This window comes from Micromonospora sp. NPDC004336 (assembly GCF_053602615.1).
In genome coordinates, this window is sequence record NZ_JBSGDY010000020.1 from 1 (window position 1) to 55,261 (window position 55,261).

Here is a 55,261-nt window from a genome sequence, read left to right on the forward strand (position 1 = left end):
CTTTGTTGCATACCCGTCCTTCTTCTTTCACGGGTGGTACGCTCATGTTGGGTCGGTAGACAAAATGGGGGGGGGGCGGGGAGCGAGCTCCCGGCCGCACCCGCGATCACAACTCAATCGCTGTAGCAGCGACCGGCGTCAGGACTTCGGGATCTCCTGGTCCGGGACGACCTTGCCGCCCTGGACCTTGAAGGCCCAGACCTTGACCTGCGCGGGGTCGAGCTCGCCGCCCTCGACGAACTTGTAGCTCGCCGCCACACCCTCGCCGCTGTAGCCCTTCACGAACTCCAGCAGACCCTCGCGGGTGGCCTTGCCCGCCTTGATGCCGGCGAGCAGGATGTTCGCCGCGTCGTAGGCGGTGTCGCTGTAGGTGCCCGGGTCGGTGCCGTTGAGGGCCTTGTACTCCTGGGCGAAGGTGCCGCGCGCCTCGGTGGCCGGCTGGCACGGGCAGGTGAGGATGGTGCCCTCGGCCGCCGCCGCACCCGCGGAGGTGATGTACGCGGCGTCGTTCACGCCGTCGCCGGCGACCAGCGGAGCGGTGACCCCGGCAGCGGTGAGCTGCTTACGGATCAGGCCGGCCTCCTGGTAGTAGCCACCGTAGAAGATCGCCTTCACACCGGCGGCCTTCACCTTGGTGACCACGGCGGAGAACTCGACCTGCTTGCCCTCGCCCTGGACCTTGTCCGAGCCGACGACCGCCGGGCCGAGCAGCTTCTTGACCTCGTCGGCCAGGCCGGCGCCGTACGCGGACTGGTCGTCGATGACGTAGACCTTGTCGGCCTTCAGCACGTTCTTGATGTAGTTGCCGGCCGCGGGGCCCTGGCTGAAGTCGTTGCCGACCGCGCGGAAGAAGGTCTTCCAGCCCTGCTCCGCCAGGCTCGGGCGGGTCGCGGAGGGGGTGATGGTCACCAGACCGGCCTCGTTGAACAGCGGGCCGGCGGCCTCCGACTCACCCGAGTAGGCCGGGCCGACCACGCCGAGGATCTTCGTGTCGTCGATGGCCTTCTGGGCCAGCTGCGGAGCCTGGTCCGGGCTGCCCTGCGAGTCCAGCGGAACCAGCTCGACCTTGCAGTCGGCGTTTTCCTTGTTGTACTTGTCGACGGCCAGCTTGACGCCGTTGTTCTCGTTGATGCCGAGCGCCGCCGAGCTGCCGGTCAGCGCGCCGAAGAACGCGATCTTGCTGCCACAGGCGTCACCGGACGCCGTGTCGTCGCCACCGCTGGAGCATGCGGTGCCGCCGGCGACGAGCGCCAGCATGGCCACTCCACCGATAACGCGCGCGAGCTTCTGCCTCAAGGCCCGAACCCCTCCTCCGTCCCATGGTCCGAACCACCCGCTGCCGATTGGCCCTTGCGGGGGCGGACGAACCAGACCGTCGTCGCCGGTCTGGGGCCGGACGCTATCCCACCTTTGAGCTGTGACGAAAGCCCCAGCGGAGCGGGTTGACCGAACCGTTACACGCCGTGGCGGATTGGAAACGATCGCTGTAAGAACCGTCGGTCGCGAGGGCTTTTCACCTTCGGATCGTCGGTAACGGGTCAACCGTCCTCGACTCCCTACCGATCGATGGCCGACAACCCCATCCACCAGGCACGGGACGCCTGACCGTCATCGGCGACCAACAAAAGTCGATCCCCCCGCGCCGCCACCGCCACCGCCGAGTCCCCGCCGTCCGGCACCGCGCCGGGCATCACCATCGCCCGCCACGAATCCCCCGCATCGACCGAGCACCACAGTCGGTGACCGTCACCGTCGCCCGCCACCGCCACCAGGGCGCCCCCGGCCGACACCAGGCCGTCGACCGACGACACCCCCAACCCCGCCGCACGGAACCCACCCGCCCGCCGCCACTCGTCCCCGGCCAGCCGCCAGGCCCCGAACCCGTCGCGCACCGGGCCGACCGCCACCAGCCCACCGTCGACCGCCACCACCCGCTGCGCCTGCCCGCGCCCGTCCGGCGCCGGCAGGGCCACCCGCCGCCAGGCCCGCCCGTCGGCCGAGGACCAGGCCAGGGGCGCCAGCGCCGTCGCGCCCGGCGGCAGTACCGCCCCCACCACCCACCAGCCCGACGGCACGGCCACCGCGTCGTACGCCGCCGTCCGGCCACGCCCGTCGCCGGCGAGCTCCGGCACCCCCTCCCGGACGGCGAACCGCTCGCCGTCCGCCGACGTCCAGACCGCCGCCCCGTCGACCCGCGCGCCCGCGATCAACCAGCCGGCCGGCCCCGCCGCCACCCGGGCCACGCTCACCGCCCGCGGCCCCGCGTACAGCTCGAAGGGCGCGGGGACCTCGCGCAGCGCGCCACCCTCGACGAGCGCCCAGGTGCCCGTGCGGGGATTGCCGTGCACGCCGCCGTTCTTCGCCCCGAGCGCCGCCACCCGCCCGTCCCGGCAGGCGACCGCGTACAGCACGTGCTGGCGGCCGTAGAAGCTCGACGCCGCCACCGGCAGCGCCGTCCACGACAGGCCGTCGACGCTGCTCCAGGCCGCCGGCCGGGTCTCCCCCGCCGCGTCGGCCAGCCCGCCCACCACGTACCACCGGCCGGCGCACGCCACCGCGTCGCGCAGCAGCTGCCGACCGCCGGGGCCCGGCGGCGCGGGCAGGGTCAGCGCCTGCCACCGCGGGCGCAGCGGCTCGTCGACGGGCTCCGCCGGGGCCCGGTCGCAGCCGGCCGACAGCACCGCGACGACGCCCAGCACCGCCACGAGCTGCCGGATCCGCATGGGATCAGATGTTATCGATCGCCGACCCGGCGCGAAGCCCCGGCGCGCGGCATCCGGCGCGTCGTGCCGTCGCCGTCGTCGGCCGGGGCGCGTCAGGAGGCAGGCTGGGCGACCTCGCCGCCGGCGGTCTCGGCGAGGATCCGCTCGGCGACCTCCTTCATGGTCATCCGGTGGTCCATCGCCGTGCGCTGGATCCACTTGAACGCCTGCGGCTCGGTCATGCCGTACGTCGTCATCAGCGCGCCCTTCGCGCGCTCGACGGTCTTGCGGATCTCCAGCCGGTCGGTCAGCCCGGCGACCTCCGCCTCCAGGGCGGCGATCTCCGAGTAGCGGGACAGCGCGATCTCCACCGCCGGCACCAGGTCGCTCTTCTGGAAGGGCTTCACGAGGTACGCCATCGCGCCGGCCGCCCGGGCCCGCTCCACCAGGTCACGCTGGCTGAACGCGGTCAGGATGATCACCGGGGCGATCCGCGCTCCCGCGATCCGCTCGGCGGCGGCCAGCCCGTCCATGATCGGCATCTTGATGTCGAGGATCACCAGGTCGGGCTTCAGCTCCTCGGCGAGCCGGACGGCGGTCTCACCGTCGCCGGCCTCCCCGACCACCTCGTAGCCCTCTTCGACCAGCATCTCGGCGAGGTCCAGTCGGATGAGCGCCTCGTCCTCGGCGATCAGTACGCGCCTGCGCTCGGCGTCCGTCTGCGTCTCGGCCACGAGCCACTCCCACAAGTCTGCTCGACACCCGCCGTGCCGGGTGTCGCCGCCCTTAGCGTAGTGGGTAGTCTGTCAGGGCCGAACTGGAGAAGCCCCTGTACTCCAACCGGAAGAGAGACGGAGCTCAAACCTCCGACAGTGTGGGTTCGAGTCCCACCGGGGGCACCAGAAACGTCGTACGTATGTTCGACGATGGTGACGTGCATCCACCCGAGATCCGCGCTCACGCCCGGCGGTTGTACCTCTCCGGAGCGAGCGTCGCTGAGGCTGCCCGCGCCGTCGGCCTCTCCTACCACACCGTCTGGCACTGGTGTCGTGATCGGCCAGCACCACTCATGCAGCCGACTGCGCTGCGCTGCTTTCGCTGCCGACCGAACGTCGACAATCCGACAGACCCGGCCGCCTACGCCTACCTCCTGGGTCTCTACCTCGGCGACGGCCACCTGGTCACGACCACACGGATCCCGGTGCTGCGCGTCTACTGCTCGGACGCCTGGCCCGACTTGATCACCCGCTGCGAGCAGGCCATGCGGCAAGTCCTCGCCGGCGCCGTGCATCGCGTGCAGAAGCAGGGCTGCGTGGTCGTGCAGAGTTATGGCAACCACTGGCCGTGCCTTCTGCCCCAGCACGGGCGCGGCAAGAAACACGACCGGCCGATCGTCCTGACCAACTGGCAGGAGGAGTTGGTCACGAAGCACCCGGGCGCCTTCGCGCGCGGCCTGTTCCACTCGGACGGGTGCCGCTTCGCGAATCGGGTCACCGTCGGAGGCAAGGAGTACGTCTACCCGCGCTACATGTTCACCAACGAGTCGAGCGACATCATGGGCCTCTGCCAGTGGGCGCTGGACCTGCTCGGCGTCGCGTGGCGGATGAACCGCCGCAACTCCCTCTCGGTGGCCCGCCGCGAGGCCGTCGCCACTCTCGACCGCCACGTCGGCCCCAAGTCGTGACCGTGCCGCCCAGCCGACCCCCACCGCCGGCCCCGACCGACGACCCAGCCGACCCCGACGGGTGGAACACCACGGGTGTCAACGAGCCCGGTTGGCACCCGTGGTGTTCCACTCGTTCGCCACGACGACTCATCCCCACAGGGTCACTCCGGTTGGGGAGCGGCCGGCGGCGTCGGTTCGGGTCAGCCGAGTTCGGCGAGGGCGCGCGCCAGGTCCGTGCGCAGGTCCTCCGGGCCCTCCAGGCCGACGGAGACGCGCAGCAGGCCGCCGACGGGCTTGGCCTCGCCCTCGACCGGGCGGTGGGTCAGCGAAGCCGGGTGCTGGATGAGGGTGTCGACGCCGCCGAGCGACACCGCGTGGGTGATCAGTTGGCACGCGTTCGCGACGGCTGCCGCGGCGGGCGCGCCGCCGCGTACCTCGAAGGCGAGGAGGCTGCCCGGGCCGCTCATCTGCCGGCCGACGAGCCCGGCCGGGTCGTGCAGTGACGGGTGGTACGCCCGGGTGACGGCCGGGTGGGCGGCGAGCCAGGCGGCGAGTTTCTCGGCGCCGGCCTGCTGGGCGCGGACCCGCACCGGCAGGGTCTGCAGGCCGCGGTGCAGCAGGTACGCGCCGAGGGGGTGGAGGATCGCGCCGGTGAGCGCGCGGACCTGGCGCAGCCGGGCGGCCCAGTCGGCGTCGCAGGCGACCGCGCCGGCGAGGACGTCGCCGTGGCCGCCGATGCTCTTGGTGGCGCTGTGCAGCACGAGGGCGGCGCCGTGGCGGGTGGGCTGCTGGAGCACGGGGGTCGCGACGGTGTTGTCGACGAGCAGGGGGACGTCGCCGGCGGCCCGGGCGAGCGCGGCGATGTCCACCAGGTCGAGGGTGGGGTTGGCCGGGGTCTCGGCGATCACCAGCGCGGTGTCGGGGCGGACGGCGGCGGCGACCTCGTCGGGATGGGCCCAGGTCACGGTGGTGCCGAGCAGGCCGGTGGCGAGCACGTGGTCGGTGCCGCCGTAGAGCGGGCGGACGGCGACGAGGTGGCGCCGGCCGTCGCGGGTGGCGGCGAGCAGGGTGGCGGTGAGGGCCGCCATGCCGCTGGCGAACGCGACGGCGTCGGTGGTGCCTTCGAGGGCGGCGAGCGCGGTCTCGAAGCGGGCGACCGTGGGGTTCCACAGGCGCTGGTAGACGGCGCTGCCGCCGGCGGGGAGGGTGCCCCCGGTGGCGAGGGTCTCGTAGGCGTCGCCGCCGGCCTCGACCGACGGGAGCGGGTTGGTGGTGGAGAAGTCGATGGGCGGCACGTGGACGCCGAGGGCAGCGAGGTCGTCGCGGCCGGCGTGCACGGCTCGGGTGTCCACGGTCGTCATGCGGGAAGGATCGAACATATCTCCACCGCAGGGCAATAGATCCGAAGATGATTCGGTAACGTTCCTCTCGTTGTTGTGCCGATTCGGTGGAGGAGTTCTCCATGCCCCTTGCGACGAATGATGTGCGGCGGTTCGCGGCCCTCGACGACACCGACCGCGCGATCCTGTCGGAGTTGGCCGCCGACGGGCGGCTGCCGAACAACGCCCTGGCCGAGCGGGTCGGGGTGGCGCCGTCGACGTGCCTGACCCGCACCCGGGCGCTGCGGGAGTGCGGCGCGATCCGGGGGTTCCACGCGGAGGTGGATCCGGCCGCGGTGGGGCTGCCGTTGCAGGCGCTGGTGTCGGTGCGGTTGACCGCGCACGAGCGGGCGGTGGTGGACGCCTTCCGGGCGCGGTCGGTGCGGTTCCCGGGGGTGGTGTCGGTGTTCCACGTGGCGGGCGCGGAGGACTACGTGCTGCACGTGCGGGCCGCGTCGGCGGACGCGTTGCGGGATTTCGTGCTGGACCACCTGGCGGTAGATCCGGCGGTGCAGCACACCCAGACGAGCCTGATCTTCGAGCAGGCCAGGGGCCAGGGCTGAGGCGCGGGCCACGGCTGAGGCGCGGGCCAGAACCGAGACGCAGGCCAGGACCGAGACGCAGGTCAGAACCGAGACGCAGGCCAGGACCGAGACGCAGGTCAGAACCGAGACGCAGGCCAGGACCGAGACGCAGGTCAGAGCCGAGACGCGGGTCAGGGCCGAGGCGCGGGTCAGAGCCAGGGGCGCGGGGGCAGGGCGGGCGTGGGACTGGTTGCGTCGGGGAACAATTCGGCGGCGGCCCGGGTTGCCCTGCTATGTGATCAACGTACCGCTGTCTGTTCTTGACCTCGCACCGGTCGCGGCCGGCGCCACGGCCGGTGAGGCCCTGCGACACACCACCGAGCTGGCCCGGCGCACGGAGGAGCTGGGATACCACCGGTTCTGGGTGGCCGAGCACCACAACATGCCGGGAATCGCGAGCTCCGCGCCGGCCGTGCTGCTGGCGCACCTGGCCGCGCACACGTCGACGATCCGGCTGGGCTCGGGCGGGGTGATGCTGCCCAACCACGCGCCGCTGGTGGTGGCCGAGCAGTTCGGCACCCTCGACGCGTTGCACCCGGGCCGGATCGACCTGGGCATCGGGCGCGCCCCGGGCACCGACCAGGTGACCGCGCTGGCACTGCGCCGGACCATGGAGGGGCTGTCGGCGGAGGGTTTCCCCCGGGAGCTGGCGGACCTGATGAACTACTTCACCGGCGAGCGGCCCGGGCCGATCACCGCCACCCCCGGCCGCGGCCAGCAGCCGGCGGTCTGGCTGCTCGGCTCCAGCGGGTTCAGCGCCCAACTGGCCGGGATGCTGGGGTTGCCGTTCTCGTTCGCGCACCACTTCAGCTCACAGCACACGCTGCCCGCGCTGGCGCTGTACCGGCAGAGCTTCCGGCCGTCGCGGTGGCTCGCCGAGCCGTACGCGATGGTGGCGGTCAACGCGGTCTGCGCGGACACCGACGAGCGGGCGGAGTGGCTGGCGGGGCCGAGCGCGCTGTCGCTGCTGCGGCTGCGCTCGGGGCGCCCGGGGCCGCTGGCGTCACCGGACGAGGCGGCGGCGTACCCCTACACGGAGATCGAGCGGGAGTTCGTGCGGCAGCGTCGCGACGGGCAGGCGATGGGGTCGCCGGAGACGGTACGGCAACAGCTCGGTGACCTGCTGGCGCGTACCGGGGCGGACGAGCTGATGCTGGCGACGCTCGTGTACGACGTGGCCGACCGGGTGCGGTCGTTCGAGCTGATCGCGAACAAGGTGGCCGGTGGGCTGCGCCGGGACGGCTGAAACACGATCTTCACGTCGCCGTCACCGGGGAGACGCGCGGGCCGCCTAGGTTTGTCCTCGGTGGTGGTACGGCATCTCCGGTCGGGACGGGTCGGGGATGCCGCGGTGTGGGGCACCGGGCCCCGGCTGTGCGGATTCCGCGGCCGGGCCCGGTGCCTGTCCCCCACCGATGCCTGCCCCCGACGGTCTGTCCCGCGCCGGCGCCTGCCCCCGACGGTCTGTCCCGCGCCGATGCCTGCCGCGCGCCGGCGAGCGCCGTTTCCTTGCCCTCGGCCGGAAATCTTGATCGACTCAGCTCGTGGCTGAGCACATGACCCCGGACGAGTTCCGCCGCGCCGGGCACGCCGTGGTGGACTGGATCGCCGACTACTGGGCGACGGTGGGGCAACGCCCGGTGGCGTCGCAGGATCCGCCCGGCGCCGTGGCCGCCCGGCTGCCCGCCGGCCCGCCGGAGCACGGCGAGCCGGTGGAGGCGGTCCTCGCCGACCTGGACGCCCTCGTCGTCCCCGGTCTGACGCACTGGCAGCACCCCGGGTTCTTCGGCTACTTCCCCGCGAACACCTCCGGTCCCAGCGTGCTCGGCGACCTGGTCAGTTCGGGGCTGGGGGTGCAGGGCATGCTCTGGGCCACCGGCCCGGCGTGCACCGAGCTGGAGACGGTGATGCTGGACTGGCTCGCCGAGCTGCTGGCCCTGCCGAAGCGGTTCCGCTCCGGCTCCGGCGGCGGCGGGGTGATCCAGGACTCGGCGTCGTCGGCGACGCTGGTGGCGACCCTGGTCGCGCTGCACCGCGCCGGCGGTGGCCGGTGGCGGGAGGTCGGCGTCGACCGCCGTTACCGCGCCTACGCGTCCACCCAGGGGCACTCCTCGATCGAGAAGGCCGCGCGGATCGCCGGGCTGGGCGCCGACGGCGTACGGCCGGTCGAGGTCGACCCGGAGACGCAGGCGATGTCCCCGGCGGCGCTGCGCGCGGCGATCGAGGCGGACGTGGCGGCCGGGGTGGTGCCGGCGCTCGTGGTGGCGACCGTCGGGACCACGTCCACGACCGCCGTCGACCCGCTGCCGGAGATCGGCGCGATCTGCGCCGAGTACGGGATCTTCCTGCACGTCGACGCCGCGTACGCGGGGGCGGCGGCGGTCTGCCCGGAGCTGCGGTTCGGGCACGCCGGCCTGGAGCACGCCGACTCGTACTGCTTCGATCCGCACAAGTGGCTGCTGACCGGCTTCGACTGCGACGCGTTCTGGGTGGCCGACGCGGCGGAGCTGATCGAGGCGCTGAGCGTGCTGCCGGAGTACCTGCGCAACGCCGCCAGCGAGTCGGGCGCGGTGATCGACTATCGGGACTGGCAGGTGCCGCTGGGGCGCCGGTTCCGGGCGTTGAAGCTCTGGTTCGTGCTGCGCTGGTACGGCGTCGAGGGGCTGCGGGCGCACATCCGGTCGGGGGTGGCGCTGGCCGCCCGGTTCGCCGAGCGGGTCCGCGGCGACGACCGGTTCGCGCTGGTGGGGGCGCACCCGTACTCGCTGGTCTGCTTCCGGTTGCGCGCGGACGACGAGGTCAACGCGGAGCTGCTGGCCCGGGTGAACGCCACGGGCCGGGTGTACCTGACGCACACCCGGGTCGACGGCCGCTACACGCTGCGCCTGGCTGTCGGCTCCCCGCAGACCACCGAGGCCCACGTCGACGAGGCGTGGTCCCTGCTCGGCGACGCCGCGACCGACCTGCTCCCCCGCTGACCGGTGCGGGGGCGGCCCGGGCCGTCGGTCCCGCCGCCGCCGGGCCACGGTCGGGGCCGGGGCGGGACTCCGGGCCGCCCCCCGCACCGTCGTTTCCGACTGAGGAAACGCTACGTTGTGGTCGGGGGCGGGGCGACGAGATCGTCGCGGGATCCGAACCGCCCCGGCTAGATACCGGACAGGAGGGGACGCGGTGCCGGGAGGCAGGCTCACCCAGCAGGAACGCCAGCAGATCGCGCTGGGGCTCGCCGACGGGCTCGCGTACGCGGAGATCGCCAGACGTCTCGACCGTCCCACCTCGACGGTCACTCGTGAGGTGATGCGCAACGGCGGCCCCACCGCCTACCGCGCCGACGTGGCGCACCGCGCCACCGAGCGTCGCGCCCACCGGCGCCGCAAGGCCGCCGCCCCGGGGACGCCGCGGGCGTCCGCGCCGGCCTACGGGCGCGACGGCTCGGCCGTCCGCGAGTACGAGGAGGTCTTCACCACGCTCCTGATGCAGCAGGGCCTGCCCAGGATGGCGTCCCGGGTGCTCACCTGTCTCTACACCACCGACGCGGGCAGTCTCACCGCGGCCGACCTCGTCCAGCGGCTCCAGGTCAGCCCGGCGTCCGTCTCCAAGGCGGTGGCCCAGCTGGAGAGCCTGGGACTGGTCCGCCGGGACCGCGACGAACGCCGCCGCGAGCGCTACGTCGTCGACGACGACGTCTGGTACCAGTCGATGATCAGCAACGCCCGGTCCCTCGCCCAGCTCGCCGAGACGGCGCGCAACGGCATCGGCGTCCTCGGGTCCGACACCCCCGCCGCCGCCCGCCTGGAGAACATCGCCCGCTTCGTCGACTTCATCGGCGAGAGCATCACCCGCGCCGCGGAGCAGGCCCGCGGCATCCTCTACACGAAGCCTCCGGTGGACGCCGACCACCGGCGTACGCGCTGATCCCCGGCGCGGGAGACGGCACTGGCGGGTTGCCGGGACGCGCTCGAACCACGGCGCTGGCGAAGGTGCCGGGGCGCGCTCGAACCACGGCGCCTACCGGGGTGCCGGGGCGCGCTCGAACCTCGGTGCCGGCGGGGTGTCCGGCGTCCGCCGCGGTGCCGCGCCCGCGGGAACGCCGAGGGCCGCCCCGGCGTGGTCGGCGAGGGCGGTCGCGGCGACGCTCCGCTGCCGGCGGGCGCGCAGCAGCACCCGGACGGCCAACGCCAGGGCGACGATCCAGGCGGCGGCCAGCACCGCGTAGACCGTGGGCCGCGCCGGGCCGCCGAGGTCGGCGGCGCGCATCAGGGTGCGGGCGTTGGTCAGCACGATCACGCCACCGATGGTCGCGCCGAGCAGCTGGGCGGGGACGATCCGGACGAGCCAGGCGGCGACCGGCGCGGCGATCAGCCCGCCGACGAGCAGCGCGGCCACCATGGGCAGCAGGAAGCCCTCCGAGCCGAGGCCGATGAGGAAGCCGATGCTGGCGGCACCGGCGACCACGAACTCCGCCGTGTCCACCGAGCCGATCACCTTGCGCGGCTCCATCCGGCCGCTGACCAGCAGCGCCGGCGTGGCGACCGGCCCCCATCCGCCGCCGCCCGTGGCGTCGACGAAGCCGGCGACCAGCCCGAGCGGGCCGAGGAAGCGCCCGCGCAGCCGGCCGGCGCGCCGGTCCGTGCGCAGCGGTCGGGTGAAGCGCACCAGCAGGTACGCGCCGAGGGTGAACAGGATGCCGGCCATCCACGGCGCGGCCGACTCCGTGGAGATCGCGCTGAGGAAGGTGGCGCCGGCGAAGGCGCCCAGCGCTCCGGGGACGGCGATGCGGGCGACCACCCGCCAGTCGACGTTGCCGAACCGCCAGTGCGCGACCCCGGCGGCGAGCGTCGTGCCGATCTCGGCCAGGTGCACCGAGGCCGACGCCGCGGCCGGGGCGACGCCGACGAAGAGCAGCAGCGTGGAGGAGGTGAGCCCGTACGCCATGCCGAGCGCGCCGTCGACGAGTTGCGCGGCGAGCCCGACCAGCGCGAGGACCAGCAGCTTGCGCACGAGCGCCCCCAGACTTTTCGGCATCTCCTATCGACTTGGTCGACAATGCGGCACGCGCGGGCCCGGGGTCAACCCTCCGACCGGTCAGTGAGACGACAGTGACGGGCAGGCGTCAGGTCCGTGGGCGGCCCGGCCCGGTCACCCGCTCGGCGGTCGCGCCGGCGTCGGGCCCGGCGCGTGGCCGGTTCGGTGAACCGCTCGGGCCGGTCGCGCCGGCGTCAGGTCCAGGCGCATTGGCCGGTTCGCTGACCCGCCTGGGCGCCGCGCCGGCGTCAGGTCCAGGCGCGCGGGTCGGCGGCCAGTTCGGTGACCCGCTCGGGCAGCGTGCCGGCGGCCACGTCGGCGACGGTCACCAGTTCCAGGATCTGGCGCTCGCTGGCCCGCAGGGCGATCCAGACCTCCTGGAGGGCGCGGGCGGCGCCGTGGTAGCCGAGTTCCTCGGGCCGCTGCCCGCGGACGTGGGCGAGCGGTCCGTCGATCACCCGGATCACCTCGGCCAGCGAGATCTCACCGCCCGGCCGGGCCAGCCAGTAGCCGCCCTCGGGGCCGCGCTGGGCGTGCACGATGCCGCCCCGGCGCAGTTGCAGCAGGATGCTCTCCAGGAACTTCGGCGGGATCTCCTGGGCGCGGGCGATCTGCTCGGCGGTCACCGGCCGACCTCGCCCGGCCCCGGCGCCGCCGGTCACCGAGGCGAGCTCGGCGACCGCGCGGAGGGCGTAGTCGACCCGGGCGGAGAGACGCATGCCGGAAAGGTTAACCCGCTGGTCACTCCGCCCGGCCGATCACCCCTCGGCCGATCGGCCGACGGCGATGTGCCGTCGGGGCGGAGGTCACTCCCCGACGCGGCGCAGCAGCCCCTCCTGCACGGCGCTGGCGATGTGCCGGCCGTCGACGGTGAACAGCCGGCCGGTGGCGAGCCCTCGGGCGCCGGACGCGGACGGGCTCCAGCAGTCGTAGAGGAACCACTCGTCGGCGCGGAACGGCCGGTGGAACCAGAGGGCGTGGTCGAGGCTGGCCCCCACCACGCCGCCCGGGCCCCACACCTCGCCGTGCACCGACAGCACCGAGTCGAGCAGCGTCAGGTCGGAGGCGTAGGTCAGCGCGCAGGCGTGCAGCAGCGGGTCGTCGGGCAGCTTGCCGTCGATGCGCATCCAGACCCGCTGGTGCGGGTCGGCGGGGCGGTCGCCGGGACGTACCCAGCCGGGCTCGCCGACGTAGCGGACGTCGATCGGGCGCGGGATCTGGGCCCAGATGCCGAGCCGCTCCGGGTAGCGGGAGAGCCGGTCGGCCATCGTCGGAACCTCGTCGGGCCCCGGCACGTCCGGCGGGGTCGGGGCGTGGTGGTCCAGGCCTTCCTCGGGGCGGTGGAACGACGCCGACATGAAGAAGATCGGCTTGCCGTGCTGGAGCGCCACCGACCGGCGCACCGAGAAGGAGCGGCCGTCGCGGACGTTCTCCACCTCGTAGGTGATCGGCTCGCTGGGGTCGCCGCCGCGCACGAAGTAGCCGTGCAGGGAGTGCACGAAGCGCGTCGGGTCGACGGTCCGGCCGGCGGCCACCAGCGCCTGGCCGGCGACCTGCCCGCCGTACACCCGCTGGGGGCCGACCGGCGGGCTCATCCCCCGGAAGCTCATCTCGCCGGTGTGCTCCAGGTCGAGCACCTCCAGCAGCTGGTCGACCGCGGCCTGGCCGACCGCGACCTCCGGGCCGCTCACTGCAACGCCCGCGCGGACGCGGCGTCGACCAGCGACCCGAGCTGGTGTACGCGCAGCGTGTTGGTCGAGCCGGGGGTGCCGGGCGGGCTGCCGGCGACGATCACCACGTAGTCGCCGGGGTCGGCCCGGTTGAGCCCGAGCAGCGCCTGGTCGACCTGGCGGAACATCTCGTCGGTGTGCTCGACGAACGGCATCAGGAACGTCTCCACGCCCCAGGAGAGGGCGAGCTGGTTGCGCACCTCGGGCACCGGGGTGAAGGCGAGCAGCGGCAGGTCGCAGTGCAGCCGGGACAGCCGCCGCACGGTGTCGCCGGTCTGCGAGAAGGCGACCATGGCCTTCGCGCCGATGGCCCGGGCGATGGAGGAGGCCGCGACGGTGAGCGCGCCGCCGTGCGTACGCGGGTCGTGCTGCAGGCGCGGCACGCCGATCGAGCCGGACTCGGTGGTGGTGACGATCTTCGCCATGGTGCTGACGGTGAGCACCGGGTACTTGCCGACGCTGGTCTCGCCGGAGAGCATGACCGCGTCCGCGCCGTCGAGCACGGCGTTGGCCACGTCGGAGGCCTCGGCGCGGGTCGGGCGGGAATTCTCGATCATCGAGTCGAGCATCTGGGTGGCCACGATGACCGGCTTGGCGTTCTCCCGGCAGAGCTGCACGGCGCGCTTCTGCACCAGCGGGACCTGGTCCAGCGGCAGCTCCACGCCGAGGTCGCCGCGCGCCACCATGACGCCGTCGAAGGCCAGCACGATCTGCTCCAGGCAGTCGACGGCCTCGGGCTTCTCCACCTTGGCCAGCACCGGCCGGCGCACCCCGACCTCGGCCATGATGCCGTGCACCAGCTTGATGTCGTCGGCGGCGCGGACGAAGGAGAGCGCGATCAGGTCGACGCCGAGGCCGAGGGCGAAGCGCAGGTCCTCGGCGTCCTTCTCGGACATCGCGGGCACGCTGACCGCGACGTTGGGCAGCGAGACGCCCTTGTTGTTGGAGACCGGGCCGCCCTCGGTGACCAGGCAGCGGATGTCGTTGCCGGTGACGTCGGTGACCTCGACGGCGACCCGCCCGTCGTCGATCAGCAGCCGGTCGCCGGGCTTGACCTCCTGGGGAAGCTTGCGGTAGGTGCAGGAGACCCGGTCCTTGGTGCCGAGGACGTCGTCGCCGGTGATGACGACCGAGTCGCCGGTGCGCCACTCGTGCGGGCCGTCGGCGAAGCGACCGAGCCGGATCTTCGGGCCCTGGAGGTCGGCGAGCACGGCCACCGGCCGGCCGGCCGCCTCGGCGGCCTCGCGGACCAGTCGGTAGACCGCCTCGTGGTCGGAGTGGCTGCCGTGGCTGAAGTTGAGCCTGGCCACGTTCATGCCGGCCTCGACGAGCCCCCGGATCCGCTCCGGCGACGAGGTGGCGGGACCAAGGGTGCAGACGATCTTCGCGCGGCGTGTCACGCCCATCAGGCTAGTCTCTCCTCCGGGTCGGGATGCGGGCCGACCCCTTGCGGGCTGCGGAACATTGTCCAACGACGCGCGTCACGCGCGCAGCCGGCGGGCGGGACCCACGTCGGAACGTCGAGGGCGGCGGGCAACGGCGACCGCGCGCCCGGAATCGTACGCCCCCGGCGCGACCGGACACCCGGGTGCCTCCCCGCCGCCCCAGCCCGACCCCGACGGCGCCGGCGGAACCGACGCGGCGGCCGCCGTCGGCCCGCCGACCCGTGCCCGCCCGCGACGCGCGGGGCCGGCGCGGGCTAGCTCTGCGTCTTGACCAGCGGGAACTCCAGCGAGCCCGCCGGGCAGAGGAAGGTCATCACGTCCACCCGGTAGAGCCCCGCCTGCACGGCCGGGTCGGCCTCCATCACGCTGCGCACGTCGTCCACGGACCCGGTCCGGGCCAGGCCGAAGCCGATCGGCGGGTCCGGCTCGCGGGCCGGGCCGTCCACCGAGCCGGCGACCAGGATGATCCCCCGCCGTTGCAGGGCCTGCATGTGGGTCAGGTGCTCGGCCTGCAACCGCTGCACCGTCTCCGCCGGCAGGGCCCGCCCGGCCGGGCCGGGATACAGCACGATGCACTCGTACGTGTCGAGCGCGAAGTCGACCTGCGGCACTCCCGTCATGGCGTTCCCTCCCGCGTCGCGCCGCGCGGCGACCCCTGGTCGACGCCGGCCGGCCCGGGCCCAGCGTCGCACGCGCGGGCCGCCGGCACGGGCGCTCCGGCCAACTCCGCCCACGCCCGGTCCGGTTGCCGCCCGGGCGCGCCGTTTCGCCCGCCGGACGATCCGCCCCGCACGCCCGGGCCGCCGCTGGTCGGGGCCGTGCCGCCGGCGGAGTCGTCGCTGCCGCAGGCGGCCCGGTCCCGCCGCGCCCCGGCGGGATCCGCGCCGCCGCGAACGGGGCGGTCCCGCCGCGAGAGCCGCGCCGCCCACCGGGCGCGCCCGGCCGGCCGCCCCGGCCGCGTGCGCGTGCCGGGCCGGTGATCCCGGTCTCGATCCCTCCCGGCGGTGGTGCGCGCGGCGATCGGTGGGAAAGCCGATCCGGTGGTGGCTACGGTGGCCGCTGGAGACGATCGACAGGATGGGGAATCCAGGCATGGCGAACGACGCCGGCAAGCAGCCCGCGAAGGCCTCCGGGACCTACCGGATCGGCGGTGACCTCCAGGTCGACCGCCTCGGTTACGGGGCGATGCAGATCACCGGCCCCGGGGTGTGGGGCGACCCGAAGGACCCGGCCGAGGCGGTGCGGGTGCTGCGCCGGGCGTACGAGCTGGGCGTGACCTTCATCGACACCGCCGACTCCTACGGGCCGTTCGTCAGCGAGCTGCTGATCCGGGAGGCGCTGCACCCGTACGCCGACGACCTGGTCATCGCGACCAAGGCCGGCCTGACCCGCTCGGGGCCGGGCGACTGGCGGCCGGTCGGCCGCCCCGAATACCTGCGTCAGCAGTGCGAGCTGAGCCTGCGCCACCTCGGCCTGGACTGCATCCCGCTCTACCAGTTGCACCGGATCGACCCGCAGGTGCCGCTGGCCGACCAGCTCGGCGAGCTGGCGCTGCTCAAGCAGGAGGGCAAGATCCGGCACATCGGCCTGTCGGAGGTGTCGGTCGAGGAGATCGAGGCGGCCCGGAAGGTCACGCCGATCGTGTCGGTGCAGAACCTCTACAACCTGGCGGACCGCAGCGCGGAGACCGTCCTCGACCACTGCGAGCGCAACGACCTCGCGTTCATCCCCTGGTTCCCGATCGCCACCGGCAACCTGGCCCGGCCCGGCGGGCCGCTGGACGCGATCAGCACGGAGCACGGCGCGACGCCCGCGCAGCTCGCCCTCGCGTGGCTGCTGCGCCGGTCGCCGGTGATGCTGCCGATCCCGGGCACGTCGTCGGTCGCGCACCTGGAGGAGAACGTCGCCGCCGCCGAGGTGCGGCTCACCGACGAGGAGTACGAGGCCCTCGCCGCGACCGCCTGACGCGGCGCGGGGCGGGCGGCGCGCACCGCCCGCCCCGAGGGGTGGCCCGAAGTCCACGCGGGACGGTGCGCGCGCGAGCCCGCCGCCGGTGGCATGCTGTGGCCCGTGCCTCAGACACCGACCGGCGAGAAGCCGCTGCGGGTGATGCCCTGGTGGCTCGTGCTCGTCGGGCTGCTGGCCGCCGCGCTGCTGGGCTGGCTGGTCCTGGACTGGCTGCTCGACGAGGCCGACCGGGCCGCCCAGCCGGACACCCGCGCCACCCTGCGCATCGACGCCATCCGCACCGGGCTGACCGTGGTGGCCGGCACCGGCGGCGGCCTGGCGCTGCTGCTGGCCGCCCGCCGCCAGTGGATCAGCGAACGCGCCCAGCGGCACCAGGAGGCCGTCGCCGCGCGGGAGCAGGCGCACCGGGACCGGGCGCAGGCCCACACGGAGGCGGTCGCCGAGGCGGGGCAGCGGCACCAGGACCGGCAGGCCGAGGCCGCCGAACACGACGCCGCCGAGCGCCGGCTGACCGAGCTCTACACCCGCGCCGTCGAGCTGCTCGGCAACGACAAGGCGGCGGTACGCCTCGGCGGACTGCACGCCCTGGAACGGCTCGGGCAGGACAATTCGGCGCAGCGGACGACGATCGTGGCGGTACTCTGCGCGTACCTGCGGATGCCGGCGGCCGACGACGACGCGGGCGAGGCGGAGGTGCGCCGCACCGCGCAGCGGGTGTTGACCCGGCACCTGCGCGCCGACGACGACGCGTTCTGGCCCGGCGTCACGCTGGACCTGACCGGCGCCCGCCTCGACGGCTTCGACGCCGCCGGCTGCACGCTGGTCGACGCGGACCTCACCGGCGCGGTCTGCGCCGGCACCACCAGCCTCGCCGGCGCGACCGTACGCGGCCGGCTGTCCCTCGGCGCCACCTTCGCGGACCTGCTCTGCGACGACCTGCGGGGCGACGCCGAGATCGTCCTGGACGACGCCCGGGTCGACGGCCGCCTCAGCTTCGACCGCGCCGACCTCGGCGGCGGCCTGTCGTGCCGGCGCGCCACCGTCGCGCGGGCGTCGTTCCGGGACGCCACGGCCGGGCGGACGGCGAGCTTCGACGGGACCCGCTTCGCCGACAGCGCCACGTTCCGGGGGGCGGTCTTCCTCAGCGGGCTCTCGATGGACCACGCCACGTTCGGCGGCTACGCCGGGTTCCGGCAGGCCCGCTTCGCCGACCTGGCCCTGTTCCGGTGGACGGAGTTCGGCGGCCAGTCCTGGTTCGAGCGGGCCCGCTTCGAGGGGGCCGCGAACTTCGGCCGGGCCCGCTTCCACGACGCGGCGAGCTTCGACGGCGCGACGTTCGCCCGGCCGCCCCTGGTCGACCAGGCGCGGGCGGCGGCGGCCGGCCCGCACGTCTGGCCCGAGGGCACGACCGTCGCGCGGCTCGACGACGACTGGTTGCTGCTCACCGACCCCTGAGCCGTGCCGCCCGTCCTTTAAGATCATCCGTGTGACGACCGCCCTCGTGCTCATCGACCTGATGCCCCGGATCATCGGCCTGGAACTGGCTCCCTATCGCGGCGAGGAGGTCCTCGACCGTTGCCGCCAACTCGCCGCGGCGTTCCGCGCCCAGGGCCGGCCGGTGGCGCAGGTCCGCGTCGATCGGCCCGGGGTGGCGGAGCAGCCGCCGGGCAGCGACTTCGCCGACGGGCTGGTCGAGCCGGGCGACATCGTGGTCGTCAAGCACACCGTCGGCGCGTTCCACGGCACCGACCTGCACCAGCAGCTACGCGGGCGCGGGGTCGACACCCTGGTGCTGGCCGGGCTGGTCACCACGATGGGCGTCGAGTCGACGGCCCGCGCCGCCAGCGACCACGGCTACGAGCTGGAGTTCGTGGCCGACGCGATGTCCGGCTTCGCCGCCGACGAGCACGAGTTCGCCGTCGAGCGGGTCTTCCCCCGCTTCGGCGCCGTCCGGCGGACGGCGGACTACCGCTAGGGCGGCTACGCTGCTGCGATGGCGGAGACCATCGAGGACAGTCCGGTCGGCTGGGTGGCCAGCCACGTCCAGCGCTACGTGGCCACCGACGGCGCGGACGGCGGGAAGTACCACGGCTACGACGCCCTGCTGATCACCACCCGGGGCCGCCGGACAGGCACGCTGCGGCGGACGGCGCTCATCTACGGCCGCGACGGCGACCGCTACCTGCTGGTGGCGTCCAACGGCGGCGCGGCACGGCACCCGGCCTGGTACCTCAACCTGTGCGCCGACCCGCAGGTGGAGGTGCAGGTCGGGGCCGAGAGGTTCCGGGGCACGGCGCGCACCGCGACCGCCGAGGAGCGACCCCGGCTGTGGCAGGTGATGACGAAGGTCTTCCCGACCTACGCCCGCTACCAGCAGGGGACCGACCGGGAGATCCCCGTCGTCATCGTCGAGCGCGCCTGACCGCTGGCCGGACCGGGGAGCAGGCCGGCGGGCTGCGCGTGGTCAGCGCCGACGACGCCCCGGGTCGCGCCGCGTCGGCCGGCGAGCCGGGCGCTCAGGCGCGGTCGCTGATTCCGGCGACGAAGGCCCGCCAGGCGGTCGGCGTGAAGAGCAGCGCGGGGCCGGCCGGGTCCTTCGAATCCCGTACGCCGACGACGCCGGGCAGGTTGTCGGCCACCTCGACACACACACCGCCGTTGGTCGACGAGCGGGACGACTTACGCCACCGCGCACCGGTCAGCTTGTCCATGTCTTCGCCGCTTCCTTGAGCACGTCGAGTGATTGCCTGAGCGGGAGCGCTTCGCCTCGGACAGCGTCCCACGCCAGCCCCAGGCGAGCAATCGCGTCGGGTTGTCCGGTGGTCTGCGACTCCAACTGATGGTCCACACAGCCCGCCCGCGAGCCGTCGGGCAGATCGGCCAGGATGAACGTCCCGGCCAGTCCTGGATAGACGCCAGCCGACAGCGGCACGACCTGCACCTGGATATGCGGCTGCTCGGCGCAAACCAGTAGGTGTTCGAGCTGCTCGGCCATCACGTCGGGACCGCCGAACTCCCGCCGGACCACCATTTCGTCGAGCACCACGAAGAGCTGAGGGCTCGGCTCGCGAGCGAGCACCGCATGCCGCTCCATCCGCGCCGCGACCCGCTGGTCCAACTCGGCAACCGGCGTCCGCGCCGCCCGGAAGGTCGCCCGCGCGTACGCCTCGGTCTGAAGGAGCCCCGGCACGAAGGCGTGCTCGTACCAGCGCAGGGCGGTCGCCTCCCGCTCGATCTGTATCCACTCGCGCAGCCAAACTGGCGCGGCGTCGCCCTTGACCAGCTCGTTCCAGAGCGTCATGAAGTATCCGTCGGTGTCCAGCGCCTTGTCGACGGCGGCCAGGTAGGGCGCGGACGGCGGCTTCGCGCCCGTCTCGATCGCGCTCACCTGGGAGTCCGAGCAGAAGACCAGCTCGCCGAGCTGCGCCTGGGTCAGCCCGGCAGCCGCCCGGCGTCGTCGCAGCTCACGAAGCAGGTACTCCGACGGCGAGATTCCCACGGCTTCCACGCCCCTTCCACGACTCTCCGCGCCGTTCCCCGCCAGCCCGGGACCGCTCGCTACGTTCCGCGATCGGGCGATGACTGTTCCGAGCCTAGGGGGCGTGCGTCCAGGGTGGAAGCAGGACGGCGCGCCCGGCGGAATCGGTCCCCCCGACCCTGTGGGCGCGCACGTCACGGGGGGTCGCTGCTGGCGGACATCCGCAGCGACCCCCGTTCCAACTCACCGACGCAAGGAGGCGTCCGTGCCCGTGCCGAGGCCCGCGAATGCCGTACCGGCGTCGCGTTGGGCGAAACCTTCCGCCGCCGCGACGCCCAGCACCCGCGAGGACGGGACGCCCCGGGTCAGCCCCGGCGTGTACCTGCTGACGCGCGAGGCGTCGCCGCAGTTCGCCACGCCGATCACGGTACGGGTGATCCGCGAACGAACCGACCTCGTCACCTACCACGGCTGGGCGTGGGTCGAGGTGTACCAGCTCGACGCGCGCGGCCAGGCAATCGACCGTCGCGAGTTGTACGTGCGGCCTGACGGGATGCGCCCCACGCAGGCGCCCTCGGCCGCGCGTACACCCTCGGCACAGCGGCGCGCTCCGGCCCGGCGGAACGCGGGGACCAGCCGGTGAGGACGCCCGTCCGCGACCACGTACCGTCCCGCCCGACGTGGCGCTGCCGGGCCTGCGGGATCGCCTGGCCCTGTTCGCCGGCGAAGCTGCTGCTCCTCGCGAGGTACCGGGGCGACATGCCGGGGCTCATGGTCCACCTCGTGGCGCTGCGAGAGGAGGCCGCCGCCGACCAGTTCGCGCAGCAGCACCCCGGCACGCAGTCGGCGGACCTGCACAGGCGGTTCACGGACTGGGTGCCGGTCCGCTCTCACTGACTTCTGCCCGGTCGGCCAGCAGCACCTCAGCCTCGTGAGGATGGGTCCCGAACGACCTCCCAGCCTTCAGTGTCAGGCTCCGGAGCGCCGGCTGACGGGGTGGTGCGCGACGACAGGGCGTCAGCGATGGCGGCGAACTCGCGCAACGCCGCCTCCAGGTCCTCCACGATCTCCTGCGCGATGACCTCGGGCGGCAGCAGGGCGTCCGCGTCTTCCAGGGAGGCGTCCTTGAGCCAGGTGATGTCGAGGTTCACCTTGTCGCGGGCGATCAGCTCGTCATAGGTGAACGCTCGAAACCGCTCGGTCTCGACCCGCTCGGAGCGGTCCTTGCCCGGCAGGTAGCAGTCCACGAAGTCCTGGAGGTGCTCCCGGCGCAGTGGGTTCTGCTTGAGGGTGAAGTGCTGGTTGGTGCGGAAGTCGTAGACCCAGAGCTTCTGGGTCCACGGCTGTTCGCGGGCGCGCTTGCGCTCGAAGAAGAGCACGTTGGCCTTGACCCCGCCGGCGTAGAAGATGCCGGTGGGCAGGCGCAGCATGGTGTGCAGGTCGTACTGCTTGAGCAGCCGGCGGCGGATGGTCTCCCCCGCGCCGCCCTCGAACAGCACGTTGTCGGGCAGGACGACGGCGGCCCGGCCGTCGATCTCCAGCAGCGAGGCGATGTGCTGCACGAAGTTGAGCTGCTTGTTGGCGGTGGCGGCCCAGAAGTCGGGCCGTTCGATCTCCCGCTCCTCGCGGGACGCCCGGCCCGCCTCGGTAACCGAGCGGATCGTGGAGCTGCGGCCGAACGGCGGGTTGGCCAGCACCAGGCTGTAGCGGCGGCTGGGCGGCTTGCCCAGGGCGTCCTCAACCGCGATCAGCGAGTCACCGCCGGGGGTGCCGATGCCGTGCAGCAGCATGTTCATGGCGGCCAGCCGGGCGGTGCCCTCAACCAGTTCCGTGCCGGTGACGGCCCCGGCGGCGAGGCGGCGACGCTGGTCGGGGGTGAGCGAGCTGCCGTGGTGCCGCTGGATGTGGTCGAACGCGGCGAGCAGGAAGCCGCCGGTGCCGCAGGCCGGGTCGGTGACCGTGTCGTCGGGAGTGGGCAGCATGCAGTCGACCATCGCGACGGTCAGCGCGCGGGGCGTGAAGTACTGCCCGGCACCCGACTTGGTGTCCTCCGCACCCCGGGCCAGCAGTTCCTCGTAGGCGTCGCCCTTGACGTCGACGCCGGTGCCCGACCACTGCTCCTTGTCGATCAGGTCGACGATGAGCCGCTTCAGCTTCGCCGGATCTTGGATCTTGTTCTGCGCCTTGCGGAAGATCGTGCCGAGCGTGCCGCCCTCCTTGGCCAGCCCGGTCAGGATGTGCCGGTACTGCACCTCGAGGGCGTCACCCTCGGCGTCGAGCAGCGTCTGCCAACTCAACTCGTCGGGCACGATCCGCTCGGGCCGCATCGGCCGCTTCGCCCGCTCGTCGGCCATCTTGAGGAAAAGCAGGAACGTCAACTGCTCCACGTAGTCGATGGTCGACACGCCATCGTCGCGCAGCACGTCGCAGTAGTTCCACAGCTTCTGCACCAGCCGGCGCGAATCCACAGTGCTCACAGCGGCAAAGTCTCCTGCTGGTAGTCGTCTCCGGTCACCCTGGTCGGCGGTGCCGGCAGCGCCTTTCTGGTACGCGGGGAGCGCGCCTTCTGCCTCGGCAGGGCGGCCTGGCGCTCGGCCCGAATCCGGGCAAGCAGTTCCGAGGCAGGCTCGTCGTTCGGATCCTGCGGCACCAACCGCCCCGCGAACGCCTCCGCCAACAGACTCCGCGCCAACTGCTGAGCCCTCGCCGCGGCTGCTCGTGCGTTCTCCATGCCGACATCGAGGTGACCGCGAAGCTGGCTCACCTCCTCGACAACAGCCCTTTGAATTTCACGTGACGGCAACGGAATGCGGACACCCTTGACTTTCTTTGTACTGAGAGTAAACAGCCCACTAGTGGAACTCGCAACCCGTCTAAGCTGATTCCCGACCGCCGGAGAATTCCACACTAGCTCCAAATAGTCCGGGTCTAGACTCTCGTGGGGCCGCAACCTGATCAGATGATTCTGGTGGACGCAGTTCGGAATCTCGTTCCGCCAAACAGCCGCCCGCCCAAGCTGCTCCGGACTACCATTACCTTCCACAACCAGGAGGTCTCCAGCCTGCAAAGAATATCTCGGTAATTCGCCCTCAAACAGCTCAATCTCACGCACATCAGAGAGGTCCAGCCCTGCCCTCAACACGTTCGCGACCCGGAGGAACGGAGCACGGTTGCGAACTGGTTGCCGCTTTGGCTGCTTCTGGATGCCGCCCTGTACCGCCGCGTGGTCTCCGACATAGACCTGCGGCCAAGGCTCTCTTCGCGTCGAATGAGAGCCGCCCAATGCTGAGTCCACCGCGGAGCGCCAAAGCATCTCCCCGCGCAGGGCGGCCCGCCTAATGTCAGTCTCACAGGCGGCGACGGCTGAGAGGCGGCTCTCGAGAGCAGCGACGATGCGGCGCTGCTCGGCGAGCGGCGGAACTCGAACTTCCACCCTTGCCAAATTTGTGCGAGAAATACGCTTCCTTGTGGTCCCCGATTGGTAGGAAGAGATTTGCCGGCGCACCTCCGGCGAGTTCAACGCCCACATCAACCATTGAGAGTCCACGCGGTTGACACGGACAATACACACGTCCACAACGGTCACAGCTGAAGTGGGGCCACCAGGATAAATGCATGCCCGCCCGAGCGGCTCGGGCATGCGAGCAACCAGAATGTCACCCGCCCTCAGCTCAGTGCATCGCAGGACATCGGCCTTCGCTCGCGTGAGCCGCCGATTGCTTCGATCACGGAAATGCCCCTCGCCAACATCCGCTAGTTGAACGAGACGCACCTCACCGCCAGGGTCCTGGTCCTTGCTCTCAACCCAATCACCATCGACAAAAATACCGTCTTTGTCGATCAAGTCAGCCAACGGTGCTGCTGACCATCCAGCAGGAAGATCGGTCATGCGGACAGCTCCTGGTTGAGTTCGGTGAGGAGGGGTTCGGCGCGGTGGCCGAAGGTGCCCGCGTACCCGTCGATGCCGCCACGTTCGGTGAACGGTGCGCCGTCCAGGTCGTCGGGGGTGACCTCCACGCTGACCGATATCACGTCCCTGATCCTTTCCAACCACCACACCTGATCGGCAGTGAAGGTAGCTCCCGCCTGTTCCTGCCGCAGCAGCCACCCACGGAACCGCTCCTCCACGAGGCTGCGGTAGGGGCGCAGCTCGGTGTCGAGGCCGAGTTCGTAGCGGATGAGGCTGACCAGGTCGGTCACGCCCCGGGTGCCGGGCGCGTCGGCGGTACGCCCGAGCAGCACGTACGCCTTCCACAGCGTCGCCGGCGTCCACGCCTGCGGCGGGCGGGCGATGCGTCGGGCCAGGTCCTTGAGGTCGTCGTACCCGACCCGGCCGTGCCCCTCGAAGAACACCTGGAGGGCGGTGATCTCGGCGCGGTGTTCCTCCAGGTAGGCGTGCCAGTCCTTGACGGTGACCTGCGCCCGCTCCTCGGCCGGCACGCCCCGCGCCGACAGCAGGGTGTCGGCGTTGACCTCGTCGATGGTGATGTCGTGGGCCCGCCGGATCTCCAGGATGCGTTCGCGCAGCTCCGGGTTCGCGGCGAGCGGGCGCAGGGCGTCGGCCAGCAGGTCGCGTACGGCGGTGGGGCCGGCGGCCTTGGCCGGGTTGAGCTGTTCGGGCGCGACGGCGTCGACCAGGCCCCGCACGATCCCGGTGAGCGGCTGCCCGCCGAGGTCGGTCAGCTCCTCGCGTTCGGCGTCGGTGAGCTGCCGGTCGAGGCGGGCCAGCCGGGCGGCGAGGGTCGACACCTCGTCGGCGTCGGCGGTCAGGGTGCCGGCCTTCTTGAGCAGGTCCCGCAGGGAGATCTGCTTCTCGGAGTGCCGGTTCAGCGGCACCGCCTCGTCCAGGTCGGCCTCGGTGACGCCGACCGCGTCGACGATGACGAACCGGTCCTTGACCTGGGCGTCGGGGGTGACGGCCTGGAACTCGGCGGCGTCGATGGTGCGGGCCCCGCGGCCCTTCATCTGCTCGAAGTAGGTGGCGCTGCGCACCGGCCGCAGGAAGAAGACGCACTCCAGGGGGCGTACGTCGGTGCCGGTGGCGATCATGTCGACGGTGACGGCGATACGCAGCTCCGGGCTGTTGCGGAACGCCTGGAGCAGCGTGTCGGGGTTGTCGCCGTCGCGACGGGACGCGTACGTGATCTTCGCGGCGAAGTCGTTGCCCCGCCCGAAGACCTGCCGCACCATCGTGACGATCTCCTCGGCGTGGTTGTCGTCGCGGGCGAAGATCAACGTCTTGGGCACGGTGTTGCGGCCGGGGAAGATCTCGGTGAACAGGCGGTCGCGGAAAGTATCCAGCACCAGTCGCAACTGGCCCTTCGAGATCACCGAGCGGCCCACCTGACCGGCGTCGTAGGTGAAGTCGTCCTCCAGCTCCTGGTAACGCTCGGCGCGGGTGCGCCGGTCCCGCAGCGGCACCACCGTGCGCGCGTCGATGGTCGCGCCCGCGTCGGTGATCTGCGTCCTGATCCGGTAGACGTCGAAGCCAACGTTGACACCATCAGCGACCGCCTGCTCATAGGTGTACTGCGAGACGATGTGCTGCTGGAAGAAGCCGAGGGTCTGCTTGACGGGAGTGGCGGTCAGGCCGACCACGAACGCGTCGAAGTATTCGATCACCGCACGCCACCGGCCGTAGATCGAGCGGTGACACTCGTCCACCACGATCAGGTCGAACGTCTCCGGCGGGAGGCGCGGCTGGTAGCCGACCTCCGCCGGGGCGTCCAGCTCGTAGTCGTCGTACGCGCGGTCGTCGGCGTCCGGGTCGGGCAGCTCGTCGCCGCGCAGCGCCGCGTACAGGCGCTGGATCGTGGAGATCACCACGGTCGACGAGTCGAGCAGACCCGCGCCGGAAAGCCGGTCGACGGGATACAGCTCGGTGAACTTCCGCCCGTCGCCCGGGGTCTGGAAGCCCGCGTACTCCTGGAGGGTCTGCTTGCCCAGGTTGTTGCGGTCGACCAGGAACAGGATCCGACCGGCGCGGGCGTGCTTGAGCAACCGGTAGCTGGCGGTGACCGCGGTGAAGGTCTTCCCCGCGCCCGTGGCCATCTGGATCAACGACCGGGGGTGGTCGTCGGCCAGCGACCGTTCCAGGCCCACGATCGCGTCGACCTGCGCGGGCCGCAGGCCGGTCGGGTCCAGCTCCGGCATCCGGCGCAGCCGGGCCCGCAGCGTCGGCGCCGAAGGGTCGTCGTCGGCCTCCCGCATCCACCGCGCCAGGGTCTCGGGCCGATGGACGGCGAAGATCTCCCGGGTACGCGGGTGCGGGTCGAGCCGGTTCACGAACGCGGTCTCGGTGCCGGTCGCGACGTAGCCGAACGGCAGCGGGGCCTCCCGCCGCCAGGCGCGCATGGTCTGCGCGGGGGTCAGCCCCCGCAGGTAGCGGTCGAGCTGCGCCTCCACGCCGCGCGGGGCGGTGCCCTCGCGCTTGGCCTCGATGACGCCGACCAGCTTCTGGTCGACGTACAGCAGGTAGTCGGCCCGGCCACCAGCGAGGGTGACCTCGCGGACGGCGACACCCGTGCCCGCGTACAGGTTGATGTGCTCCTCGTCCTGCACCTGCCAGCCGGCCTCGCCGAGCTGCCGGTCGATCTCGACGCGGGTCTGCGCCTCGTTCAGCGGCCCCCGGGAAGCGCGGCGGGCCCGGGCGATGAAGTCCTCCCGGCGGGCGGCCGAGACGCGGCCGGGTCGGGCGGCGTCGCGGCGCTCCTGCTCCGCGCGGACCGCCGGTTCCAGGCTGCTGACCAGGGCGGCGGCCGTGTCGCGCCCGGCGGCGGCGGCCCGGACCGCCTGGTCGGCGGCCTGCTCGGCGGCCGCCCGCGCCTGCGCGACGGACTGCGCGCCGTCGATCAGCAGCTTCGCCTCGGCCAACTCCTGGCGGTATCGGTCCAGCTCCGCCTCGAGGGCCTCGGCGACGCTGCGCGGGACCTGCTGCGCGGGCGGCGTCGGCGGCACGAAGCCGATCGGCGTGCGGTCGCCGGTCAGCGCCCGGTGGAACCAGACGCCCAACTCGAAGCAGGTACGCAGCATCTCCAGCGCCGCCCGCGCCTCGGCCAGATGGTCGTGCACCGCCCTGTTGCCCTGGTCGCGCAGGCTGTGGAAGGCGCGGTAGACCTCGCTGGTCAGGGTGCCGTCGGCGTGCAGGGCCTCCACCCGGTGGAAGAAGTCGCTGCGGGGTCGCTGGCCGGTGCGGCGCAGCAGCTCCTTCGCCAGCTCGTCGCCGAACGCCCGGATCTTGAACATCGCCGACTGCGCGTCGACGTAGACGAGCAGCTCGGCACCCGCCCCGTACCAGACGAGCAGCGGATGGTCTTTCAGAAAGCCGAAGTTGGCGGAGTGTTCCGCCAGGCGTCGTACCTGTCGAGGATCCATGCTTCCCCACGTCCATAGGCCCCGATGAACACGTCAGGATACGGGCGCACGATCAACACGAACACCCGCGACCGGGGCCTATCGCCTATCCGACACCCGGGGTGCGGCAACCTTCGACGGCATGTAGCACAAGTGCTACGGTAGAGCGTATGCGTGAGGTTGGGCTGCGGGAGATGCGACAGGACGCCAGCGAACTGGTACGGCGGGCGCAAGCGGGTGAACGCGTGACGATCACTGTCGCCGGCCGACCGGCAGCCGTGCTTGGCCCGGTCAGTCCTCGAACCTGGCGCGAGTGGGACGACCTTGCCGGCATGTTCGACCAACCCACAGACCCAGAGTGGGCCGGCGATCGGGGCCTCCTCGACGACACCGTCACCGATCCGTGGGTCGAGCGGTGAGCCGAGGCATCCTCGACACCAGCGTTCTCATCGCTACTGATGTAACCCCGATTCCCGGGGAACTGGCCATCAGCGTCGCCAGCATTGGCGAACTCCAGTTCGGTGTCCTGATCGCGAAGACCTCCGAGGCGAGGGCGCTCCGTCTGGCGCGACTGAGCGCCATCCAACGTCGGTTTGATCCCCTTCCCATCGACGAAGCCATTGCCGACAGCTACGCACGACTGGCTGCACGCGTGGTCGAGATCGGCCGCCAGCCACGAGCCAGGGTGATGGATCTGCTCATCGCTGCGACCGCACACGCCCATGACGCCGCCCTGTACACCCGCAACGCCGACGACCTCGCAGGTCTCGAAGACCTCATCACGATCCACACGATCTGACCTGCACCGCCCACTGCACGTCGGTCGATGGCGGAGAGTTGGTCTACGACGACTTCACCAAGTACAACAACTCGTTGTCGCACGCGGTGAATCAGTGGAACTCGCTGAACCCGATCAACGTCAAAGCTGATACGGCTTCGACCTACGCGGACGTCGACGTGTCCGACTACACCTCTTCGAGCGACAGTCGGGCGGGCTGGTTCGACTGCAGCGCGGGAGCGGACGACATCAAACTGAACACGCACTGGATGGACGGCTACAACGAGTCGCAGAAGCATGCGGTCGTGACCCACGAGTTCGGGCATTCCCTGAAGCTCGGCCACGGTCCGGAGATCGCGGTGATGGACTCGTGCGCGGCGTGCTACAACCCGAACATGAACAACAACCTGCAGTCGTGGGACATCAACTCGTATCACAGCGTATGGGGGTACTGAGCATGAACCGCCGCCTTGTTCGACCGCTGGTCGCAGGTGCCGCCGCCGTTGCGGTGGCCTCTGGCGGGTGGTTGGCCTACGACTCGCTGCGCGCGGGTGAAACGCACTCGGTGCACTCGTCCTACGCGTTCGACGTGAAGGATGAGACGAAGGTGGCGGGGTTCGCTGACTACGTCGTCGTCGCGACGGTGGACCGTATCGCCGAGGTGCAGGAACGCGACGGCACGCCCTACACCGTCTTCGACGTCACCGTGGACCAGACCCTCAAGGGCGAGCCGGTCAAGACGCTGCGGGTGGTCCAGTTGGGTGGAACCCTCGGTAAGGACACCTGGCGGGTCGACGGCGAGCCCCTGCTGCGGCCCGGCACGACCTACGTGCTGGCCGCGAAGACGGAGCAGGGGCGCGGAACGCATCAGCTGGTGGGCGGGGCGGACTTCCCGGTCGTCGACCGGGCCGCGGCCCGTGCTGGGGGGTCGGGCCCGGTGGCCGAGTGGGAGACCAGCGTCGACCGCCAGCGGTGGCCCGAGGAACTTCCCAAGAGTTCCTGACCGCCGCCCTTCGACCGGACACCTTGTGGCCTGTCGCCCCGGCCTGGGGCGACAGGCCACACGCCGTCCTGGCGAGGACCCTCGAACCCGGCCTCCTCGAAGAGCTACCGATGGGGCGGTTGGTGACTTCCCTCGGGTCAGGGGGTCGCGCCTCCTGCTGGTGTTCAGTCGGCGATCCGGTACCAACCTCGGGCTCGACACGCGGGAGTGCCCGCTATGCCGGTCCTGCTCGACTTGTTGATATCGGCCGGTTTAGGTTTATCCCGGTCATATCGGAAGGCCGAGTTGTTCACGCGTGTCGCATTGTTTGAGCGCATTCGCGCTGATCGGCGGGTGGATCCGTCGGTGTCGCAGCGGGAGTTGGCGCGTCGGCATCAGGTGTCACGGCGCACCGTCCGTGCGGCGCTGGCGTCGGCGGTTCCGCCGCCGCGCAAGCCGCCGGTTCACGGTCGGCCGTTGGCGTTGACGCCGGTGCTTGGGGCGGTGGATGAGATGCTGCGCTTGGACGTGGTCGGGCCGCGCAAGCAGCGGCACACGATCGAGCGGATCTGCCAGCGTCTGGCCGTCGAGCACGGTTTCACCGATGCGTCGTACTCGACGGTGCGCAGCTACGTGGCCCGGCGGCGGCCGGAGATCCTCGCCGAGGCACGTGAGGGACGCGGGCACTTGGACGGGATGGTGCCGCAGGTTCACCCGCCGGGTGAGGAGGCGGAGGTCGACTTCGCTGAGGCGTTCGCCGTTGTCGGTGGCACGCAGATGAAGTGTTACCTGTTCACGCTGCGGATGTCGTTCTCCGGCACCCCGCCTGGGTCCGAGCCGGCGCACCCCTGGTCCTGGTCGGCAATTCCGGCACCGGCAAGAGCCACCTACTCATCGGCATCGGCACCGCCATCGCCGAACACGGCCTCAAGGTCCGCTACACCACCACCGCGAACCTGGTCAACGAACTCGCCGAAGCGCACAACGAGAAACGCCTGTCCAAGACCCTCTACCGCTACGCCCGCTACGACCTGCTCTGCCTCGACGAATTCGGATATCTCAACCTCGACCGCACCGGCGCGAAACTGCTGTTCCAGATCTTCACCGAACGCGAGGAACGCAAAGCCATCGCCATCGCCTCCAACGCCCCCTTCTCCGAATGGGACAAGACCTTCACCGAGGAACGCCTCTGCTCCGCCATCGTCGACCGACTCACCTTCAACGGCTACCTCGTCGAGACCGGCAACGACTCCTACCGACTGCAAAGCACCCTCGAACGCAACCGCAACTGACAACCCCCACCACGAACAACGGCGCCGGGACGAACCGTCCCGGCGCCGCCGCGTCTCACCCTCACACACAGAGCCGGGTCCCCCAGACCCCGCATCGGGAGCGCAGCCTGAAAGAACCCGGTCTGCCCCGATCCTAACCAGCCCCGCCCCGAACTCGGCGCAGCGACCCACAAGCAAAGCATCAGACCGCTTCCGCGCAGGCACCCAAACAAGGTGCCGATCATGAAGGCCCGCCGAGTGGTGCCCCAAAGAAGATAACCATCAATGAACGCCGATAAATCACGACGGCAAATGGTGCCCGAAGAACCTGCCCGAGTGGTGCCGGTTCAACCTGCCGGAACCAATGAGACGATCTGGGCACATCCGCTGCAAACGCCCGCGAGTCGCCCAGCGGACTCACGGCAATGCCGCATTGCACGGTGCGGAGATCTACTCGCTGATGAGGGACAGTAACCTCACCGCCGACGCCTACCTGGACAGGTTCTTCGACACCGGAGACGAACGGCAGGGGATGCTGCCAGGCTAGTCCGCTGGTGGACGTGCTGCGGCCGGTCGTTCGACGCCTGAGCTGACTGAGCCATTTCGCTCCGATACCGCCACGACGGCAAGCGCCGTAGCCAGAAGCTGCTCCCCGTCCACCTGTCCGGGGTCGACCAGCACGTTGACGGCGACGCCGGGCTCAGCGAGCCAGAACGCCTGGGAGTCGTCACGAAGTCCCGCAGACTCACCGTGCATGAACTCGAGCAACGGCCAGTCGTCAGGGTCGCGCTCGTGATACTCGGTGAGAAAGTCGCGCAGCGCGGCGAGGTCGGTCAGCCGCTCGCCCCGCATGACATGGACGCGCAGGTCGACCTGGTGACCGTCGCCGGTCTGCCGCTCCCAGACCCGCGTGGCGAACCGGACGTCGTCCCATTCGCTGGCGAAGTCGGAGACCTCGGTGCCGGTGTCACCCGGCACCTGCCGGATGTGGAACCCGTCCAGCACCCCACCGTCACGCGTCACCGGCTCGGACACCCCGGTCATCCCGCCGCCTCGATCGCCGCCTCGGCACGGTCCAGATAGTCCCACCACTTCTCGTCGTCACGGCGGCAGGACGACAACAGGTTCGCGGCAACCACGAAGGTGAGCACAATGATGTTCTCGATCGGAACAGCCTCACCGAATGGCTCCCCGCTCATGAGCTTCGAGAGGAAGACCTCGATCTCATCACGGGTTGGCCGCGCCCATGATTCTGCCTTGGCGATCTCCGTAGCAATCGCCGTCACCTGCTCCGGCGTTGGCCTGCCACCGTGCACGTCCGTCATCAGGTAGCCCACGACCGCCAGTGTCAGTTGCACGGTCGAACGGGCAAGTTCGTCACTTCTGAGTGCCTGAAGTTGCTGGTCGAGCATCCCGAAGTCCCGCTTGACGGCGGCGTGGATGGTGACCCGCATGGCGGCCTCTACCGAACTGTCAATTTTCACCGCGTTCCTCTCGACGCTTCTTCAACCAGGACTTGCCAGCGCTGACCGAGGCAGCCCCCGCCAGGAGAGTCCCCGCCACGGCTTTCGGTAGCACCGGCATGAACTCGGAGACTGTTGCCCAAGTAGCTGCGCCCGCTGACGCCCAGAACCCGATGGCCTCAGCACTGACTCGCTCACGCCGAGGTGCTGGCGGCTCGTCGCTACGGGCGTCGGCCGCTCGTCGGGCAGCAGCGGCCGGTCCAGCGTTCGGCACTGCCTGCCGCAGCGCAATGGGTGGTTGGCTGGTTGTGCCGCCACCACCCGTGCTCAGTTTCCCAACGCATGCACCTTGGCGATTGTCTCCTGCACCTGCTGCTTGGCCGGCTCGCTGCCCTGCGCGGCCCGCATCAGCGCCTCGCGGTACGAGTCGATCATGCCGATCAGCGGCCCGGCCCCGATGCCCTGCAGCGCACCCGCAACGAGCTGCCGCGCCTCGGCCGCGTCCTGGGCAGCCGCCGCCGTCTTCGCCTTCGCCTCGTCCAGCTTCTGCGACGCCGCCGCCAACCTGGCGATCATCTCCGCTGCGCTCACGTGCCCTCCCCCGGTCGTCCACTGACACCCGTCGCGCCCCGCACGAGCCACGACCACTGAGGAGAGTACGAGATCAACGCACACAGCGCGACCGCCCGGTCACCAATGGAAAGCGGGGGAAGTAGCCTCGGGAGCAGTCAGTCCGCTTGCCGTTCGGCGACGAAGACGCCCAGCCCGTGGACGCCTTGCACCCAGCCCTGCGTCTGCAACACCAGGATCGCCTGTCGGACGACCGTCGTGGAGACATTGTGTTGGGTCGTGAGCTGGACGGTAGAGGGCAGCCGGTCTCCCGGCTGAAGTTCGCCTGACTCGATCTGACCACGGATGCGGTCCGCGAGTTGTTCCCATTTGGGCTTTACGGGCATATGGACTCCCAGGTCTGCCCGTCCATTCGATCACGCGTGACTACTCATGACAAGCAACGTGTTCCTGGCCTTGCTTTCCGTGACTACATGTGTAAAGTTGGCCTCGACCGGCTCCCAGGTCTGCAAACCCGGAGTTGGTTCTTCCCCACCGCACAGAGCGCCCGGCCGGTCGATCCCCCCGGTCGGCCGGGCGTGCCGTGGTCGCCGCACGCGGCCCCGGCTGGATTCCGCACCGCAATCGACGGACGGGAGACACCCTCGTGCCCTACGAACCAGACATGCCACCCGGCGAACACACCCCACCCCTCAGCGGCACGGAATTCGCGTCGGCGCAGGACGTCGAGGACGCGGACGACGTGTTGTTCGCCCACCCGCCCCGGCCCGTGACGCGCTGGATGTGCGGGTGCGGCGAGCCGTACCCGTGCCCGGAGGTGAGCTTCGCCCGCCTGGTCAAGCACGCCAGGGTCGCCTCATGAACGCCGACGAGCTGCGCCACCACGTCCTACGCGAGCTGGTCGAGGCGCGGCAGACGGTGGTCGAGCACGACACGGAGGCGTACACCGGGATCTGCCGCAGCTGCGGGCGGCCCGGCCCCTGCGACGCGCAGCGCGCAGCGCGGGCCCGGCTCCGTGACCGACGCGACGCTCCGCCGCCGATCCGACCGGCGTCGCCCGTGCTGCCGACGCCCCGAGGCCGGGCGGCGCCACCGGAGTTGCCAGGGCACGCGCGTGCCGTCGACCGGCTTCGGGACGCCTGGCTGGCGAGCATCGCGGCGGCCGACCGGGCCGGCGGGCTGCTGCACGGCGCGGGACCGCCCGACCGGCGGCTGCCCTGGCAGGATGCCGTCACCGAATGCTGGCGGGCGCTGAGCCTCGTGCACGCCGGGCTCGGCGTGGCCCGGGCCGGTTCCGGCAGCGCCGGTGACCTGCTCGCCGGGCTGCGGGCGGCCCGCGCCGACGCGGACCGGGCCGGCACCGAGGCCGCCAGGACCCGATGGTGGCTGGCGGCAGCCGAGGACCGGATCCGCCGCAGCCACCACCGGCAGCGTTCCGGCCCCACCGGCGGAGGCACCCTGCCGCAGCGGCCCGGCGCGGCGCGCGACCCGAGCGACCTGGCCGCGGCGGGCCGGTTCCGCGCGGCCGTGGCCCGGCTGGACCTGGTGGCCGCGCGGTTGGCGCACGGCGGCCGGGCCATCGACCGGTGGGCGGCGGCCCTGGCCGGCACACCGGAGCCGGCACCCACGCTGCCGCCCCGGCGGGTCGCCCCGGCGCGGGCGGACGCATCAGCGACCGCACGGGCAACGGCACAGGGGGCACGGGCCGCCGCCGACCTGGTCGTCGCCAACGCCAAACGGCACGCCCTGCGGGCCAGAGCGGGCCTGCCGCACAGCCGACAGAACCGAGGAAGGTGGAACCGCCGATGACCGACGACCCGACGACCGCCCTGCGGAGCCTGCTCGACGGGCGGCTCGGCCGGCACGACCGCCGATTGCGCCGCTTCACCGAGCCGCAGTGGCTGCGCTACGCCGACCTGCTCGCCGGGGCGCTGCTGGTGGCCGCGCGCCGCCGGTTCGTCGCCGGGCAGGACCGCGCGCCGCTGATCAGGTTCGTCGCGGCGGCCCGGGAACGCTACGACCTGACCGGCGTGGACGTCGACCCGACGCTGGCGGAGACGCTGCTCGGCGCGGCCCTGGGCGAGCGCCCGCCGCCGCCCGGCACCGCCGGAGCGGTGACCGCCGGCACGGTGCTGCTCCTGGCGCTGCTGGAGGACGAGGGGCTCACCCCCGCCGAGCTGGACGCCTTCCTTGCCGCCACCGAGACCGCCGCACGGCGCGACAGCGCGGCGTCAGCGCAGGGCGCGGAACATCAGCAGGTAGCCGCAGTAGGCCAGCGGGACTGCCAGGAAGCAGACCAGGATGCCCAACAGGGGGTAGCGCGGCGGCGTGCCGACGACCACGGCGGGCGTGCCCCAGCGACCGAGGATGAGCCACCCGGCGATCAGCGACACGGCGGGCAACCCGGCGCACATCCACGTGTAGAGCGTGCCGAGACCGAGCGCCCCGACGCCGGAGGCGAGCACCATGACCAGCATCAGCAGCACGCCGACGCCGGCACAGCCGAGATAGACGGCGAGCGCCCGGGCCACCGGTGACCAGCTCGGCAGGAGCGCCGGGCGCTGGGCCAGCAGCTCGACCTGCTGGCCCAGCCGGTCGGCCTCGTCGGCCCAGCGCCGCGCCGACTCCAGCTCCGCCGCCGGGTCCAGCTCCCCGGCGCGCGGCGTGGGCACCCCGCCCGGCAGCGCCAGCGCCGTCTCCCCCGGGCTCCCCTGGGGGTACGCCCCGACCCCCGGCCGCCCCGGCACGGCGGCTGCGCCGCCGATCGATCCCGTCCCCGGCGACGGCAACCCGTGGGGCTGCCCGGCCGACGGCACCCCGACGGCCGACGGGCCGCCCGACGTCGGTGCAACCGGAACCGGGCCGCCCGGTGGGGCGCCGGGGGCGGGCTGGCCGGGGGGCGGGGGTGGACTGCCGATCTTGTGGCCGATCTGGTCGAGGCGCTGCCCCTGCGCCGTGAGCCGGTGGTCGAGGTAGTCGACGGCGGCGTGCAGGTCCCGCTGACGGGCCGACTCGGCGGCGGCACCCTGCTCACCGGCCTGCCGCTGGGCGGCGAGATGACGGACCAGCGCCGCGTACTCCTCGAAGGTGGACACTCAGCTCTCTCCGTCCGGCGGGTCCCCGTCGCGGGTGAACGGCACGATGAGGCGCACCCGCTGGTCGTGCCGGTCGACCAGCAGCGCCCGGTCGGCGCGCGGCTCGTAGGCCAGATCGTGCACGCCCAGGTGCAGCCCCAGCTCGGCGCCGGTCACGTTCAGCGCGACCAGACAGGCCACGTCGTCCCGGTTCTGGGTGCCACCGAGGTCGTCGGCGAGCCGGCGCAGGCCGCGCCACCAGCCCAGCAGGTGCACGCCCCGCCCCGGCCCCTGACGCAGCAGGGCACGCAGGTCCTCGTGGGCGGAACGGAACGTCACCGGATCAGCGGCGGCGAGCACGGCGGAGGCGACATCCATCCCGAACACGACCAGGTAGCTGCGCGCCGGCCCCGCACTGGCCGACATCGCCGGGCTGGTCGCGGGCACCGGGACAGTCGACGCCGCTGGGCCGGGCGGGGGCGCGGCCAGCGCCACGATCCGGTCGCGCAGGGCATGCGCGTCGAGGCGTTCCACGGTGTGGCCGGCGGCCACGAGCGCGGCGACGGTGTCGTCGGCGGCCGGGTCGGCGGCGGCCACGAGGGGTACGAGCAGGAATTGCGCCTCGCCGGGGCCGTGCTGGCGGGCGAGGCTGAGGGTGGCCGCGCGCAGCACCTCGGCGGCGGTGACGGCGGTGCCCACGACGGCCAGGTGCCGGCCGGGGCTGGTGTCCATCATGAACAGCGCGGACGTGCCGTCCATGTCGACGGTGCGGCCGACCAGCGCCAGGGGACGCCGGCCGCCGGGGCGCAGGCCGGCGAACGTGGTGTCGTCCTCGACGCGGGCCCCCTCGTATCCCCGGAACACCGACGGCGGGCGGGCACCCGCTGGGCGGGCCTGCCACAGCTCGTGGCGCAGCCGGGCCAGCACGCCGGATTCGGCATGCGCATCGGGAAAGCGGACGAGCGTGTCGGCGCCGGCGGCCCCGGCGGCGGTGTTGAGCACGGCCGTGCCGACGCTCAGGGTGGCGGCTGAGTGGTTGTCGCGGTCGAGCACGCCGCCGCCTCCGGGCAGCGCCACCCGCAGGGCGAACTGCCCGAAGACGGCCTCGGCGCGCCCGTAGAGGGCCTCGATGCCGGTCGTGCTCTGGCTGGCCAGCACCAGGTGCACCCCGTAGGAGCGGCCCTTGCGGGCCAACTCCTCCAGCAGGTCCACCGACTCCCGGGCGATGGCGTCCCGGCCGGCCAGCAGCACCTGGAACTCGTCGACCACCGCCACGACCCGGGGGGCCGCGACGTCGGCGGGCAGGTCGGCGAGCTTCGTGACGCCCTGCCGCTTGAGCAGGGTGGCCCGGCGGTTCAGCTCGCGGCGCAGCTCGCGCAGCACGGCGACGCCGTACTCGCGGTCGCTCTCGATGCCCACCGCGCGGGCGTGCGGCAGCCAGGCGGGGTCGCGCTCGGTCGGCACGAACTCCGTGAAGCTCACGCCCTCCTTGAAATCGAGCAGGTAGAGCTGAAGCTCGGCCGGGGAGTAGCGGGCGGCCAGCCCGTAGAGGACGTCGAGCAGAAAGACCGTCTTGCCGCCGCCGGTGCGCCCGCCGACGAGCCAGTGCGGGGTGGCGTCGTCGAAGGCGACCGCGACGGCGTCCCGGCCGGCGCGCCCGACCACGGTACGCAAGCCGGCTCGGCCGGACTCCGTCCACCGGTGCGGGGGCAGCAGGTCGGCGAAGCCCACGGCGGCCTGGCGGCGGACGGCGGCGTCGAGGTGCTCCGCGAGGGCCGACACGGCCGCCGGCGGCGGATCACCGTCGAGCAGCACCGGCACGGCCAGCCCGCTGCCGTCGGCGCTGAACGGTGCGCCGGGCGGGTCACCGACGTGGGCGTACCCGTCGGGGGTCAGGCGCAGCGCGGTGGTGGTGCCCAACGGCGGCGGTGGGGTGGCCGACGGCCCGGACGACCAGCCGCCGACCAGGACGCAGACGGCGGCGGCCGGGCCGGCGTGGGTGAGCGCGGCGAGCCGGGCGGCCTCCCGGGGCGACGGGGCGGACGCGGCCACCACCAGCAACAGCTCCTGGTCGACGCGGTCGCCGTTGCGGGCGGCGCGGGCGTGCCGCTCCGCGTCGTCGAGCAGCGCGGCCACCTCCGCCTCGGTGGTGGCGGGCGGGTCGAGCACCCCGGCGTCGACCAGCGGGCGCAGCGGTCCGAAGGTGGCCCCGAGGGCGGCGGCGTCGAGCCCGGCGACCCGCAGCCCACCGGGCGGCGCGGTGGCCAGCATCCGCAGGACGACGGCCCGCAACAGCGCTGCGGTACGCGGGTCCCGGGCGTCGACGTCGACGGACAGGTGATGGCCGCCGCCGAGGGGCACCAGCACGGGGAACCCGCCGCCAGCGGTGATCGCCTCACCAAGGCGGACCGGCCGGGGCGCACCGGTCAGTGGGGTGCCCGGGGCGGGGGCGGCGAGCGCGCCGCCGACGCGGGCCAGCCGGGCGACCAGGTCGGGGTCGGCCTCCGGTGGGGCAGGCGGTGGCGCGGCCCGCCAGGCGGCGCGGGCGTTTTCGAGGTGGACGCGGGCGGCCCGGTGGGCGGCGACCGCCTGCCCGTACGCCGACGCGAGCCTGCTCACTTCTCGCTCCCGTCGCCGTCGCCCCGCCTGATCCACAAAGACCCTAACGGACACGGACGACACCGGACAGTGACGAACCCGGGCGCGGCGGCTGCGGTGTGAGGAAGTGCCCCTTCCTCACACCGCAGGCGGGCGGGGCGGTCAGCCGGTGACGGCGTTCAGGGCGGGCAGGTAGCCGTAGCGGTAGCCGTCGGCGTCCGGGTGGTACGCCTCGATGACGCCGCTGATGTCGTTGATCCACGGGTCGCCGGCGCAGACGCCGTGCCCGGCGAAGTACGGCCGGGTGTCGGCGAAGGTGGCCCCCGCCGCCCGGGCCCGGCCGGAGATGACCGTGGCGAGCACGTCGGCGGCCTCGTTGAGGATGGTCCGCTTGTAGGTGCTCATCGCCAGCAGGCCGCAGTAGTTGGTCTCGAACAGCCGCGGGTAGCCGAGCACGATCAGCCGGGCGTTCGGGGCCCGGTCCCGGATGGCGGCGTACGTGGCGTCGAGCCGGCCGGGCAGCGTGGTGGTGGCGAACGCCTTCGCCTCGTTGACGGCGTTGGTGCAGGTGGAGGTGCTGCCGAAGCGGCAACTGGTGATCACGTCGGCGAAGCCGGCGTCGTTGCCGCCGATGGTGATGGTGACCAGGGTGGTGCCGGTGCTCAGCGAGGCGACCTGGTTGTTGATCACGTCGGCGGTGACCGCGCCGCCGCACGCGGGGAACTTGAAGCTGGTGACCGCGTTGGCGGCGGCCCAGAGCGGGGCGTACGACTTCTGGCTGCGCAGGCACGTCGACAGGTCGTACGGGCCGGCGCCGACGCCGGAGGAGTAGGAGTCGCCGAGGGCGACGTAGTTGACGGTGGCGGCCTGGGCGGCACCGGGGACGAGCACCGCGCCGAGGGTGGCGGTGAGCACGGCGACCAGCGTGGCGAGGGCACGGGCCAGGGGGCGGTGGGGCATGAGGGGGGACCTCCACGGGACGAGGTGGTGGGGCCCGGTGACCGCGCGCGTGGCCAGGGACGGGGCTTGTTACCAGGCGGTAATGCTATCGAAACATTCGCAACAATGGAATGGCCCGCGATCATCGACGGGGCCAACGGGTTCACAAATCTCGATTAGGTTGGCCGGTGCGTACACCCCGACGGAGGGAGTCCACCCCGTGCGACGCGCTCTCACGGCGGCCATCGCCGCCCTGACCGTCACCACCGCCGGCGGCCTGGTCACCGGCGCCCCCGGCCACGCCGCCCCACCCGGCTGGGGGCGGCCCGTCGTCCCCGCCGCCGCGCCACAACCCGGCGGCCCCGGCCTCGGCGACAGCTACTTCCCCGACTACGGCAACAGCGGCTACGACGTCACCCACTACGACGTCCGGCTGCGCTACGACCCGGACACCGACCGGCTCACCGGCACCACCACCATCCTGGCCCGGGCCACCCAGGACCTGTCCCGGTTCAACCTGGACTTCCTGCTCGACGTCGAGTCGGTGCGGGTCAACGGCTGGCAGGCCGACACCGCCCGCGAGGGCGTGCACGAGCTCGTGGTCACCCCGCGCCGCGCGGTCACCGCCGGCCAGCAGCTCACCGTCGTGGTGCGCTACTCGGGCATACCGTCGGAGACCCTCGTCGGCGGCTACACCGGCTGGACCCGCACGGCCGACGGCGCGATGGCGGTGAACGAGCCGGAGTCGGCCTGGTGGTGGTTCCCCAGCAACGACCACCCCCTGGACAAGGCCACCTACGACATCTCCGTCTCGGTGCCCACCGGCGTCGAGGTGATCAGCAACGGCGTCCAGCCGCGGGCGCCGCTGCCCGAGGCGGGCAACCGCACCCGGTGGAGCTGGCGGACCACCTCGCCGACCGCCACCTACCTGGCCTTCCTCGCCATCGGCCAGTACGAGATCGTCACCGACACCACCCCCGACGGCCAGCCGGTGATCAACGCGTACAGCGCCACCCTGGGCGAGCTGGGACCGGCCGCGCGCGCCAGCATCGAGCGCACCGCCGAGATCGTCGAGTGGGGCAGCGGTCTCTTCGGTCCGTACCCCTTCGAGGCGCAGGGCGGCGTGGCCGGGCCGGTCGACGGCATCGGCTTCGCCCTGGAGACGCAGACCCGCTCGGTGTACGGGCCCGGCTTCTGGCGGCGCGGCGCCAACACCTACGTGGTGGTGCACGAGAACGCCCACCAGTGGTTCGGCGACTCGGTCTCGGTGGCCGACTGGAGCGACATCTGGCTCAACGAGGGCTTCGCCTCGTACGCGGAGTGGCTCTGGTCGGAGGAGCAGGGCGAGGGCACCGCGCAGGAGCTGTTCGACTTCACGTACGCCAGCTATCCGGCGGACGACAGGTTCTGGCAGGTGCCGCCGGGCGAGCCGGGCCCGGCCGGGATCTTCGAGGACGCGGTCTACGACCGGGGCGCGATGGCCCTGCACCAGCTCCGCCTGGCGGTGGGCGACGACGCGTTCTTCCGGATCCTGCCGGCCTGGACCGCCGCGCACCGGCACGGCAACGCCACGATCGCGCAGTTCCAGGCCCTCGCCGAGCGGATCTCCGGGCTGGACCTCGACGAACTCCTCACGGCCTGGCTGCTCACCCCCGGCCGCCCGGACGTGGCCGCAGCGGACCGCCGGGCCGAGTCGGCGAGCGCCCCGCCCGCCGAGCCGAAGTCGTGGGCGAGGATCCGCGAGGCGCACGCGCTGCTGGGCCGCTGACCCGCTGCCCGCCCGCCTGCCCGCCCGACAGCCGGGCGGGCAGGCGGCCGTGGGATGACCGCACGGACGCTGTCGAGCTGATGTCGTGGACGACTCACCGCGACGTGCCACCCAGGGCCGAGGCCGCCGCTACCGGGCCGCCAGGGGTTGCCGGGCCGGGTCGACCGGGGCCGGCAGCGAGCCCGTCCCGCCGAGGTAGGCGTGGATGGCGGCGGCAGCGGCCCGTCCCTCGGCGATCGCCCAGACGATGAGCGAGGCGCCCCGGTGCATGTCGCCGGCGACGAAGACGCCGTCGGCGTCGGTCTGCCAGTCCGGCCGGGCGTCGACCGCGCCGCGCGCGTTACGGACGACCCCGAACTGGTCGAGCAGCGGCTGCTCCTCGGTGCCCTCGAAGCCGATCGCCAGCAGCACCAGGTCGGCCGGCAGTTCCCGCTCGGAGCCGGGCAGCGGGGTGACGATCCGCCGCCCGTCGCGCTTCTCCACGGTCACCTCGGCGATCCGCACCGCCCGGACCTGGCCGGTGCCGTCGTCGACGAACTCCCGCACCGCGACGGCGAAGAGCCGCTCGCCGCCCTCCTCGTGCGCCGGGTAGCTGCGCAGCAGCCACGGCCAGGTGGGCCACGGGTCCCGGGCCTCGTCCCGGGTCTGCGGCGGCTGCGGGTAGAGGTCGAGCTGGTGTACGCCGGCGGCGCCCTGCCGGTGCGCCACGCCGAGGCAGTCCGCCGCCGTGTCGCCGCCGCCGATGATCACGACGTGCTTCCCGGCCGCGTCGATCGGCGTGCCGTCGGGCAGCACCGCCGGCTCGGGCCGGCCGCCCGCCGCCGCGGCGACCACCCGGTTGGCCGCGACGAGATGCTCCATCGCCTGGTGTACGCCGCGCAGCCCGCGACCCGGGGTCTCCGGGGTGTCCCGGCCCCGCAGCGCGCCGCAGGCGAGCAGCACCGCGTCGTGCTCGGCGCGCAGCTGCTCGGCGGTGACGTCCACGCCGACGTTCACCCCGGCGCGGAACCGCACCCCCTCGGCGGCGAGCTGGTCCAGCCGCCGGTCGATGTGGACCTTCTCCAGCTTGAAGTCGGGGATGCCGTACCGGAGGAGGCCGCCGATCGCGTCGTCGCGCTCGTACACCGTCACGGCGTGACCGGCGCGCGCGAGCTGCTGCGCGGCGGCGAGCCCGGCGGGGCCGGAGCCGACCACCGCGACCGACCGGCCCGTCGGCGCGGGCAGCGGGCGCGGCGACAGGCCGCCCCGCGCGACTGCCGCGTCGGCGATCTCCACCTCGACCTGCTTGATGGTGACGGGCTGCCCGCCGCCGATGCCGAGCACGCAGGCCGCCTCGCAGGGCGCGGGGCAGAGCCGGCCGGTGAACTCGGGGAAGTTGTTGGTGGCGTGCAGCGACGCCACCGCCGCGTCCCAGCCGCCGGTGCGGACCAGGTCGTTCCAGTCCGGGATGCGGTTGCCCAGGGGGCAGCCGTCGTGGCAGAACGGGATGCCGCAGTCCATGCAGCGGGTGGCCTGCTCGCGGATCAGCTCCTCGCCCGCCGGCGGGTAGACCTCCCGCCAGTCGCTGATCCGCACCGGCACCGGGCGGCGCGCGGGCAGCCGCCGGTCGTAGCGCAGGAAACCGTTCGGGTCAGGCACGAGCCACCTCCTGGACCGCCGCCCGCGGGGCGGGCGTGGTCGGCACGGACTTCGCGGCGGGCACGGAGAGCGCGCTCATCACCGCGTCGTCGACGTCGCGGCCGGCGGCTTCGGCGGCCCGCATGATCTCCACAACCCGGCGGTAGTCGCGGGGCACCACGGCGGTGAACTCCGCCACCGCCTCCGGCCAGCGCTTGAGCAGCCCCTCCGCGACCGACGAGTCGGTCTCGGCGAAGTGCCGCTGCACCAGCTCGTGCAGCACCGCCTGCTCCTCCTCCGACAGCGGGGCCAGGTCGACCAGTTCCGCGTTGACCCGGCGGCGGTCCAGCCGGTGTACGAAGGCGGTGCCGCCGGACATGCCGGCGGCGAAGTTGCGGCCGGTCGGCCCCAGCACCACCACGGTCCCGCCGGTCATGTACTCGCAGCCGTGGTCGCCGACGCCCTCGACGACGGCCACCGCGCCGGAGTTGCGCACCGCGAACCGCTCCCCGACCCGTCCGCGCAGGAACAGCTCGCCGGCGGTCGCGCCGTAAAGGATGGTGTTGCCGGCGATGATCTGGTCCTCGGCGCGCTGCCCCGACGGGGCGTCGCCGTCGACGAACGGCGCGGTGGAGTCCGGCCGGACGACGAGCCGGCCGCCGGAGAGGCCCTTGCCGACGTAGTCGTTGGCGTCGCCGTGCAGGCGCAGGGTCACCCCGGGCGGCAGGAACGCGCCGAACGACTGCCCGGCGGTGCCGCGCAGCGTGAACTCGATCGTGTCGGCGGGCAGGCCGGCGCCGCCGAAGCGGCGGGTCACCTCGCCGCCGAGCATCGCGCCGACGCTGCGGTGCTCGTTGCGCACCGCCACCTCGACCCGTACCGGCGTGACCTCGGCGGGGTCCCGCGCGTCGGCGCCGGCCGCCGCGCCCCGGGGCCCGGGACCGCCCAGCGCCGGCGCGGCCAGCGCGATCAGCTCGTTGTCCAGCGCCAGTTCCAGGCCGTGGTCCTGGGCCCGTACGCCCCGCCGGGCGGCCCCGGCCGGCAGCTCCGGCAGGTGCAGCACGGGGGTCAGGTCGAGCCCGCCGGCCTTCCAGTGCGCGACCGCCGGGGCGACGTCGAGCAGCTCGGCCTGCCCGATGGCCTCCTCGATCGAGCGCAGGCCCAGCTCGGCCAGGTAGCCGCGGACCTCCTCGGCGAGGAAGAGGAAGAAGTTCTCCACGAACTCGGGCCGGCCGGTGAAGCGTTCCCGCAGCACCGGGTTCTGGGTGGCGATGCCGACCGGGCAGGTGTCCAGGTGGCACACCCGCATCATCACGCAGCCCTCGACGATCAGCGGGGCGGTGGCGAAGCCGAACTCCTCGGCGCCGAGCAGCGCCGCGACCAGCACGTCCCGGCCGGTCTTGAGCTGCCCGTCGACCTGCACGGTGACCCGGTCGCGAAGCTTGTTGAGCAGCAGCGTCTGCTGCGCCTCGGCCAGCCCCAGCTCCCAGGGGGTGCCGGCGTGCTTGAGCGAGTTCAGCGGCGACGCCCCGGTGCCGCCGTCGTGGCCGGAGATGAGGATGACGTCGGCCTTGAGCTTGGCCACGCCCGCCGCCACGGTGCCGACCCCGACCTCGCTGACGAGCTTGACGTGCACCCGCGCGGACGGGTTGACGCACTTGAGGTCGTGGACGAGCTGGGCCAGGTCCTCGATCGAGTAGATGTCGTGGTGCGGCGGCGGGGAGATCAGGCCGACGCCGGGGGTGGCGTGCCGGGTGCGGGCGATCCACGGCCAGACCTTGTTGCCCGGCAGCTGCCCGCCCTCGCCGGGCTTGGCGCCCTGCGCCATCTTGATCTGGAGGTCGTCGGCGTTGACCAGGTATTCGCTGGTCACGCCGAAGCGGCCGCTGGCGATCTGCTTGACCGCCGAGCGGCGGGCCGGGTCGTGCAGCCGGTCGACGTCCTCGCCGCCCTCGCCGGTGTTGGACTTGCCGCCGAGGCGGTTCATCGCGATCGCCAGGGTCTCGTGCGCCTCCGCCGAGATCGACCCGTACGACATGGCGCCGGTGGCGAACCGCTTGACGATCTCGGTGGCCGGCTCGACCTCCTCGATCGGCACCGGGGGCCGCACGCCGGTACGCAGTCGGAACAGCCCGCGCAGCGAGCCGGCCCGCGCGGCCAGCTCGTCGACCTTGGCGGTGTACTGCCGGAACACGTCGTACTGGCGGCTGCGGGTGGCGTGCTGGAGCAGGAAGACCGTCTCCGGGTTGAACAGGTGCAGCTCGCCCTCGCGGCGCCACTGGTACTCGCCGCCCACCTCGAGGCGGTCGGACGCCGTGGCACCCGGGGCCGGCCAGGCCAGCGAGTGCCGGGCGGCGACCTCGGCGTGGATGCCGTCCAGCCCGATCCCGCCGATCTTGCTCGGGGTGCCGCGGAAGTAGCGCTCGACGAGCCGGGAGTCGAGCCCGACGGCCTCGAAGACCTGCGCCCCGCAGTACGACGACACCGTCGAGATGCCCATCTTGGACATGATCTTCAGGATGCCCTTGCCGAGGCCCTTGACGTAGTTGCGGACCGCCGTGACGCGATCGACGCCCACCAGCGCGCCGGTGGAGATCATGTCCTCCACCGACTCGAAGGCCAGGTAGGGGTTGACCGCCGCCGCGCCGTAGCCGATCAGCACCGCCGCGTGGTGCACCTCGCGGCAGTCGCCGGACTCGACGACCAGCGCCACCTGGGTACGCGTCTGCTCGCGGACCAGGTGCTGGTGCACGGCGGCGGTGAGCAGCAGCGACGGGATCGGGGCGAGGTCGGCGTTGGAGTCGCGGTCCGACAGCACCAGGATGCGTACGCCGTCCTCGATCGCCTCCGAGACGTGCCGGCAGATCTCGGTCAGCCGGGCCTTGATGCCGGCGCCGCCCTCCCGGACGCGGTAGAGCCCGGAGACCCGGACGGCCTTGAAGCCGGGCAGGTCGCCGTCCTCGTCGATGCAGAGGATCTTGGCCAGCTCGTCGTTGTCGATGACCGGGTACGGCAGCACGATCTGCCGGCAGCTGGCCGGGCCCGGGTCGAGCAGGTTGCCCTCCGGCCCGATCGTCGACGCCAGGCTGGTCACCAGCTCCTCCCGGATGGCGTCCAGCGGCGGGTTCGTGACCTGGGCGAAGAGCTGGTGGAAGTAGTCGTAGAGCAGCCGCGGCCGGGTCGACAGCGGGGCGATCGGGGTGTCGGTGCCCATCGAGCCGAGCGGCTCGGCGCCGCTGCGCGCCATCGGCGCGAGCAGGATCTTCAGCTCCTCCTCGGTGTAGCCGAAGGTCTGCTGGCGGCGGCGTACCGAGTCGTGGGTGTAGACGACGTGCTCGCGCGGCGGCAGGTCGGTCAGGTCGATGAGGCCGGCGTGCAGCCAGTCGGCGTACGGCTGCTCGGCCGCCAGTTCCGCCTTGATCTCCTCGTCGTGCACGATCCGGCCGGCGACGGTGTCGACCAGGAACATCTTCCCCGGCTGGAGGCGGCCCTTGGCGACCACCCGGGCCGGGTCGAGGTCGAGCACGCCCGCCTCGCTGCCGAGCACCACGAGCCCGTCGGCCGTCCGCCACCAGCGGCCCGGGCGCAGCCCGTTGCGGTCCAGCACCGCGCCGACGATCTCGCCGTCGGTGAAGGCGACCGAGGCGGGACCGTCCCACGGCTCCATCAGGCTCGCGTGGAACCGGTAGAAGGCGCGCTTCTCCGCGCCCATGTCGGGGTCGTTCTCCCACGCCTCGGGGATCATCATCAGCACCGCGTGCGGCAGGCTCCGGCCGGCCAGGTGCAGCAGTTCCAGGACCTCGTCGAAGTTCGCCGAGTCGGAGGCGGCCGGCGTGCAGACCGGGAAGACCCGGCGGATGTTGCCCGGCAGGTGACCGCCGGCTCCGCCGGCGGCTGAGGAAGCGCCGCTGGTGAGCATCGACTCTCTTGCCTGCATCCAGTTCCGGTTGCCCCGGATCGTGTTGATCTCGCCGTTGTGCGCGATGAGCCGGTACGGGTGCGCCAGCGGCCAGGACGGGAACGTGTTGGTGGAGAAGCGGCTGTGCACCAGCGCGATCGCGCTCTCCACCCGCTCGTCGGTCAGCTCCGGATAGAACGCCGGCAGCTGGTCGGGGGTGAGCATGCCCTTCCACACCATCGTCCGCCCGGACAGCGACGGGAAGTAGGCCGGCACGCCCCGCTCGGCGCTCTCCCGCTCCGCCTGCTTGCGCAGGCAGAACGCCACCCGCTCCAGCTCGACGCCACGCAGCGGCGACCCGGCCGGCCCGGCCGGCGAGCCGGTGAGCCGGTGCGCGGCGAGGAAGAGCTGCCGGACCCGGGGCATCGCCGCGAGGGCGGTCTCGCCGAGGCCGCGCGGGTCGACCGGCACGTCGCGCCAGCCGAGCACGTCGGCGCCCTCCACCAGCGCGTACTTCTCCACCACGCGACGGGCGCGGGCCTCGGCGGCGTCGTCGTCTGGGAGGAAGACCAGGCCGGTGGCGTACTCGCCGGCGGGCGGCAGCGGGAAGTCGACAGTCGCGCGCAGGAACGCGTCCGGCACCTGGATCATGATCCCCGCGCCGTCACCGGTGTTCGGTTCCGCGCCCCGGGCGCCCCGGTGGTCCAGCCGGCGGAGCGCGTCGAGGCCGTTGGTCACGACCGCGTGCGAGCGCCGCCCGTGCAGGTCCGCCACGAAGGCCACGCCGCAGGCGTCGTGCTCCTGCGCGGGGTCGTAGAGCCCGGCCGCGGGCGCTCCCGGGCCGAGGTGCGGGGCCTGCTGCGGGCTGCTTTGAGGGTACGGAAAGGCCACCGGGCCTCCTGTCGTCACTCAGGTGCAAACTCGATCGGGACGACGTCGGCCCTCAGGAGTCTATTGAGTCTACGTTAGGGTCCGGTGCGCAAGGCCAGTGCAGATTGATCACACCTTCCAGAGTCTGGGACGTGTAGTCTCGCGCGGTGGATGGCGTGCGTACGGACCTCTTCGACCGGTTGGAACGCTTCTACGACGCGGTGCCCCGCGACGCGGCCCGGGCGGAGGAGTACGGCGCCCTGGTGCTGTTCGTCCGCGACGGCGCCGGCTGGCCGTTCTACGCCCGCCCCCGGCGCGACGCCGACGCGCCGCCGTCGCTGGCCGACGTCGCGGCGGTACGGGAACGGCAGCGCGAACTCGGCCTGCCCGAGGCCTTCGAGTGGGTGCACGAGACGACGCCCGACCTGCTGGCGGTGGCCCGCTCGGCCGGCCTGTCGGTGCTGGAGGCCCCGCTGATGGTGCTCGACCCGGCGGCCCTGCCCGCCCCGGAGACCCTCACCGACGTACCCGTGCGGCTGCTCGACCCGGCGGACCCCGGCTTCGCGGCGGACGTCGCCGCCCGGCGCGCCGTCGCCGCCGTCGGCTTCTCCGACCCCGGCACGGGGCGCGGCGAGGCCGGCCCGGCGCAGCGCGACGCCGCCGTCGCGGAGGTCGACGAGGCCGCGCTGGACGAGGAGCGCGCCCGCGTCGCCGACGGCCGCCGGCTGTCGGCGCTGGCCGGGACGACCGCCGACGGCGCGCTGGCCAGCGGCATGGCGATGCGGGTCGACGACGTCGCCGAGATCGCCGGGATCGCCACCCTGCCGGCCGCCCGCCGGCGGGGCCTGGGCGCCGCCGTCACCGCCGCGCTGGCCCGTGAGCTGCTGGCCGCCGGCACCGAACTGGTCTTCCTCTCCGCCGGCAGCGAGGACATCGCCCGGGTCTACCTGCGGGTCGGCTTCCGCCGCGTCGGCACCGCCTGCATCGCCGAACCCGCCCCCGTAACCCCCTGAAGATGTCCCTCCGGCAGCACCGGCCCGGAGCCCGGTCGCCCACGTGGTCGTGGCGACCGGCCCGGTCCACGCCGGAGGCGATCACGCTGATCCCGGCCGACCTCGCGGCCTCGGACACGTCAGTCCTGACGGCCGGCGCGAGGGGCCGCGGAGAGTAGGGTCAGGGCCGCCCGGCGGGCGTGCTCGCCCGCGCCGCCGCGTCGTGGTGTGCGGCGACGACGGTGGCGCCCTCCACGAGCATGAGCAGCTGCCGCCCCAGCAGGTGAGGGTCGGCGGCCCCGGCGCGACCGGCGACGCCCACGAGGATCCCGAGGTAGCGGTCGAGGTGGCGCGCGGTGATCAGCCGTACCGCCTCGACGCTGGACGGTGGGCACAACCTCATGCGCGACGCGCCCGAGGAGCTGCTGGCGATCCTGCTGGAGGTCACCAGGGACCCTGATCGCGGCGCCGGCCCCCGGCAGGACGCGCCGTGGTTGACGGGGAGCGGGTCAGGCGGGAGGACGCCACTGGGCGGCCGTGGCGGCGGCCGTCGAGAGCAGGCGCGGGCTGAGGGTGCCGAGGGCGGCGTCACGGGCGCGCAGCGCCAGCGGGCCCCGCGCCTTCAGCACGGCCGACATCCGGCGGGTCTGCCGGACCACCGTGGCCGCCCGGGGCCGGCGCGCCCGGTCGTACGCGACGAGGGCGTCGGGCAGACGGGACTCGCGCAGCAGCGAGGCGAGGGTGGCCGCGTCCTCGAAGGCGAGGCAGGCGCCCTGACCGAGGTGCGGCGGCATGGCGTGCGCGGCGTCGCCGAGCAGCACCACCCCGCCCGGACCGGCCGGGAAGGCGTACGACCTGGGCAGCGGCCGCAGCTCGCGGATCTCCTGCTGCACCAGGTCCGCCGGGTCGGTGGCGTCGAGCAGTTCGGCGACGGGCGCGGGCCAGCCCTCGTACCAGCGGCGCAGCAGGGCGAGCTGCGTCTCCGGCGGCTCGGGGCGGGGCGCGCCGGCGGCGGTGGCCACCCAGTAGATGCCGCCCCGGCTGGAGGCGCCCGAGGAGCCCCGCTCGCCCAGCGAGGCGGAGACGAAGCGGTAGCCGGCGCCGAGCACCTCGCCGCCGACGGCCGGCCACGTGCCGCCCCACGATCAGGCTGCGGAAGCCGGGTGCCGCCTCCTCCAGCACCTGCTCCATCCGGTCGACGTGGGCGGCGATCTCCTCCGCCCGCCAGTGCCGGCGGAACGGCAGGTGGGTGTACGACCAGAGCGACTCGGTGCCCGGCGGCGAGTGACTCGGGTCGGCCACCGACATCTGCCCCACCAGCAGGAACGGGTCGCGCGGGACCTCGGAGCGGGCCAGCGCGGCGGCGTAGCCGGTGAGCCCGTCCAGGTCCGCGCCGAGGTGCACGGTGCCGGCGGTGGCGACCGCGCGGTTGGTCCACGGCACGGGCGCGGACAGCGCCCAGTCCACCTTGAGCGTCGAGCCGTCCCACCGGAAGTGCGCCAGGTCTTCGACCAGCCTTGGCGGCAGCGCCGCCGCGCCGACCAGGTCCAGGTAGAGCGCGGGGGCCGGAACGTCGGCCAGCACCGCCCGGCGGGCCCGCCAGAGGGCGCCACCGGCGGTACGCACCCCCATCGCCCGGCCGCGCGCGGTCAGCACCCGGTCGACCCGGGCGCCGTAGAGGATCCGGCCGCCGCGCTCGGTCAGGCGGGCCACCAGCGCGTCGGTGATCCGCTGCGCTCCGCCGTCGGGCACCGGCCAGCCGACCTGCTGGCCGAGCATGGCGAGCAGCCACCCGTACACGCCGGAGCCGGCCTCCTCCGGAGACAGGTCGGTGTGCAGGGCGCACCCGGCCAGCAGCGCCGGGCCGCCCGCGCCGTCGAAGAGCTCGTCGCCGAGCTTGCGGACCGGCACCACCAGCCGTCGGGCCAGCCGCAGCGCGCCCGACACCCGCAGCCGGCGCAGCAGGGCCAGGCCGCCGCGCACCGGCGGGAAGGGCGTGGTGATGGTGTCCAGCATCGGCTCGGCGACCTGCCGCCAGTCGTCGTACGCGTGCAGCCAGCGCTTGCCGTCGCCCGGCGCGAACGCCTCCAGCGAGGCGGCGGTGGCCTCCGGGTCGCGGTTGAGCACCGCCGCCCGCCCGTCGGGCAGCAGGTGCGCCAGCACGTCCGGGGAGTGCCGCCAGCGCAGCCCGTACCGGTCTAGCCCCAGCCCGCGCAGCACGGGCGAGGCGTAGCCGAGGGGGTAGAAGGAGCTGTACAGGTCGCTCAGGTAGCCGGGGGCGGTCACCTCGGCGGAGCGCACCGCGCCGCCGGGCGCGGCGGTGGCCTCCAGCACCAGGACGTCCCAGCCGGCGTCCGCGAGCAGGTTGGCGGCGACCAGGCCGTTGTGGCCGGCTCCGACGACGACGGCGTCCGCGCTCTCCGCGCCGGTCGAACTCATCCGATCCGCCTACCCTGCCAGCAACCGGGCGAAACGCGTTTGCCTCGCCGGGGCCGGGGCATCCACTGCCGCATGTACACGGTTGCGCAGCTCATAGGTGGAGTGTGGGGCGCGGGCGGCGAGGGGGGCGAGCTGGTCGTACACGATCCGGCCGACGGCTCCCCGGTCAGCTCCGTGCCGGTGGCGACGGCGGACGAGGTCGGCAAGGCGGTCGAGGCGGCGCGCGGCGTCGCGTCGGAGTGGGCGGCGACCGCCCCCGCCGACCGGGCGGCGGCCCTGCACCGGGCGGCGGACGCGGTGGCCGCGGTCGCCGACGAGCTGGCGCGGGCGACGACGGCCGAGATGGGCAAGCCCCTCGCGGACGCGCGGGGCGGCGTGGAGGCGGGCATCGGCACCCTGCGACAGTACGCGGAGCTGGCCCCGGTGCGGGGCGGGCGGACCCTGCACGGCGGCCCGCACGCCATCGACTTCATGGTGCCGCAGCCGCGCGGGGTGGTCGCCGCGATCACGCCGTGGAACGACCCGGTGGCGGTCTCCTGCGGGCTGCTCGGCGCGGCGCTGGTCACCGGCAACGTGGTGCTCTACAAGCCGAGCGAACGCACCCCGGCGACCGGCTGGCTGCTGGCGAGGGCGCTGGACTCCGCGCTGCCGCCCGGGGTGCTCTCGCTGCTGACCGGCGGCCCGGAGGTCGGCGCGGCGCTGGCCGCGCAGGAGGTGGACGTGGTGGCCCACGTCGGCTCCACCGCCACCGGGCGGGCCATCGCGGCCGCGGCGGCGCGCACCGGCGCCAAGGTGCTGCTGGAGAACGGCGGCAGCGACCCGCTCGTCGTGGACGGCGACGTCGACCCGGTGTGGGCAGCCGGGCAGGCGGCCGTCGGCGCGTTCGCCAACGCGGGGCAGATCTGTGTGGCGGTGGAGCGGATCTACGTGCACCGGGACGTCGCCGAGGACTTCACGCAGGCCCTGGTGGACCGGGCGGAACGGCTGCGGGTGGGCCCGGGCGGCGACCCGGCGACCGAGCTGGGGCCGCTGGTGGACCGGCGGCACCGCGACCACGTGCACGGGCAGGTGACCGCCGCGGTCGCGGAGGGGGCGCGGATCCGCGCCGGCGGCACGCTGCCCGACGGCCCGGGCGCGTTCTACCCCGCCACGGTGGTCGCCGACTGCCGGCACGACATGACGCTGGTGCGCGAGGAGACCTTCGGGCCGGTCGCCGCGATCGTCGTGGTCGACTCGTTCTCCGAGGCGCTGCGGTGCGCCGCCGACTCCCCGTACGGGCTGGCCGCGACGGTGCTGACCGGCTCGATGAGCCACGCCCAGCGGGCCTGGCGGGAGCTGCCGGTGGGCACCGTGAAGGTCAACGCCGTGTTCGGCGGGGCTCCGGGCGGCGCCGCTCACCCGCGCCGCGGCAGCGGCCAGGGCTTCGGGTACGGCCCGGAACTGCTCGACGAGTTCACCGCGACCAAGGCGGTGCACCTCGAGGCCCCCGGCGGCGGCCACTGGTGACCAGGCGACGCGAGAAGGGGCTGTCCGCGGATGGACAGCCCCTTCTCGCGTACGCCGAGACCCGCGTCAGCGACCGCGGGCCTTGGCGGTCTGCCGGTTGTTCGCCTTCTCGATGGCCTTGACCAGTTCCGGCTTGGTCATGCTCGACCGGCCGGGGACGTCCAGCTTGCGGGCCACCTTCATCAGGTGGTCCTTGGTGGCGTTGGCGTCCACCCCGCCGGCGGTGGGCGCGCGGCGCTCCGGTCCGCCGCCGGCCGCCTGGCGGTCGCTCGGGCCCTTGCGGCCCTTCGGCTCCCAGTGGTCGCCCACCTTCTCGAACTCGTGCTTGACCGCGGCGAAGGCGGTGCGGTGCGCCCGCTCCCCCTCGCCGTACGTCTCGACGGCCGAGTCGTGCGTCTTCTCCCAGGTGCGCTGCGCCTTCTTGGGGGAGCGTCGCAGCGTGCTGGGCAGTACCTCGCGCCCGGGCATCTCGTCCTCCTCCGCGTCGATGGGTTCCGCTTGACCGTTCCCCCGGGGCCGGTCGGCAAACCGGTCCGCCGGGTTTGTCGATTTCGGGCCCGGGGTACCGGCGGGGCCAGGCGGAGCCGGAGACGCCCGGGTCATCCGGCGGCCGGGGGCACAGGGAGCGGGCGATGACGACCACGGAGCCCGGCGCGGCGCTCACCGGCGGGCGGCGGCTGCGCGTCCCCGGCCGGGTGCGGCAGTTGAGCTGGCGGACCTGGCGCGGGGTGCTGGTGCGCAGCGCCCGGAACTTCGTCAAGGACAACTGCGCGGACTGGGCCGCCGCGCTCACCTACTACGGGGTGCTCGCGCTCTTCCCGTCGACCATCGTGGTGGTCGCCCTGGTCGGGCTGGTCTCCAACGGCGAGCAGACCGTCGACACCGTGCTCGACCTGGCCCGGGACATGGGGGCCGGCTCGGTGGTGGCCAACGAGGGCTTCGTCTCCGTCGTGCGGGGCGTGGTCGACCAGAACGACTCGGCGAGCGTGCTGCTGAGCTTCGGTCTGCTCGGCGCGCTCTGGTCGGCCTCCGGCTTCATCGGGGCGTTCACCCGGGCCTCGAACGCCGTCTACGGCGTCGAGGAGGGCCGGCCGGTCTGGAAGCTGCGACCGATGCAGATCGGTCTCGCGGCGATCTCGCTGGTGCTGCTCGCGGTCGTCGCCACCGGCCTGATCGTCAGCGGGCCGGTCACCGACGCGGTGGGCGACCTGCTCCACGCCGGCGGCCTGGCCCGCACGGTGTGGAGCGTCGCCAAGTGGCCGGTGCTCGCCCTGATCGTGATGGTGCTGCTGAGCCTGCTGTTCTGGATCGCGCCCAACGTCCGGCAGCCCCGGTTCCGCTGGCTCACCCCCGGCGGGGCGGTCGCCCTGCTGTCCTGGGTCGTCGCCTCCTTCGGCTTCGGGCTCTACGTGGCCAACTTCGGCTCGTACGACGCCACCTACGGCAGCCTCGGCGCGGTGATCGCCTTCCTGGTCTGGCTCTACCTGTCCAACTCGGCGCTGATGCTCGGCGTGCAGATCAACGCCGAGCTGCAGCGGGGCCGCGTACTCCAGGCCGGCGAGCCGCACCCGGAGGAGCCGGTGCTGCCCCCGAAGACGCCAGCCGACGCGTGACCGCGGAGCGCCGGGCCGCCCCGCGTGCCGGTTTACCGGCGGTGCCACCGGGTAGCGCAGAAGGCATGGAACGTGGCAGCAGCAAGCACGGACCGAGAGTCGACGAGCAGATGAGCCGGGAGGTCAGCGGCCTCGTGCAGGGGCCGGGGACCGGCGGCTCACGGGTCGACGAGGCCCGCGTGCCGGAGCCGGCCGGTGAGGACCAGCCGGAGCCGACGACGGCCCCGGCCGGCGAACTGCGTACGGGCGCGCCCAAGGGGATGAGTTCCGAGGACGTCGAACGACGCAGCCGGCTCGGACGGTTCATCACGATGAGCGCCCTGCCCGGCGACCGCGAAACCCTGATCGCCAACGCGCGCGACAACGACGCGCCCGCGGACATCGTCGCCGAACTGGAGCGGCTGCCCGAGGGCACCCGCTACCAGACGGTCTCCGAGGTGTGGGCGGCGCTCGGCCACAAGAACGAGACGACCCGCTGGTGACCGGATCCCCGCACGATCCGGCCCGACCCCGGCGGACCAAGGAGGATGCCTGATGAGTGGCGTTACCGAACACGTGGACGTCGCCGTACCGGTGCGCACCGCGTACGACCAGTGGACCCAGTTCGAGGAGTTCCCCCACTTCATGGAGGGGGTGCAGGAGGTCCGGCAACTGACGGACACGATGACCCACTGGACCGTCGAGATCGCCGGCGTCAAGCGTGAGTTCGACGCCGAGATCACCGAGCAGCTCCCGGACGAGCGGGTCGCCTGGCGCTCGACCGGCGGCACCAAGCAGGCCGGCGTGGTGACGTTCCACCGGCTGGACCCGGAGAACACCCGGGTGACCCTGCAGTTGGAGTTCGAGCCGCACGGCGTGGTCGAGCAGGCCGGCGACAAGCTGGGCATCGTCGACCGGCGCGCCAAGGGCGACCTGGAGCGGTTCAAGCAGTTCATCGAGCGGCGCGGTCAGGAGACCGGTTCCTGGCGCGGCAAGGTCGACCGGCCGCAGCCCTGATCCCCGCCCCCCGGGTACGAACTCCGATGGCCGCCGGCTCGCCCGGCGGCCATCGTCGTCTGCCGGCGGCGGCCATCGTCGCCTGCGCGCGACGGCCTCGCGGGTCTGCCGGCGGCGGCCAGCACCGCGCGCGGGCGGCGGCCATCGTCGCCCGCGAGCGACGGGCTCGCGGACCTGCCGGCGGCGGCCAGCACCGTTTGCGGGCGGCGGGCCTGGGTACCGCGATCGGTATGACGGACGAGAACAAGGTGTGGCGGGACGAGGAACGGACTCCCCTGCAGGAACTGGACCGGGCCGTCGCGCGTTCGACCCTGGACGGCCAGGCCGACGACGTGACGGGCAACGACGCCGGCGAGGAGGCCGCGTTCGGGCACGGCCCGGAGGCGGTGGACCGCGGCGGGCAGGCCGCCGGGGCCGGCCGCGAGCCGACCGACCCGGAGCGCGCCTACCGACCCTCCACGACCGGCCGGACCGGCCCCGACACGATGTGAGCCGGTGGGGCGGGCCGGCCCGCCCCACCCCCCCCCCCCGGGCCCCCCACCGCCGGGGGGGGGCGC

At 73.1% G+C, this 55,261-nt stretch carries 50 protein-coding genes, 1 tRNA gene and 2 pseudogenes; 26 read left to right on the plus strand and 27 right to left on the minus strand.

The genetic code is table 11. The features are described from left to right. Positions 1-138: 138 nt before the first annotated feature. The 3 genes from ACWENR_RS07135 to ACWENR_RS07145 all read right to left on the minus strand — a co-directional run bounded on the left by ACWENR_RS07135 (position 139) and on the right by ACWENR_RS07145 (position 3,436). A complete protein-coding gene (locus ACWENR_RS07135; protein WP_452276156.1) occupies positions 139-1,296 on the minus strand; it encodes a branched-chain amino acid ABC transporter substrate-binding protein in 1,158 nt (385 codons plus the stop codon). A gap of 260 nt (positions 1,297-1,556) precedes the next feature. Then, positions 1,557-2,723 (minus strand): hypothetical protein, encoded by a 1,167-nt coding sequence (locus ACWENR_RS07140; RefSeq protein ID WP_452276157.1) that lies wholly within the window; start codon positions 2,721-2,723, stop codon positions 1,557-1,559. Between the two features lie 92 nt (positions 2,724-2,815). After that, the gene (locus tag ACWENR_RS07145) at positions 2,816-3,436 is read right to left on the minus strand and encodes an ANTAR domain-containing response regulator (RefSeq protein WP_043969321.1); all 621 of its coding nucleotides are present in this window, start codon (positions 3,434-3,436) and stop codon (positions 2,816-2,818) included. Between the two features lie 91 nt (positions 3,437-3,527). Here ACWENR_RS07145 and ACWENR_RS07150 point away from each other — a divergent pair. Together ACWENR_RS07150 and ACWENR_RS07155 are read left to right on the plus strand one after the other, a co-directional pair. After that, positions 3,528-3,604 (plus strand) — tRNA-Leu (locus ACWENR_RS07150). A gap of 14 nt (positions 3,605-3,618) precedes the next feature. Then, positions 3,619-4,386: a helix-turn-helix domain-containing protein gene (locus tag ACWENR_RS07155; protein WP_452276158.1), complete on the plus strand. Its 768-nt coding sequence runs from the start codon at positions 3,619-3,621 to the stop codon at positions 4,384-4,386. A gap of 182 nt (positions 4,387-4,568) precedes the next feature. Here ACWENR_RS07155 and ACWENR_RS07160 read toward each other — a convergent pair whose 3' ends face one another. After that, entirely contained in the window at positions 4,569-5,747 is a 1,179-nt protein-coding gene (locus ACWENR_RS07160) for a trans-sulfuration enzyme family protein (protein WP_452276159.1), read from the minus strand. Positions 5,748-5,830: 83 nt separating this feature from the next. Between ACWENR_RS07160 and ACWENR_RS07165 the strand changes: the two genes are divergently transcribed. From ACWENR_RS07165 to ACWENR_RS07180, 4 genes are all read left to right on the plus strand, one after another. After that, the gene (locus tag ACWENR_RS07165; protein WP_452276160.1) at positions 5,831-6,310 is read left to right on the plus strand and encodes an Lrp/AsnC family transcriptional regulator; all 480 of its coding nucleotides are present in this window, start codon (positions 5,831-5,833) and stop codon (positions 6,308-6,310) included. A 256-nt stretch (positions 6,311-6,566) separates the two neighbouring features. Continuing rightward, positions 6,567-7,577 (plus strand): LLM class flavin-dependent oxidoreductase, encoded by a 1,011-nt coding sequence (locus ACWENR_RS07170; RefSeq protein ID WP_452276161.1) that lies wholly within the window; start codon positions 6,567-6,569, stop codon positions 7,575-7,577. Between the two features lie 298 nt (positions 7,578-7,875). Further along, complete coding sequence (locus tag ACWENR_RS07175) at positions 7,876-9,309, plus strand: pyridoxal-dependent decarboxylase (protein ID WP_452276162.1); 1,434 nt, start codon at positions 7,876-7,878, stop codon at positions 9,307-9,309. A gap of 193 nt (positions 9,310-9,502) precedes the next feature. Continuing rightward, positions 9,503-10,246: a helix-turn-helix domain-containing protein gene (locus tag ACWENR_RS07180; protein ID WP_452276163.1), complete on the plus strand. Its 744-nt coding sequence runs from the start codon at positions 9,503-9,505 to the stop codon at positions 10,244-10,246. Positions 10,247-10,339: 93 nt separating this feature from the next. Here the strand turns inward: ACWENR_RS07180 and ACWENR_RS07185 are convergent, their stop codons facing one another. The 5 genes from ACWENR_RS07185 to ACWENR_RS07205 form a co-directional block, all read right to left on the minus strand. Beyond that, a complete protein-coding gene (locus tag ACWENR_RS07185; RefSeq protein WP_452276199.1) occupies positions 10,340-11,332 on the minus strand; it encodes a sulfite exporter TauE/SafE family protein in 993 nt (330 codons plus the stop codon). A gap of 272 nt (positions 11,333-11,604) precedes the next feature. Beyond that, the gene (locus ACWENR_RS07190) at positions 11,605-12,075 is read right to left on the minus strand and encodes an RrF2 family transcriptional regulator (RefSeq protein WP_452276164.1); all 471 of its coding nucleotides are present in this window, start codon (positions 12,073-12,075) and stop codon (positions 11,605-11,607) included. 87 nt (positions 12,076-12,162) lie between these two features. Continuing rightward, a complete protein-coding gene (locus tag ACWENR_RS07195; protein WP_452276165.1) occupies positions 12,163-13,047 on the minus strand; it encodes an acyl-CoA thioesterase in 885 nt (294 codons plus the stop codon). Beyond that, complete coding sequence (gene pyk / locus ACWENR_RS07200; protein ID WP_452276166.1) at positions 13,044-14,492, minus strand: pyruvate kinase; 1,449 nt, start codon at positions 14,490-14,492, stop codon at positions 13,044-13,046. The genes ACWENR_RS07195 and pyk overlap by 4 nt, the downstream gene beginning before the upstream one ends. 293 nt (positions 14,493-14,785) lie before the next feature. After that, positions 14,786-15,151: a YciI family protein gene (locus ACWENR_RS07205; RefSeq protein ID WP_452276167.1), complete on the minus strand. Its 366-nt coding sequence runs from the start codon at positions 15,149-15,151 to the stop codon at positions 14,786-14,788. Positions 15,152-15,623: 472 nt separating this feature from the next. Between ACWENR_RS07205 and ACWENR_RS07210 the strand changes: the two genes are divergently transcribed. The 4 genes from ACWENR_RS07210 (at position 15,624) to ACWENR_RS07225 (ending at position 18,921) form a co-directional block, all read left to right on the plus strand. Next, positions 15,624-16,496, plus strand: coding sequence for an aldo/keto reductase (locus ACWENR_RS07210; protein ID WP_452276168.1), 873 nt, complete (start codon positions 15,624-15,626; stop codon positions 16,494-16,496). Positions 16,497-16,601: 105 nt separating this feature from the next. Then, on the plus strand, positions 16,602-17,954 hold the full coding sequence (locus ACWENR_RS07215; RefSeq protein WP_452276169.1) for a pentapeptide repeat-containing protein: 1,353 nt from the start codon (positions 16,602-16,604) through the stop codon (positions 17,952-17,954). Positions 17,955-17,985: 31 nt separating this feature from the next. Beyond that, on the plus strand, positions 17,986-18,474 hold the full coding sequence (locus tag ACWENR_RS07220; protein ID WP_452276170.1) for an isochorismatase family protein: 489 nt from the start codon (positions 17,986-17,988) through the stop codon (positions 18,472-18,474). A gap of 18 nt (positions 18,475-18,492) precedes the next feature. Further along, positions 18,493-18,921, plus strand: a complete 429-nt coding sequence (locus ACWENR_RS07225) for a nitroreductase family deazaflavin-dependent oxidoreductase (protein WP_452276171.1) — start codon at positions 18,493-18,495, stop codon at positions 18,919-18,921. A 94-nt stretch (positions 18,922-19,015) separates the two neighbouring features. On the opposite strand, the gene ACWENR_RS07230 is transcribed toward ACWENR_RS07225, so the two are convergent. Further along, positions 19,016-19,210, minus strand: a complete 195-nt coding sequence (locus tag ACWENR_RS07230) for a DUF397 domain-containing protein (protein ID WP_452276172.1) — start codon at positions 19,208-19,210, stop codon at positions 19,016-19,018. Then, entirely contained in the window at positions 19,198-20,007 is an 810-nt protein-coding gene (locus tag ACWENR_RS07235) for a helix-turn-helix domain-containing protein (RefSeq protein ID WP_452276173.1), read from the minus strand. The genes ACWENR_RS07230 and ACWENR_RS07235 overlap by 13 nt, the downstream gene beginning before the upstream one ends. Before the next feature lie 346 nt (positions 20,008-20,353). Between ACWENR_RS07235 and ACWENR_RS07240 the strand changes: the two genes are divergently transcribed. Beyond that, positions 20,354-20,620 carry a hypothetical protein gene (locus ACWENR_RS07240; RefSeq protein WP_452276174.1) on the plus strand — a complete coding sequence of 89 codons (267 nt, stop codon included), beginning with the start codon at positions 20,354-20,356 and terminating at the stop codon, positions 20,618-20,620. Further along, on the plus strand, positions 20,617-20,874 hold the full coding sequence (locus ACWENR_RS07245) for a flavin reductase (protein WP_452276175.1): 258 nt from the start codon (positions 20,617-20,619) through the stop codon (positions 20,872-20,874). Before ACWENR_RS07240 ends, ACWENR_RS07245 begins: the two co-directional genes overlap by 4 nt. A 26-nt stretch (positions 20,875-20,900) precedes the next feature. Here ACWENR_RS07245 and ACWENR_RS07250 read toward each other — a convergent pair whose 3' ends face one another. Genes ACWENR_RS07250 through ACWENR_RS07260 form a run of 3 tightly spaced genes read right to left on the minus strand, consistent with a single transcriptional unit; the run spans position 20,901 to position 27,351 of the window. After that, the gene (locus tag ACWENR_RS07250) at positions 20,901-22,454 is read right to left on the minus strand and encodes a type I restriction-modification system subunit M (protein ID WP_452276176.1); all 1,554 of its coding nucleotides are present in this window, start codon (positions 22,452-22,454) and stop codon (positions 20,901-20,903) included. Then, entirely contained in the window at positions 22,451-23,866 is a 1,416-nt protein-coding gene (locus ACWENR_RS07255) for a restriction endonuclease subunit S (RefSeq protein WP_452276177.1), read from the minus strand. The genes ACWENR_RS07250 and ACWENR_RS07255 overlap by 4 nt, the downstream gene beginning before the upstream one ends. Further along, the gene (locus tag ACWENR_RS07260; RefSeq protein ID WP_452276178.1) at positions 23,863-27,351 is read right to left on the minus strand and encodes a DEAD/DEAH box helicase family protein; all 3,489 of its coding nucleotides are present in this window, start codon (positions 27,349-27,351) and stop codon (positions 23,863-23,865) included. The genes ACWENR_RS07255 and ACWENR_RS07260 overlap by 4 nt, the downstream gene beginning before the upstream one ends. A gap of 149 nt (positions 27,352-27,500) precedes the next feature. On the opposite strand from ACWENR_RS07260, the gene ACWENR_RS07265 reads away from it, so the two are divergent. The 5 genes from ACWENR_RS07265 (at position 27,501) to ACWENR_RS07285 (ending at position 30,382) form a co-directional block, all read left to right on the plus strand. Beyond that, entirely contained in the window at positions 27,501-27,749 is a 249-nt protein-coding gene (locus ACWENR_RS07265) for a type II toxin-antitoxin system Phd/YefM family antitoxin (protein WP_091105006.1), read from the plus strand. Then, positions 27,746-28,129, plus strand: coding sequence for a PIN domain-containing protein (locus tag ACWENR_RS07270; protein WP_091105003.1), 384 nt, complete (start codon positions 27,746-27,748; stop codon positions 28,127-28,129). The genes ACWENR_RS07265 and ACWENR_RS07270 overlap by 4 nt, the downstream gene beginning before the upstream one ends. A gap of 38 nt (positions 28,130-28,167) precedes the next feature. Further along, complete coding sequence (locus ACWENR_RS07275) at positions 28,168-28,563, plus strand: hypothetical protein (protein ID WP_452276179.1); 396 nt, start codon at positions 28,168-28,170, stop codon at positions 28,561-28,563. A 152-nt stretch (positions 28,564-28,715) separates the two neighbouring features. Next, on the plus strand, positions 28,716-29,111 hold the full coding sequence (locus tag ACWENR_RS07280; RefSeq protein ID WP_452276180.1) for a hypothetical protein: 396 nt from the start codon (positions 28,716-28,718) through the stop codon (positions 29,109-29,111). 761 nt (positions 29,112-29,872) lie between these two features. Continuing rightward, positions 29,873-30,382 carry an ATP-binding protein gene (locus tag ACWENR_RS07285; RefSeq protein ID WP_452276181.1) on the plus strand — a complete coding sequence of 170 codons (510 nt, stop codon included), beginning with the start codon at positions 29,873-29,875 and terminating at the stop codon, positions 30,380-30,382. A gap of 522 nt (positions 30,383-30,904) precedes the next feature. On the opposite strand, the gene ACWENR_RS07290 is transcribed toward ACWENR_RS07285, so the two are convergent. The 4 genes from ACWENR_RS07290 to ACWENR_RS07305 all read right to left on the minus strand — a co-directional run bounded on the left by ACWENR_RS07290 (position 30,905) and on the right by ACWENR_RS07305 (position 32,780). Then, positions 30,905-31,405: a hypothetical protein gene (locus tag ACWENR_RS07290; RefSeq protein WP_452276182.1), complete on the minus strand. Its 501-nt coding sequence runs from the start codon at positions 31,403-31,405 to the stop codon at positions 30,905-30,907. Continuing rightward, positions 31,402-31,845, minus strand: a complete 444-nt coding sequence (locus tag ACWENR_RS07295; RefSeq protein ID WP_452276183.1) for a hypothetical protein — start codon at positions 31,843-31,845, stop codon at positions 31,402-31,404. The genes ACWENR_RS07290 and ACWENR_RS07295 overlap by 4 nt, the downstream gene beginning before the upstream one ends. Before the next feature lie 306 nt (positions 31,846-32,151). Then, positions 32,152-32,415, minus strand: a complete 264-nt coding sequence (locus tag ACWENR_RS07300) for a DUF6244 family protein (RefSeq protein ID WP_091076450.1) — start codon at positions 32,413-32,415, stop codon at positions 32,152-32,154. Between the two features lie 137 nt (positions 32,416-32,552). Further along, positions 32,553-32,780, minus strand: a complete 228-nt coding sequence (locus tag ACWENR_RS07305) for a GntR family transcriptional regulator (protein ID WP_436670836.1) — start codon at positions 32,778-32,780, stop codon at positions 32,553-32,555. Positions 32,781-33,058: 278 nt separating this feature from the next. Between ACWENR_RS07305 and ACWENR_RS07310 the strand changes: the two genes are divergently transcribed. Further along, positions 33,059-33,256 (plus strand): hypothetical protein, encoded by a 198-nt coding sequence (locus ACWENR_RS07310; RefSeq protein ID WP_452276184.1) that lies wholly within the window; start codon positions 33,059-33,061, stop codon positions 33,254-33,256. Further along, the gene (locus ACWENR_RS07315; protein WP_452276185.1) at positions 33,253-34,203 is read left to right on the plus strand and encodes a hypothetical protein; all 951 of its coding nucleotides are present in this window, start codon (positions 33,253-33,255) and stop codon (positions 34,201-34,203) included. The genes ACWENR_RS07310 and ACWENR_RS07315 overlap by 4 nt, the downstream gene beginning before the upstream one ends. A gap of 422 nt (positions 34,204-34,625) precedes the next feature. Here ACWENR_RS07315 and ACWENR_RS07320 read toward each other — a convergent pair whose 3' ends face one another. The 3 genes from ACWENR_RS07320 to ACWENR_RS07330 all read right to left on the minus strand — a co-directional run bounded on the left by ACWENR_RS07320 (position 34,626) and on the right by ACWENR_RS07330 (position 39,026). Then, the gene (locus ACWENR_RS07320; RefSeq protein WP_452276186.1) at positions 34,626-35,489 is read right to left on the minus strand and encodes a hypothetical protein; all 864 of its coding nucleotides are present in this window, start codon (positions 35,487-35,489) and stop codon (positions 34,626-34,628) included. Beyond that, the gene (locus tag ACWENR_RS07325; RefSeq protein WP_452276187.1) at positions 35,490-38,087 is read right to left on the minus strand and encodes an FtsK/SpoIIIE domain-containing protein; all 2,598 of its coding nucleotides are present in this window, start codon (positions 38,085-38,087) and stop codon (positions 35,490-35,492) included. 141 nt (positions 38,088-38,228) lie between these two features. Further along, positions 38,229-39,026 (minus strand): SGNH/GDSL hydrolase family protein, encoded by a 798-nt coding sequence (locus ACWENR_RS07330; RefSeq protein ID WP_452276188.1) that lies wholly within the window; start codon positions 39,024-39,026, stop codon positions 38,229-38,231. A gap of 199 nt (positions 39,027-39,225) precedes the next feature. Between ACWENR_RS07330 and ACWENR_RS07335 the strand changes: the two genes are divergently transcribed. After that, positions 39,226-40,773 carry a M1 family metallopeptidase gene (locus ACWENR_RS07335; RefSeq protein ID WP_452276189.1) on the plus strand — a complete coding sequence of 516 codons (1,548 nt, stop codon included), beginning with the start codon at positions 39,226-39,228 and terminating at the stop codon, positions 40,771-40,773. A 129-nt stretch (positions 40,774-40,902) separates the two neighbouring features. Here the strand turns inward: ACWENR_RS07335 and ACWENR_RS07340 are convergent, their stop codons facing one another. Further along, the gene (locus tag ACWENR_RS07340; RefSeq protein WP_452276190.1) at positions 40,903-42,411 is read right to left on the minus strand and encodes a glutamate synthase subunit beta; all 1,509 of its coding nucleotides are present in this window, start codon (positions 42,409-42,411) and stop codon (positions 40,903-40,905) included. Next, a complete protein-coding gene (gltB, locus tag ACWENR_RS07345) occupies positions 42,404-47,179 on the minus strand; it encodes a glutamate synthase large subunit (RefSeq protein WP_452276191.1) in 4,776 nt (1,591 codons plus the stop codon). The genes ACWENR_RS07340 and gltB overlap by 8 nt, the downstream gene beginning before the upstream one ends. Positions 47,180-47,325: 146 nt before the next feature. Between gltB and ACWENR_RS07350 the strand changes: the two genes are divergently transcribed. After that, positions 47,326-48,171 (plus strand): GNAT family N-acetyltransferase, encoded by an 846-nt coding sequence (locus ACWENR_RS07350; protein ID WP_452276192.1) that lies wholly within the window; start codon positions 47,326-47,328, stop codon positions 48,169-48,171. A gap of 160 nt (positions 48,172-48,331) precedes the next feature. Here the strand turns inward: ACWENR_RS07350 and ACWENR_RS07355 are convergent, their stop codons facing one another. The 3 genes and pseudogenes from ACWENR_RS07355 to ACWENR_RS07365 all read right to left on the minus strand — a co-directional run. Continuing rightward, entirely contained in the window at positions 48,332-48,598 is a 267-nt protein-coding gene (locus ACWENR_RS07355) for a hypothetical protein (protein WP_452276193.1), read from the minus strand. A gap of 61 nt (positions 48,599-48,659) precedes the next feature. Then, positions 48,660-49,265: pseudogene (locus ACWENR_RS07360) on the minus strand (FAD-dependent monooxygenase); the annotation flags it as partial. A gap of 7 nt (positions 49,266-49,272) precedes the next feature. Then, positions 49,273-50,589 (minus strand): annotated as a pseudogene (locus ACWENR_RS07365) (phytoene desaturase family protein); the annotation flags it as partial. A 72-nt stretch (positions 50,590-50,661) separates the two neighbouring features. Here ACWENR_RS07365 and ACWENR_RS07370 point away from each other — a divergent pair. Next, entirely contained in the window at positions 50,662-52,095 is a 1,434-nt protein-coding gene (locus tag ACWENR_RS07370; RefSeq protein WP_452276194.1) for an aldehyde dehydrogenase family protein, read from the plus strand. 66 nt (positions 52,096-52,161) lie between these two features. Here the strand turns inward: ACWENR_RS07370 and ACWENR_RS07375 are convergent, their stop codons facing one another. Next, positions 52,162-52,563, minus strand: coding sequence for a ChaB family protein (locus tag ACWENR_RS07375; RefSeq protein ID WP_091095813.1), 402 nt, complete (start codon positions 52,561-52,563; stop codon positions 52,162-52,164). A gap of 164 nt (positions 52,564-52,727) precedes the next feature. On the opposite strand from ACWENR_RS07375, the gene ACWENR_RS07380 reads away from it, so the two are divergent. The 4 genes from ACWENR_RS07380 (at position 52,728) to ACWENR_RS07395 (ending at position 55,195) form a co-directional block, all read left to right on the plus strand. Beyond that, positions 52,728-53,708: a YihY/virulence factor BrkB family protein gene (locus ACWENR_RS07380; RefSeq protein WP_452276195.1), complete on the plus strand. Its 981-nt coding sequence runs from the start codon at positions 52,728-52,730 to the stop codon at positions 53,706-53,708. Between the two features lie 65 nt (positions 53,709-53,773). Beyond that, positions 53,774-54,190: a DUF2795 domain-containing protein gene (locus tag ACWENR_RS07385; RefSeq protein ID WP_452276196.1), complete on the plus strand. Its 417-nt coding sequence runs from the start codon at positions 53,774-53,776 to the stop codon at positions 54,188-54,190. A gap of 52 nt (positions 54,191-54,242) precedes the next feature. Further along, positions 54,243-54,704, plus strand: coding sequence for an SRPBCC family protein (locus ACWENR_RS07390; protein ID WP_452276197.1), 462 nt, complete (start codon positions 54,243-54,245; stop codon positions 54,702-54,704). Positions 54,705-54,934: 230 nt separating this feature from the next. Beyond that, a complete protein-coding gene (locus ACWENR_RS07395) occupies positions 54,935-55,195 on the plus strand; it encodes a hypothetical protein (protein WP_452276198.1) in 261 nt (86 codons plus the stop codon). Positions 55,196-55,261 lie beyond the last annotated feature (66 nt).

Coding starts and splice junctions, on each gene's coding strand:
- ACWENR_RS07140 (WP_452276157.1), bottom strand. CDS start 2,723: ATGCGGATCCGGCAGCTCGTGGCGGTGCTGGGCGTCGTCGCGGTGCTG.
- ACWENR_RS07155 (WP_452276158.1), top strand. CDS start 3,619: ATGTTCGACGATGGTGACGTGCATCCACCCGAGATCCGCGCTCACGCC.
- ACWENR_RS07160 (WP_452276159.1), bottom strand. CDS start 5,747: ATGTTCGATCCTTCCCGCATGACGACCGTGGACACCCGAGCCGTGCAC.
- ACWENR_RS07165 (WP_452276160.1), top strand. CDS start 5,831: ATGCCCCTTGCGACGAATGATGTGCGGCGGTTCGCGGCCCTCGACGAC.
- ACWENR_RS07190 (WP_452276164.1), bottom strand. CDS start 12,075: ATGCGTCTCTCCGCCCGGGTCGACTACGCCCTCCGCGCGGTCGCCGAG.
- pyk (WP_452276166.1), bottom strand. CDS start 14,492: ATGGGCGTGACACGCCGCGCGAAGATCGTCTGCACCCTTGGTCCCGCC.
- ACWENR_RS07205 (WP_452276167.1), bottom strand. CDS start 15,151: ATGACGGGAGTGCCGCAGGTCGACTTCGCGCTCGACACGTACGAGTGC.
- ACWENR_RS07210 (WP_452276168.1), top strand. CDS start 15,624: ATGGCGAACGACGCCGGCAAGCAGCCCGCGAAGGCCTCCGGGACCTAC.
- ACWENR_RS07225 (WP_452276171.1), top strand. CDS start 18,493: ATGGCGGAGACCATCGAGGACAGTCCGGTCGGCTGGGTGGCCAGCCAC.
- ACWENR_RS07230 (WP_452276172.1), bottom strand. CDS start 19,210: ATGGACAAGCTGACCGGTGCGCGGTGGCGTAAGTCGTCCCGCTCGTCG.
- ACWENR_RS07255 (WP_452276177.1), bottom strand. CDS start 23,866: ATGACCGATCTTCCTGCTGGATGGTCAGCAGCACCGTTGGCTGACTTG.
- ACWENR_RS07260 (WP_452276178.1), bottom strand. CDS start 27,351: ATGGATCCTCGACAGGTACGACGCCTGGCGGAACACTCCGCCAACTTC.
- ACWENR_RS07265 (WP_091105006.1), top strand. CDS start 27,501: ATGCGTGAGGTTGGGCTGCGGGAGATGCGACAGGACGCCAGCGAACTG.
- ACWENR_RS07290 (WP_452276182.1), bottom strand. CDS start 31,405: ATGACCGGGGTGTCCGAGCCGGTGACGCGTGACGGTGGGGTGCTGGAC.
- ACWENR_RS07305 (WP_436670836.1), bottom strand. CDS start 32,780: ATGCCCGTAAAGCCCAAATGGGAACAACTCGCGGACCGCATCCGTGGT.
- ACWENR_RS07310 (WP_452276184.1), top strand. CDS start 33,059: ATGCCACCCGGCGAACACACCCCACCCCTCAGCGGCACGGAATTCGCG.
- ACWENR_RS07315 (WP_452276185.1), top strand. CDS start 33,253: ATGAACGCCGACGAGCTGCGCCACCACGTCCTACGCGAGCTGGTCGAG.
- ACWENR_RS07330 (WP_452276188.1), bottom strand. CDS start 39,026: ATGCCCCACCGCCCCCTGGCCCGTGCCCTCGCCACGCTGGTCGCCGTG.
- ACWENR_RS07370 (WP_452276194.1), top strand. CDS start 50,662: ATGTACACGGTTGCGCAGCTCATAGGTGGAGTGTGGGGCGCGGGCGGC.
- ACWENR_RS07375 (WP_091095813.1), bottom strand. CDS start 52,563: ATGCCCGGGCGCGAGGTACTGCCCAGCACGCTGCGACGCTCCCCCAAG.
- ACWENR_RS07380 (WP_452276195.1), top strand. CDS start 52,728: ATGACGACCACGGAGCCCGGCGCGGCGCTCACCGGCGGGCGGCGGCTG.
- ACWENR_RS07385 (WP_452276196.1), top strand. CDS start 53,774: ATGGAACGTGGCAGCAGCAAGCACGGACCGAGAGTCGACGAGCAGATG.
- ACWENR_RS07390 (WP_452276197.1), top strand. CDS start 54,243: ATGAGTGGCGTTACCGAACACGTGGACGTCGCCGTACCGGTGCGCACC.
- ACWENR_RS07395 (WP_452276198.1), top strand. CDS start 54,935: ATGACGGACGAGAACAAGGTGTGGCGGGACGAGGAACGGACTCCCCTG.